The 57,671-nt window shown below is 33.3% G+C and carries 38 protein-coding genes, 1 tRNA gene and 6 pseudogenes (1 of these 45 cut by a window edge); 18 read left to right on the forward strand and 27 right to left on the reverse strand.

Annotation, left to right across the window (positions count from 1 at the left end):
- Nucleotides 1-106: 106 nt before the first annotated feature.
- The 7 genes and pseudogenes from HGO49_RS00820 to HGO49_RS00850 all read right to left on the reverse strand — a co-directional run.
- Nucleotides 107-262, reverse strand: coding sequence for a helix-turn-helix domain-containing protein (locus HGO49_RS00820; protein ID WP_237398570.1), 156 nt, complete (start codon nucleotides 260-262; stop codon nucleotides 107-109).
- Between the two features lie 49 nt (nucleotides 263-311).
- Entirely contained in the window at nucleotides 312-1,232 is a 921-nt protein-coding gene (wmk, locus tag HGO49_RS00825) for a WO male-killing family protein Wmk (RefSeq protein WP_172758448.1), read from the reverse strand.
- 96 nt (nucleotides 1,233-1,328) lie between these two features.
- Entirely contained in the window at nucleotides 1,329-2,465 is a 1,137-nt protein-coding gene (locus tag HGO49_RS00830) for a hypothetical protein (RefSeq protein ID WP_172758400.1), read from the reverse strand.
- Nucleotides 2,466-2,597: 132 nt separating this feature from the next.
- The gene (locus HGO49_RS00835) at nucleotides 2,598-3,254 is read right to left on the reverse strand and encodes a JAB domain-containing protein (RefSeq protein WP_172758425.1); all 657 of its coding nucleotides are present in this window, start codon (nucleotides 3,252-3,254) and stop codon (nucleotides 2,598-2,600) included.
- Between the two features lie 165 nt (nucleotides 3,255-3,419).
- Nucleotides 3,420-3,974, reverse strand: a pseudogene (locus HGO49_RS00840) (helix-turn-helix domain-containing protein); the annotation flags it as partial.
- Nucleotides 3,975-4,222: 248 nt separating this feature from the next.
- Entirely contained in the window at nucleotides 4,223-5,167 is a 945-nt protein-coding gene (locus HGO49_RS00845) for an IS110 family RNA-guided transposase (protein WP_017532282.1), read from the reverse strand.
- Between the two features lie 216 nt (nucleotides 5,168-5,383).
- Nucleotides 5,384-5,743 (reverse strand): annotated as a pseudogene (locus HGO49_RS00850) (helix-turn-helix domain-containing protein); the annotation flags it as partial.
- Nucleotides 5,744-5,872: 129 nt separating this feature from the next.
- Here HGO49_RS00850 and HGO49_RS00855 point away from each other — a divergent pair.
- Nucleotides 5,873-6,793, forward strand: coding sequence for an Rpn family recombination-promoting nuclease/putative transposase (locus tag HGO49_RS00855; protein WP_172758447.1), 921 nt, complete (start codon nucleotides 5,873-5,875; stop codon nucleotides 6,791-6,793).
- Between the two features lie 98 nt (nucleotides 6,794-6,891).
- Here the strand turns inward: HGO49_RS00855 and HGO49_RS00860 are convergent, their stop codons facing one another.
- Nucleotides 6,892-17,322: an ankyrin repeat domain-containing protein gene (locus HGO49_RS00860; RefSeq protein WP_172758446.1), complete on the reverse strand. Its 10,431-nt coding sequence runs from the start codon at nucleotides 17,320-17,322 to the stop codon at nucleotides 6,892-6,894.
- A 32-nt stretch (nucleotides 17,323-17,354) separates the two neighbouring features.
- Nucleotides 17,355-18,641, reverse strand: coding sequence for a hypothetical protein (locus HGO49_RS00865; RefSeq protein ID WP_172758445.1), 1,287 nt, complete (start codon nucleotides 18,639-18,641; stop codon nucleotides 17,355-17,357).
- A 729-nt stretch (nucleotides 18,642-19,370) separates the two neighbouring features.
- On the opposite strand from HGO49_RS00865, the gene HGO49_RS00870 reads away from it, so the two are divergent.
- Nucleotides 19,371-22,475 (forward strand): ankyrin repeat domain-containing protein, encoded by a 3,105-nt coding sequence (locus HGO49_RS00870; RefSeq protein WP_172758444.1) that lies wholly within the window; start codon nucleotides 19,371-19,373, stop codon nucleotides 22,473-22,475.
- Here the strand turns inward: HGO49_RS00870 and HGO49_RS00875 are convergent.
- The 3 genes and pseudogenes from HGO49_RS00875 to HGO49_RS00885 form a co-directional block, all read right to left on the reverse strand.
- Nucleotides 22,465-23,651 (reverse strand): annotated as a pseudogene (locus tag HGO49_RS00875) (molecular chaperone DnaJ). The gene HGO49_RS00870 and the pseudogene HGO49_RS00875 sit on opposite strands and share 11 nt — an antisense overlap.
- 226 nt (nucleotides 23,652-23,877) lie before the next feature.
- On the reverse strand, nucleotides 23,878-24,198 hold the full coding sequence (locus HGO49_RS07435; RefSeq protein ID WP_172758443.1) for a transposase: 321 nt from the start codon (nucleotides 24,196-24,198) through the stop codon (nucleotides 23,878-23,880).
- Nucleotides 24,199-24,392: 194 nt separating this feature from the next.
- A complete protein-coding gene (locus HGO49_RS00885) occupies nucleotides 24,393-25,055 on the reverse strand; it encodes an exopolysaccharide biosynthesis protein (protein WP_172758442.1) in 663 nt (220 codons plus the stop codon).
- A gap of 322 nt (nucleotides 25,056-25,377) precedes the next feature.
- On the opposite strand from HGO49_RS00885, the gene HGO49_RS00890 reads away from it, so the two are divergent.
- From HGO49_RS00890 to HGO49_RS00900, 3 genes are all read left to right on the forward strand, one after another.
- The gene (locus tag HGO49_RS00890; protein ID WP_172758441.1) at nucleotides 25,378-25,884 is read left to right on the forward strand and encodes an actin-bundling T4SS effector WalE1 family protein; all 507 of its coding nucleotides are present in this window, start codon (nucleotides 25,378-25,380) and stop codon (nucleotides 25,882-25,884) included.
- A gap of 212 nt (nucleotides 25,885-26,096) precedes the next feature.
- The gene (locus HGO49_RS00895; RefSeq protein ID WP_017532282.1) at nucleotides 26,097-27,041 is read left to right on the forward strand and encodes an IS110 family RNA-guided transposase; all 945 of its coding nucleotides are present in this window, start codon (nucleotides 26,097-26,099) and stop codon (nucleotides 27,039-27,041) included.
- Between the two features lie 246 nt (nucleotides 27,042-27,287).
- Nucleotides 27,288-27,899, forward strand: a complete 612-nt coding sequence (locus HGO49_RS00900; RefSeq protein ID WP_172758440.1) for an actin-bundling T4SS effector WalE1 family protein — start codon at nucleotides 27,288-27,290, stop codon at nucleotides 27,897-27,899.
- Between the two features lie 10 nt (nucleotides 27,900-27,909).
- On the opposite strand, the pseudogene HGO49_RS00905 reads toward HGO49_RS00900, so the two are convergent.
- A pseudogene (locus HGO49_RS00905) lies at nucleotides 27,910-28,425 on the reverse strand (integrase core domain-containing protein); the annotation flags it as partial.
- Between the two features lie 75 nt (nucleotides 28,426-28,500).
- Here HGO49_RS00905 and HGO49_RS00910 point away from each other — a divergent pair.
- The gene (locus tag HGO49_RS00910; RefSeq protein WP_096616077.1) at nucleotides 28,501-29,589 is read left to right on the forward strand and encodes an IS481 family transposase; all 1,089 of its coding nucleotides are present in this window, start codon (nucleotides 28,501-28,503) and stop codon (nucleotides 29,587-29,589) included.
- Nucleotides 29,590-29,625: 36 nt separating this feature from the next.
- Here the strand turns inward: HGO49_RS00910 and HGO49_RS00915 are convergent, their stop codons facing one another.
- The 3 genes and pseudogenes from HGO49_RS00915 to HGO49_RS00925 form a co-directional block, all read right to left on the reverse strand.
- The gene (locus HGO49_RS00915) at nucleotides 29,626-30,870 is read right to left on the reverse strand and encodes a WD_0033/WD_0034 family tandem repeat-containing protein (protein WP_172758439.1); all 1,245 of its coding nucleotides are present in this window, start codon (nucleotides 30,868-30,870) and stop codon (nucleotides 29,626-29,628) included.
- A gap of 67 nt (nucleotides 30,871-30,937) precedes the next feature.
- Nucleotides 30,938-31,381, reverse strand: a pseudogene (locus tag HGO49_RS00920) (recombinase family protein); the annotation flags it as partial.
- 6 nt (nucleotides 31,382-31,387) lie between these two features.
- Complete coding sequence (locus HGO49_RS00925; RefSeq protein WP_172758438.1) at nucleotides 31,388-33,787, reverse strand: ankyrin repeat domain-containing protein; 2,400 nt, start codon at nucleotides 33,785-33,787, stop codon at nucleotides 31,388-31,390.
- An 83-nt stretch (nucleotides 33,788-33,870) separates the two neighbouring features.
- Here HGO49_RS00925 and HGO49_RS00930 point away from each other — a divergent pair, with 83 nt between their 5' ends.
- Nucleotides 33,871-35,337: an IS4 family transposase gene (locus HGO49_RS00930; RefSeq protein ID WP_172758531.1), complete on the forward strand. Its 1,467-nt coding sequence runs from the start codon at nucleotides 33,871-33,873 to the stop codon at nucleotides 35,335-35,337.
- A 35-nt stretch (nucleotides 35,338-35,372) separates the two neighbouring features.
- Here the strand turns inward: HGO49_RS00930 and HGO49_RS00935 are convergent, their stop codons facing one another.
- Nucleotides 35,373-36,527 (reverse strand): hypothetical protein, encoded by a 1,155-nt coding sequence (locus HGO49_RS00935; protein ID WP_017531648.1) that lies wholly within the window; start codon nucleotides 36,525-36,527, stop codon nucleotides 35,373-35,375.
- A 92-nt stretch (nucleotides 36,528-36,619) separates the two neighbouring features.
- Here HGO49_RS00935 and ychF point away from each other — a divergent pair, with 92 nt between their 5' ends.
- Nucleotides 36,620-37,714 carry a redox-regulated ATPase YchF gene (ychF, locus tag HGO49_RS00940; protein ID WP_017531649.1) on the forward strand — a complete coding sequence of 365 codons (1,095 nt, stop codon included), beginning with the start codon at nucleotides 36,620-36,622 and terminating at the stop codon, nucleotides 37,712-37,714.
- A gap of 7 nt (nucleotides 37,715-37,721) precedes the next feature.
- Here the strand turns inward: ychF and HGO49_RS00945 are convergent, their stop codons facing one another.
- Both HGO49_RS00945 and glpX read right to left on the reverse strand, forming a co-directional pair.
- Nucleotides 37,722-39,161 carry a hypothetical protein gene (locus HGO49_RS00945; RefSeq protein WP_017531650.1) on the reverse strand — a complete coding sequence of 480 codons (1,440 nt, stop codon included), beginning with the start codon at nucleotides 39,159-39,161 and terminating at the stop codon, nucleotides 37,722-37,724.
- Between the two features lie 144 nt (nucleotides 39,162-39,305).
- The gene (glpX, locus tag HGO49_RS00950; protein ID WP_017531651.1) at nucleotides 39,306-40,229 is read right to left on the reverse strand and encodes a class II fructose-bisphosphatase; all 924 of its coding nucleotides are present in this window, start codon (nucleotides 40,227-40,229) and stop codon (nucleotides 39,306-39,308) included.
- A gap of 119 nt (nucleotides 40,230-40,348) precedes the next feature.
- Here glpX and HGO49_RS00955 point away from each other — a divergent pair, with 119 nt between their 5' ends.
- Complete coding sequence (locus HGO49_RS00955) at nucleotides 40,349-42,169, forward strand: hypothetical protein (protein ID WP_017531652.1); 1,821 nt, start codon at nucleotides 40,349-40,351, stop codon at nucleotides 42,167-42,169.
- 66 nt (nucleotides 42,170-42,235) lie between these two features.
- Here the strand turns inward: HGO49_RS00955 and HGO49_RS00960 are convergent.
- A tRNA-Arg gene (locus HGO49_RS00960) sits at nucleotides 42,236-42,309 on the reverse strand.
- 151 nt (nucleotides 42,310-42,460) lie between these two features.
- On the opposite strand from HGO49_RS00960, the gene HGO49_RS00965 reads away from it, so the two are divergent.
- The 8 genes and pseudogenes from HGO49_RS00965 to HGO49_RS07505 all read left to right on the forward strand — a co-directional run bounded on the left by HGO49_RS00965 (nucleotide 42,461) and on the right by HGO49_RS07505 (nucleotide 48,023).
- Nucleotides 42,461-43,198 (forward strand): ABC transporter ATP-binding protein, encoded by a 738-nt coding sequence (locus tag HGO49_RS00965; RefSeq protein WP_017531653.1) that lies wholly within the window; start codon nucleotides 42,461-42,463, stop codon nucleotides 43,196-43,198.
- A 140-nt stretch (nucleotides 43,199-43,338) separates the two neighbouring features.
- Entirely contained in the window at nucleotides 43,339-43,506 is a 168-nt protein-coding gene (gene tatA, locus HGO49_RS00970; RefSeq protein WP_006013840.1) for a twin-arginine translocase TatA, read from the forward strand.
- 118 nt (nucleotides 43,507-43,624) lie between these two features.
- Nucleotides 43,625-43,717 (forward strand): annotated as a pseudogene (locus HGO49_RS07500) (exopolysaccharide biosynthesis protein); the annotation flags it as partial.
- Nucleotides 43,718-43,793: 76 nt separating this feature from the next.
- On the forward strand, nucleotides 43,794-44,882 hold the full coding sequence (locus HGO49_RS00980; RefSeq protein ID WP_096616077.1) for an IS481 family transposase: 1,089 nt from the start codon (nucleotides 43,794-43,796) through the stop codon (nucleotides 44,880-44,882).
- 22 nt (nucleotides 44,883-44,904) lie between these two features.
- Nucleotides 44,905-45,483: an exopolysaccharide biosynthesis protein gene (locus tag HGO49_RS00985; protein ID WP_237398558.1), complete on the forward strand. Its 579-nt coding sequence runs from the start codon at nucleotides 44,905-44,907 to the stop codon at nucleotides 45,481-45,483.
- A 114-nt stretch (nucleotides 45,484-45,597) separates the two neighbouring features.
- Nucleotides 45,598-46,254, forward strand: a complete 657-nt coding sequence (locus HGO49_RS00990; protein ID WP_007302767.1) for an exopolysaccharide biosynthesis protein — start codon at nucleotides 45,598-45,600, stop codon at nucleotides 46,252-46,254.
- Nucleotides 46,247-47,641, forward strand: coding sequence for a cysteine--tRNA ligase (gene cysS, locus HGO49_RS00995; RefSeq protein ID WP_017532265.1), 1,395 nt, complete (start codon nucleotides 46,247-46,249; stop codon nucleotides 47,639-47,641). Before HGO49_RS00990 ends, cysS begins: the two co-directional genes overlap by 8 nt.
- Entirely contained in the window at nucleotides 47,610-48,023 is a 414-nt protein-coding gene (locus tag HGO49_RS07505; RefSeq protein ID WP_083852055.1) for a YqaA family protein, read from the forward strand. Before cysS ends, HGO49_RS07505 begins: the two co-directional genes overlap by 32 nt.
- A 30-nt stretch (nucleotides 48,024-48,053) precedes the next feature.
- Here HGO49_RS07505 and HGO49_RS01000 read toward each other — a convergent pair whose 3' ends face one another.
- The 7 genes from HGO49_RS01000 to hemJ form a co-directional block, all read right to left on the reverse strand.
- The gene (locus tag HGO49_RS01000) at nucleotides 48,054-50,993 is read right to left on the reverse strand and encodes a YhdP family protein (RefSeq protein WP_017532266.1); all 2,940 of its coding nucleotides are present in this window, start codon (nucleotides 50,991-50,993) and stop codon (nucleotides 48,054-48,056) included.
- Nucleotides 50,986-51,423: a ribonuclease HI gene (gene rnhA / locus HGO49_RS01005; protein ID WP_017532267.1), complete on the reverse strand. Its 438-nt coding sequence runs from the start codon at nucleotides 51,421-51,423 to the stop codon at nucleotides 50,986-50,988. The genes HGO49_RS01000 and rnhA overlap by 8 nt, the downstream gene beginning before the upstream one ends.
- 175 nt (nucleotides 51,424-51,598) lie before the next feature.
- Nucleotides 51,599-52,486, reverse strand: coding sequence for a heme o synthase (locus HGO49_RS01010; RefSeq protein ID WP_017532268.1), 888 nt, complete (start codon nucleotides 52,484-52,486; stop codon nucleotides 51,599-51,601).
- Between the two features lies 1 nt (nucleotide 52,487).
- Nucleotides 52,488-54,038, reverse strand: coding sequence for a cytochrome c oxidase subunit I (ctaD, locus tag HGO49_RS01015; RefSeq protein WP_017532269.1), 1,551 nt, complete (start codon nucleotides 54,036-54,038; stop codon nucleotides 52,488-52,490).
- Nucleotides 54,039-54,053: 15 nt separating this feature from the next.
- Complete coding sequence (gene coxB, locus HGO49_RS01020; RefSeq protein WP_017532270.1) at nucleotides 54,054-54,818, reverse strand: cytochrome c oxidase subunit II; 765 nt, start codon at nucleotides 54,816-54,818, stop codon at nucleotides 54,054-54,056.
- A 516-nt stretch (nucleotides 54,819-55,334) separates the two neighbouring features.
- Nucleotides 55,335-56,846, reverse strand: coding sequence for an HlyD family type I secretion periplasmic adaptor subunit (locus HGO49_RS01025; protein WP_017532271.1), 1,512 nt, complete (start codon nucleotides 56,844-56,846; stop codon nucleotides 55,335-55,337).
- 154 nt (nucleotides 56,847-57,000) lie between these two features.
- Nucleotides 57,001-57,429 carry a protoporphyrinogen oxidase HemJ gene (gene hemJ, locus HGO49_RS01030; protein ID WP_026092662.1) on the reverse strand — a complete coding sequence of 143 codons (429 nt, stop codon included), beginning with the start codon at nucleotides 57,427-57,429 and terminating at the stop codon, nucleotides 57,001-57,003.
- A 65-nt stretch (nucleotides 57,430-57,494) separates the two neighbouring features.
- On the opposite strand from hemJ, the gene pdhA reads away from it, so the two are divergent.
- On the forward strand, nucleotides 57,495-57,671 hold the 5' end (the start) of the coding sequence (gene pdhA / locus HGO49_RS01035) for a pyruvate dehydrogenase (acetyl-transferring) E1 component subunit alpha (RefSeq protein WP_017532273.1). Its footprint extends 804 nt past the window's final position; only the first 177 of its 981 coding nucleotides appear in the window; the start codon lies at nucleotides 57,495-57,497; its stop codon lies off the right edge, out of view.

Here is a 57,671-nt window from a genome sequence, read left to right on the forward strand (position 1 = left end):
CTTGATGGCTACGGTTGTAATACCAATTTTCATTCGGTCGCACACGCCCGTGATAGCCCTATTCCTATAGTGAGTAGGGTTATCTTTCCCTCTTATCTCTTTTATATCACATTTTTAACTTACAATCTTCATAGCTGTTTACTTCTTGGTATGTTAAACCTATTTGACTTGCTAATCCTATTTGAGTATGCCCTCGCATTAACCTACAATTTTCTATTCTTTGCCCTATTCCGTAACTAACATTGCTTGCAGAAACAAACATTTATCCTCCATTTAAGAAAAAAACTTTATTGCTATAATTTTTTTACGAGCTATCCATCTAAAACCATATCAATAGATAAACCTACCGCTTGCAAAATAGTATCAATAGAAATTCCCCCTTTTACTAGATCCTTTGCAACTTTAATCCTTTCTATCTCTCTCACTTTCTCCTCACAAATACGTATCCCTTCAAACAAAGATTTTATTAGTGCATGACGTAGTTCTTGGCTCTCAATTTCTTTGTATTCTTTAATCAAATTCGGTAGCTCATTTTCCACTTTACTACCTTCATCTTCCTCTGTTAGTAGATCTGTAATACTAATCGATAATGTTTCTGCTATCTCATATAATTTTCCCAGTGGAGTAGCTACGCGTCCTTGTTCATAGTTGCTTATTTCGTCACGTGTTGTATCCATTTTCTCAGCCAAATCCTTTTGAGTATACTCTCTCACTAGCCTCCATTCTCTTATCTTTTTTCCTATTTGGTAATAGATAGAACCCGTTTTTTCTTCAACACATTCATCAGCAAAGAGGCCAATTGTTTTCGAAACAACGTCAACAGAAATTCCTGCTTTGACCAAACCTTTTGCAATCTTTATTTTCTCTGCTTTCCTACTACTTTTTTCACTAACTTGGACAAATTGGGTTAATAAACAAAACATTCTACGTAACTCCTGATCATTAATCTTTTTATATTCTCTTACTAGATTTAATATTTCTTCTTCCTCATCTTCAAGACAGCTTTTTGATACAGGAATAAGATCGGTAATACTGATTGATAGTGCCTCAGCTATAGCATACAACCTTTCGATTGAAATTCTACGGTTCCCTTTCTCATATTGCAGTATTACCCAGTACTTTACACCAATTTTCTCCGCTAAATCCTTCTGAGTATAACCTCGCTCTAACCTCCAATTTTTTACTTTTTCCCCTACTTCACAGTCTAGACTTTTTTCCACTAAAAGAACCATACATATAATATTTTCTACTATAGCTCAATTTTGTTAAGGCTCCAGATATAACGGTAAGAAAAAAACTCTGGAACCTTAAAGTTGACTGTAGACACATTAAAGTTCCCTAAAGGTTTCTTTACTACCTCCACATACCCTATTTACCCATGAAGACAATACTTCATCATTGCTAATCTCTTTTATAGCATGCTTTTCACTCCATATGCCACATCTAGTGAAACTACCTCTCTCTACTGCTTCTTTAAGTTTTACTCCCCCGAAAAGGCAATTTTTTCCTACTTCTTCTCCTATTTTTTGTAATTCAGCCCACATTTCCTTGTTTTCTACTCTGACTTGTACTTGATCATATTTTTCTACATCATGGTACAATACAATATTTAGCTTACCAACGCTTGTAGGAAATTCCAATATAATGGATCTTCCATCTGACATATCAGTATAGTTTCTTATACCTCCCTTCTCACTTTTAACCTCAACTGCATCATTGCCAATTTTTAAAATATTACTTCCTAATTCTCTCAGTATTTTGGCTACCTCTACCTTGCTATCATCAGAAAATTCTATATACGATGTTGTATTATCTATCTCAACATCTATTAATTCTCCTTCTTGCACAGCACTTTCGCCAGCCTTCTCTAGTTCTTCTAGTCTCTTATCTATCTGTGGCTGAACTTCTGGTTGTAGCTCATTATAGATTTCACCTATCAGTTTATTCTGTAGTAGAGTATCATGAAACTCTGCACCGCTTAGCATTAATTTTCGTATTAGCTTTTTACGATCACTTTTTTCTAATTTGTGAAAATGTGTACCTAATACTACATATTCTGCAAAACTCCATTCGCCATCATTACATGCATTTAGCCTTGCTCCAGAAGTTAGTACTTGGTCTACAGCCTTGTGCAGTTCATTTGGACTTTTTGCTCTTACCACAGCACTTTTAAGCCAGCTCAACTTTTCTGCACTTGGCTTTATTTTTTGCAAAGCTGAAGCAAATGGATTCAACCCTTCTGGATAATCTGCTTGATTACTCAAAGGTTTTGTGCCATATATGTAGTCAAGTCCTTTTCCATAGTTGATTTTGTTTTCGTGAACGTTTCTGCTAGGGAAAGGCATTGTATCTTCCGGTTTTATCTCCTTCTGATTATCAATTTTGCTCACAAACTTAGACTGCTTTATATCAACGCCTTCAAGAGCACCAAATATTTTCTTCAATAACTTGTCTTTACTAGTCATATAACCCCCATATTAAAAATACTTTTTAAGTATATAAATCTTAGTTTATACATTCTATTACTCATTATAAATTATAGTGAGTAGATTTGCAAATACTTTCTCCTAATCAGTTTAGATGCTAAATTCTTTCTGCTATAACAATCCGTTTTCTCTAAAGCTAAAATAGCCCCCACTTGTGATAATAATATGATCAAATAATCTAACGCTTACAGTACTACACGCTGCTGCTAAGCTCTTCGTTACTGCTTGATCTTCTTCTGATGGTTCTAAACTCCCACCTGGGTGGTTGTGTGACATTATTATTAATGTTGCATTTTTTATTAATGCTTTTTTTATAATCTCCTTTATGTATACCGGTGCTTTTTCCATTTCACCGATATAGGATTCTTCTCCAATTAGTTGACGCCTTTTATTCAAGTACAGTATTTTTACACATTCCCTTTCTGAGTGGCCTATACTTACGTTTAAGTACTCTACTAGCCTTTGTAAGTCCATTATTGGCTCACTTTTGAGCTTTTCTCTCAGTACCCTTTCTAGTGTTTCCTTAACACACATAATCATTGCTACTGCAGAATCAGTTACTCCTTCTACAACTTTCAGGTCATCCATTTCTCGACCTAAAATCCTTCCTACTCCTGTATAAGTATTCACCAGATTTTTAGCAATTTCCTGAGCTTGTGGCCTTTCATGTACCGCACTTAGAAACGTTTCCATTATTTCACGATCAAGTAGTGCTTTGCCTTTGCTTTCTAATATTCTGAATTCGATTTCTTCTTTACTTTTATTCATATAATTTACCCTTCACTAACAACAAACTTTTTTTAAATATTTACTGCTGTTTTTTTATCAGCATTGGCATAAAGCCATAGCTTCCGAGTGAAGTCAAATCAATTTTTAAATCTTTTTTACTTATTTTTTTATCAAAAAGTGAAGATATTAATATATGATGATTTTTTATTGTTGAATTTCGCCTAAAGAGAGGCCTGTTATTTGCAAAATAATATCGGTAGAAATTCCTTTTTTAACTAAGTTCTTTGCAATTTTCATCTTTTCTACTCTCTTCACTTTCTCTTTGCAAACTTGTATGCTTTCAAACAGAGATTTTATTAGTACATGACGTAATTCTTGGCTTTTAATCTTTTTGTATTCTTCTATTAACCTTGATAGTTCCACTTCACTATTCTCATTTTCTCTTGTTTCTGGAAGCAGATCTGTAATATTAATTAATAGCATCTTTGCTATTTCATCTAACATTTCAAGTGAAACAGCAGCTCGTCCTTGTTCATATTCATATATTCTTTGATTTATTACGCCCACTTTGCTTGCTAAATCTTCTTGAGTGTATCCTCGTATCAATCTCCATTCTTTTATTCTTTGACCTACTTTATACGGAATAGAAATTTTTTTCTCATCATTATCATATTCATCAATAGATAAACTGGTCGTTTGAGAGATAGAAACTCCTTCCTTAACCAAACCCTTTGCTACTTCTATTTTTACCGCTTTTCCATCAACTATGTTTTTTAAAATTTTTTGAATTTAGTTTCATTACAACTTTTGTTTGTAATTTTGTTTTTTATTCGAGTAAAAAGTGCATTTTTGACAATAAAAACCCTAACTTAATCATAGAAAAATTTTGTATCAAACAACAGTTACTGCTTAGATCTTATGGTTAACGAATATGTGGATAAATACTTTAAATGTGTGTAGACGTATTTATCCACATATTCGTTAACCTATTTTCTATGCAGATTTTTTTAATTCACATTGACTGCTTCTTTAAGCCTCGCATTGGCAATTACTATGATTTTACGCATTAGAGCTGTCATAGCCACCATCTTCTTTTTACCTTTACCAACAAGCCTTGAATAGAAGCCACCAAGCGCAGACTTAGACCTTGAAGCAGACATCGCAGCTGTAAAAAGCTTTTCACGAACGTTGCTTCTGCCACCACTTATTCTGCGATAACCAATAGTTTTACCACTTTCTTTCGGATGAGGTGCAACTCCAGCAAGACTTGCAATTTCTCCCCTACTTACATAACCAAGTTCTGGCATTAGACACAGAAAATCTTGAGATAATTTTGCACCTATTCCTGGAACTGTTTTAAGGATTTTTTGGCGCTTTTGTAACTCTGGATTCTCATCAATAATTTTTTGTATGGTATTGTTGAGCTCATCTATCTGGCTATTAAAGAATTCAATAGTTTTCTGACAGCTTTCTTTTATATGGTCGTTTTCAGGTGCTGCAAGCCTAGATTTCTCTTGAGCTCTCATTTTTGTAATGTCATCACGACGTTGACAAAGTGCAACTAAGGTTGTTTGTTCTTTTGACATAGGTGCAAATAGAGATAGAGTACTATAGCGTTCAAACCCATACTGAGCAAGGGCTCTTGCATCTGATTGATCAGACTTTGCTAAAGTTCCATGAGATAGAACAAAGCTTTTTACTTTGCGAGTATTAGCTCGATGTACAGCAATATCTTTATCAACAAGAAAATGTGCTAAGCCAAGCTCATATTTTCCAGTGTTTTCCAGAGTTACTAAAGAATTAGGTAAGATATTTGAAAAATCTTGAAACAATTGTTGCCAGCCAGCAGTATCATTGTCGAATTCGACAGCATTCTTCTGTTTGTGAACTGCAACAACATTTTTAAATTTTCCGATATCAATGCCAATAAAATTTTGATAAGATGTAATCATAATAACCTCGATTAGTTTTAATTAATTTAAGATTGTAAACGGGTGCATACATATGTCCCATGCAACTATTCAAACGTATCGAGAGATGGGCTAGTGTACCTTGATCCGAACGGTTATAATACCAACAGTTGGTCGGTCGCACACGCCCGTGATAACTCTATTCCTATAGTGAGTAGGGTTATCTTCCCTCTTATCTCCTTTATATCATATTTTTAACTTACAACTTTTTTCCTCACTAATACGGATGAATTTAGTTAATAAATAAAACGTTTCACGTAATTCTTGATCCTTAATCTCTCTATGTCTTCTTACTAGATTTAATACCTCTTCTCCCTCATACCTTCCCTCATTTGATACTTCTTGTCCGCAAGCTAGATCTCTAGCAGTTGTTGATAATGCTTCTGCTAATTCATATAACTTCTTAATTGAAATTCTGCGTGTTCCTTTTTCATATTGCAGTATTACCTGATATGTTGTACCGATTTTTTTTGCTAATTCTTTTTGAGTATATTTTCTTTTTAACCTCCAGCTTTTCACTTTTTCTGCTATCTGATACCTTATAGAGATATTTGCCATAAATATTATACAGGTTAATACTACCAAATAAAGATATACAAAAGGGATGCTTCTTTCTATGTTTGAATTTTAGTTGAATATTTCTTCACAATTGTGTATAATTATTAATGCTTTTTATCTTACTTTCTCATGGCTCTTTCGAAGTTTCTCGATCCAAAATTAGATTTAACATTTAAGAAAATCTTCGGTACTGAAAAAAACAAGAATATCCTTATCCATTTTTTGAATGATATCTTAGGCTTTACTGGAGTTAATGCTATTCAGGATGTTGAGTTTCTCAGCACCATTATGAATCCTGAGATTGCTTCTGATAAACAAAGCATTGTTGATGTCCTCTGTAAGGATTCTCTCGGAAATAGGTATATTGCGGAAATGCAGCTTGCTCGTGATAAAGGCTTTGAGAAACGTGCCCAACTTTATGCTGCCAAAGCCTACTCGAGACAGTCTGGCAATTACATTGATTTTAAAACTGTTTTCTTTATTGCTATTTCCAATAGTACTCTTTTTCCCTCAGATGTTTATTATATTTCCACTCATAATATACGCGATATAAAGACTAACGGACATTATTTAAAAGATTTTCAATTTGTCTTCATTGAACTACCTAAATTTACAAAAAGTAAAGTAGAGCAGTTGGAAACTACTGTTGAGAGATGGTGCTTTTTCTTCAAATACGCAGAAGAGACAACTGATGAAGATTTAAGGAAAATAGCAGAAAAGTCACCGATAATAAAGTTAGCATATGATGAGTTAGATAAGTTTCATTGGAATGAGAAAGATCTTGTAGCTTATGAAGAAAGGGTAATGGATTTACAAAAAGAAGCTGCTATCTTGGAACAAAAACTCGATGATGCTACTCAAAAAGGTAGACAAGAAGGTAGACTAGAAGGTAGACTAGAAGGCATCCAAATCGGCCATGAAAAAGGTAAAATTGAAGGTAAAATTGAAGTTGCAAAAAATTCACTCAAGGCCGGTGTCCCTATAGATGTTATCGCTCAAATTACCGGTCTCTCTCATTCTGAAATTTCACAACTCAAAGAAAAAACATAATTATTCACTTCAATATTAGTGAACTGTCTAAAATAGCTATAAAGATTGCACATAGAATTAGATAGATTACTACCATAACGAAACATCTAGCCCTCCATTTATTTTCCGATTTCAGTCTTATCGCCTATAATTCTTACTTCATCCATGTTAGTGCCAGGAACTCCAAACTTTTCCTTACCTTGCTGTATAGCTCTTATAATCATATCCTCATCTATAGACCTCATCGATTGCTCTCTTGGTGATAAAAGATTTTCATAAATCGGTTGTTTATGTCTCCTCCCATTAACAAGACGAACAGCTAAGTCACCTAATATTAGTGCACTATCTACCACAGCGTTGTTTATTTCTGGCACAACTGTAACATTTGATCTTACTTTTTCCCGATTGGAAGACCAATTCCTATTGGTAATATTTCCTTTCGGTGCACCTAGTGATTTTCTAGACTGTGGTATGGTAGCATTATACATCTTTTCTAACCCTGCAGAGCATGCATCGGTATCTCCTGATTTAGAGTCTTCCGATTCTTTGACAGCAAATTTGTTTGTCACACTTGATACTAACCCATCCACAGAGCTTTTTAAACAACCAAGTAAACCATTTATCCACGAAGATGGTTTTGCGCCACTGCTTGTTGCTATCTCTGGTTGATTACTTAAATCCGTAGCAAGAGGTTTGCGTGACAAGTGATGAGAATTATGATCTCCATGGTGATGACGGCGTCTGCGTTGTACAGGTTTTTCTCTCTCTTTATTGAGCTCTTCCTCTAAATAATTTACAATATTATTATATCCTTTATCTCTAGCAATATCTAGAGGTATTTTACCATCCTTGTCTCCAGCGTGAATACTAGCACCTCTACCTATAAAATCTTTAACTTTATTAAGATCACCACTTTGTACTGCAGTTAACAATTCCATATTTAGACTTGACTGTGTTTGTTGTAAGTGCTGTACAAGATTATTATGTCCCTTATCCCTAGCAATATCTAGCGGTGTTTTGCCACTACTATCTTTAGTACCAATATTAGCCCCATTATTTATAAGATCCTGCAATATAACGAAATGACCACCCCAAGAAGCTAAGTGTAGTGGTGTCTCACCATTTTTATCAGCCTCATTAATACTTGCTCCTTTCATGAGAAAAAGTTCTATAATCTCCTTATCGTTGCTTTCAGCAGCAGTGTACATAGGCCCACTACCATATACATCTTGAATATCCTTTTGATTATTCATAACAGCAAAGTGCATAGGAGTCCTGCCAAGTACATCCTTAGCATTCACATTAGCTTTCTTCTCGTTAATTAAATACGTAGCAACCTCTAAATGACCTTTCAATGCAGCCCAATGTAGTAGTGTACAGCCATATTTATCAGTAATATTAATACCACCCTCCCTCTCAACAAGAGACCTGACTGCATTCAAGTCACCATTCCAAGCATAATAATACGCACCATGTCTATCTTCTCTTCCATGAATACCTTTAGCAATAAGACTATTAATTGTCTTTAGATCCTCTTCATTTTTCACAGTAAGTAACAATTCTTTATCTAAGTGTGCCTGTTCTAAATATTTTATAATATCATCATGCTTTTTATCTTTAGCAATATCTAGAGGTGTTTTATCATCACTATCTTTGGCACTTATATCAGCACCCTCATTCACAAGAAATTTTACCATATCAAGACCATTGTAATATACGGCATAGTGTAGCGGAGCCACACCACTACTACCGTTAACACCACTATTATCTTTAGTATTAATAATAGTCTCTTTACCTGAAAGAAATGGAAATACTTCACTTAGTAGATTTAAATCACCATTATAAACAGCATACTGAATAGTGGTCCAGTTTCGTGAGAATATATCCTTATATTCAACATCATCTTGATCTCTTACAGCAGTTTTATCAAGGAAAAGATTAACTACACCCCAATGGCCATTTTTAGCAGCATATTGCAACGGTGTATAACCAAATTTATCTTTTTCATTTATAAGAGACTTTAATTTTTCTCTTTGATCAACTGCCATTACTGATTGATTAGATTTTTCATATACACTATCTTTCAAATTCACACTTTCAATATCTTTAATTTCCAAACTATTTTCTTTACCCGTCATAAAGTATTTTACTATATCCAGATTACCACCATAAGCAGCAACATGCATAAGAGTCCGCCCATCACTATAATACTTAGCATTCAGGCTAGCTCCTTGACCTACAAGAACCATAACCTCATCAAGATTACCATGCTCTGCTGCAATCAATAATTCTTTATCTAGTTGTACTTGTTTTAAATACTTTTCTACATTATCGTGTTTTTTATCAATAGCAGCATCTAGAGATGTTTTACCACCTTTGTCCTGAGCATTAATGTCAGCTCCCTTTTCTACAAGGTACTTTACTAAATCGAAGTTCCCATTCCAAGAAGCATAGTATAGTGGTGTGCGACCGTATCTATCAACATCATCAATACTCACTCCCTCACCGAGAAAAAATTCTATAATGTTTTTATTATTGTTTTCAACTGCAACATGTATAGATTTTCTACCAAAAACATCCTCAGCATCAATATAAGCTCCCTTCTTGATTAATGATCTAGCATCATCCACTTGACCTTTCCATGCAGCTGAATGTATACGTGTTAAACCATTCTCATCTACAGAATTAATATCAATATTTTCTCCAAAATGACTATTGACGGAAACATCGCAAACAGGGGGCTCTGTTATGCTTTGATTAAAACTTCCATCTGTAAAGGCTTCACCATTATTGTCTCTAGTGCTAGTAGTTACGCCCTGACTTCTGACTTTTCTTACATTAGACCCACAATCCTTGATCCTCCACATACCTTGATTATCATTACCGCATGAGCCAGGAGGATTACTCCTACTTGATGGAACCCAGGTATGTACGATTCTCCTATCTTGATCAGACAAGCTGTCAACAGAGTATAAGTATTCATTAAAACGAACATTCGTAATGCAAACGTAATCACCATAGGGTTGAATCTTCCACAGACCTTGATTATCATCACCACATGAGCCCGTAGGATTACTCCTACTTGATGGAACCCAGGTATATACGATTCTCCTATCTTGATCAGACAAGCTGTCAACAGAGTATAAGTATTCATTAAAACGAACATTCGTAATGCAAACATAATCGCCGTAGGGTTGAATCTTCCACATACCCTGCTCATCATTACCACATGAACCAGGAGGATCACTTCTACTTGAAGGAACCCAGGTGCGTACAATTCTCCTATTTTGATCAGACAAGCTGTCAACAGAGTATATATATTCATTAAAACGAACATTCGTAATACATACTTGTGACGCAAATACTATATTCTTTACTGACTCTGGCAATCTGCTTTTTAGCTTCTCAAGGTCAGATCTTTTTTCTGACCTGGTATTAGCATAGTTATCAAAATTCATTGTTTCTTTTATATAGTAAGCTAACTTCAATACTTCACCATTATTTAAATCATTATTCCTTTGCATTGTATCAAAGACAGCTACGTAACCTGAAATAAGCTGACCAATATAACCATGACCGCGTATAAAACTTAATATTTTTTTTGTATCTACTTTTCCATATACGTCATTTATAACTTTTTTGATTATATCATCAAACAACTTTCCATCTGAGTTATAAATTTCATCAGCAAGGTTATTAACTGAACTATAACGATCATGTAACATACCATCCTTTAGCTTCTCTTGTGCTACATTTTTTATTGAATATCTCAACTTCTCTACAAAAAACTCTGCCCATCTTTTTACATTAGGTGTAGTTTCTACTTGATTAATAATTTCTTTCTTCAGAACCTTAATTATTTCTATCATCTTATATGGATCATTATTTTTAACCTCAATACCCATATTTCTCTCAAGAAAAAATTTGACCACATCCAGGTTACCATTGTAAGCAGCTATACGAAGAGGTGTTCTACCATCATTATCTTGAGCACCAGTATCTATACCTCTATCAACAAAAAACTTAGCTATACTCAATTTACCTTCCTGAGCAGCTAAGTGCAGAGGGTAGGTATCCTTATTTTCAACACTAAAATCCTTTCTATCAAAAAGAGTTTTTACTATGTCCAATCTACCTGCTTGAATAGAAATGTATAAAGGTGTTAATCCTCTTTTGCCTTCAATAGTTTCTATTTTTCTAATTAAACCTTTAGCTTCATTAATATTGTTTCGCACTATAGCATCAAACATTCTTTCCTTTAATAAAGTTACTTTCTCCTTACTAAAGGACTCTATAATATCTCCCGAATTACAAGTAGAAACTATGCATTTCAAATTAGAAACCACCGTATCATTAAAAGCAAACTTCATTTCCCTTGCTGGTTGATAGGTATTCCAATTTTCTACTTTTGCTAAGGTATTATTTTTATGTGATAACACTAAACTGTCATCAGTAATCTTGGTATCAAAATCCAATATAGATTTATCTCTAAAATCAACCAAACCAACATCACTCTTATCAATAGGTTGATTATGATAAATCTGTAACCCTTCCTCCTCTGGTTGATAATATCTGAAAGAGTTAGGATCCATCTTTATATGCTCAAACTTTAAGTTTGCACTATCGATTTTATAAAGCTCATTGTTTATTCGTAATACAATTTGTTGATTCTCTGGATTTTTAAAATAATCAACTAAACCAATGGATAAAGACCATTTAGTACCTTTACTATCAAATATTGTAATATCTTGTATCTCTAAACTATCCTCTGTAAGGTCAGAGATTGATTTGCCATAACATTCATTTATATAACTCCTTTCACCTTCTTTCATGACTATACTGTTGACATCTATTACATTCAACTCAGCAAAATCTATAATACTATAAGGCATAGGTAACGCTTTGTTTTTTATTTTTAGATTAAGCCTTATTGGCGACGATAAAATTTCGCTATTTAATGTATCTGGTAGTTTAATGACATACCGATGGTGCGTTTTCTCTCCTTCTACTGTAATGTCTTGATAGTAATTACATAGTACCATATAATCATCATAACTATAGCTCCCTCCATTATTACGGTATTTCTGATAACTACTTGTAACGTCAGAATTATTGTAACTAAAATCAACAACTACCTGATCTGAGTACATACCAGCAATTATCACTTTTTCACTAGGTATTCCCATGTGATTTTTAATCACCTCTACTTGATATATTGGTACGTCTACATTACTCTTACTGGCAATATTTTTTGCAAGTCGATAAGCATCAAGTAATTTCTGATCTAGGATACTTGCTTGTATAAATGCTTTTAATTTTTTTTCACTATTTTGTGCTACCTCCATACTAATATCATCCCCTGAATTTCTCAACTTTTGATATCTAATATCTTCTATCGTATCAGTAAAAGACTTATCTTGTACTGTAACAGATTCTACTATTCCACTACAATTTACCTGAACTATGAGATTTTTAAAATTATCGATTCTAATACTCGAAATAATACTTTGTGTATCATTAGATAAAAAATCTAAGTTATAGCCAATTTTGCTTATATCTTTACTTATTCCCCACTGTGTAATATCATCAACTTCAACTCTTATTATGTCAATGTTCTCTTTTATTTTTTCTGTACTACCTAAATCACTTACTATCTTGGCATTATCACTATCTTCATTAACAACAAATATTGTTCGCTTTAACCCTCTGTGGTGCACGTTTTCTTTGTTTACTACTCTAACCTCATAATCTTTATCTGTGCAGTTAAATGAATTTTGCCAAATTTCTGCGTTTTTTACATTAATTAAAGTCGTCTTGCAGTTAGTAGTAATATTTTGCCTATTGTCAGAATTAGATGCGTAGTTATATGTGTTAACCAATCTTATGTTGTTGCTATTACCATAACTTAACACTCCATTGTGCAAATCAGCTATAATGTTATCAGCTATAATATTCATCTCTATAGTATTTTCTTTTCCTATCCCACCTTCGAGAGTACCAGACGTAGAATTGTTAATAACAAATATAGTTTCATTGTTTTTTGAGCCAGTATAATGTACACCACTACCCTCTGGAACATACATTGCTGCTGGATAATTTGCTGCTGCTGTTAACGTTTTTGGCCCTGAAATATATAATATAGATCCTCTAGGAAATGTTTGCTTTTTTGTATTGCCAGGATCTTTCCTTTTTGGATTAGTAAAAATAAAAGGCTCACCTGATAGGGTAAAGGTTTCCTGACACTTTTCGTGGATCTTACCAGTATTACATGGAAAATGTAGACCATAAGTACTTCCATATCCTCGCGACACTTCGTTAGTTTTATTACATTGAAATTCTCGCATTGGATTTCTTAATGGTGCATCTACAATTCTTAAGCCAAGGTTTTCGTATTCATATTTAGTCAAGTGAGGAATATGTTTTGCATCAGTATTAACAATATAAACTTCCTTTCTACCTATGTCTTGATAGCATTGAGAATTGTCCTGCACTATACCAGATACGTCACAGACGAACTTTTCCCAAGCTTCACTCATAACTAGAGTATAGGGTATCACAGATAATGTTTCAGACACATTTAGCGAAGATAAATCTCTCTTCACGTTAGAAGTTAGATTGATTTCACCAAAGGAAATATTGTCATATCTTTTCTCTAAACCACACTCTTCCTTTACCATACCCCTACAGGACGGAAATATTGCCCTCTTACATATAGGCCTTGTTCCCAAACTTTTAATTATTTTACTATATTTCTCTTCAATAGAGACTACATATTGTACAACTGCAGCAACATTATAATTATCATCTAGTAAGCGTATAGCGACTTCTTTTATCTGATTTAAATAACCTTTTATTCTAATTGTATCTTCATATTCTTTTTCTACATCCCTTCCCGTAAAAAACTTAATCACCCCTGCAAAAAATACTTCTGCTTGTTCACCACCAGGTAACAGAGGTACTTGTTCTGCTATTGCCCTGGTATACTCTATTCTCTCATAAATTTTTACGCCCATTGTTACTAATACATCAGCAACCATAGTAACTACTGATGCCCTACCTAAAACTTTGCCTGCAGCAGATAACCCTCTTAAAATCTTAGTGGTTGCACTTACACTTTTTACTGTAAAACTAACTCCTGTACTTATAGGACTTATGCTCATACTTGCTAGTTTTACACTACTGCTAGTTGTCCAATAATAATTTAGTGGATGATGATTTCCTTGAGCTATTTCACTTACACTATATCCAAATTGATAAGCAATGGTTGCAAATGTAATACTTTGAACTATGGGGTTACTGATAATCTTAACAAACGTTTGACGTACAGGTTGTGGTACTTTACTAATCAATTTTCCTACTTTACTATTAGGAGAAATACCTACACTCGTCCTAACATCATCCATAGCATCCAGTATACCATTGATACCAAATACTTGCTTTAAAGCATTATTATCATGTCGTCCAAGTGTTGCTGTATCACCTATACTATCAAGTAAGTCATATATAGCCATCGTGGAAAAAAACTTTCCTCCTTTCCCCCCTTGTATTTTTGCTGATTCAAATTTACCACTATCAAACTTAATTCTTTTTTCTTTAAGACTGCTTTCTACATTACCAATATAATCTGCAAAAACTTTTTCACCAAGATCATCAAAATGATTTTTAAACCTATCAAAAGTATCTTCCCTAACACCTTTTGCTAGCAAGTTCTGTTTAATTTCCTCTACAATATTATTGTAATCTTGGTTAGCTTGAACATCACCTATATCTTCAATATATTTTTTATTCTCTAACAACTGCTTATCATTTGATAGTTGATGTAATTTATCAAAGATTACTTCTTTTCCATCTTGAAATATACTATCCAATTTTATTCTATAGTCATCAATTTTTAAATAATACTCGCTACCTTGCCCTTTAATTTCTTCTATTATAGCATACTCTTTATCGCTGCTTACTTTTAACTTTATCTCAAGATTTTTCTTATCCAGTATATAATTTTCTATACTCTTAATATTTGCAGCATTATCTATTATTAATTCTTTATCATTACCGTTATTGTCTTTGAATTTTACATTTACTTTACCACCATCAATCCTCACTTGAGGAGAATCTATTGTTATAATTTTTGTGTCATGAGCTTCAATACCAAATAACTCTTTAATAAGTTTTTCCTTTTCTTCCTTTGTAATCTTTTCTTCATCAAGTGAGTCTATGCAGGATATACCTATACTACGTGTTCTTCTTCCTTTAGAACATTGCTGCTGACCAATACTAAAGACAGAACTGTGAACTACCTCAACAGAAGCAAACTCATCTTTGCTCATTAAGATAAGAGAATCTGCACTATTTGCACCTTTATCAAACACAACACCCATAAAAGCCACTTTCTTTCCATCTGTCAGCGTCTTATAAGTTACACCTCTCTTGTATTCATCGGTTATTTGTTTATTTGCTTCATCCCTTAACGCATCAGCTGTTGTGTCTTTCCTTGGTCCTTTAAGTTCTAACCCTACTGGATCGTATTCTTTAGCATTGCTATCATGACCTACAAACTTAATACCATGAATTAGCATATCAATACGTTTTCCCCTTCCAGTTTGAAATTCTGTTAATACTAATGCTCTATTTTCTTGTAACTCTCCTAACTTTATATCACTATAGTGGCTGAATGCTCCATGAAATACAGCTTGAGTATGTGCTTCCTTTTCTACTAAGTTTTTAAAAGGCAGCATTGCCTCACCTATTTTTTTAAATAACTCTTCATATTTGCCTATTGATTGAGATCGATCTTGTGAAGAAACAAGCTGAGACTCTAATACCTTATCAAATGTTTCCTTGAACTCGGCAGGATAAGGAATGTTTTTCCATTCTCCATTAAAAGATTCCTTTCCCCCTTTATACTCATTTAAGGAATTATATCTATTAACCTTCTCTACATCAAAAAAATCTGATTTTCTTTCCTCTTGTAAACTTATACATACCTCTGTTATTTTACCAACTTTTGGTAGATTAATTGGTATTTTCTTCTCACTAAACTCTCCTTTTCCTCCCTCTTTAATGTGAAAAATAAACACCTCTTTATCCTGTCCTTGATTTCCTTTAGTCAGCATAAATGTTGTCACAGGCCTTTCAGTTGATTGTGGACCCGATCTTGTAGAAGCGGCAAGTGGGTACTCATTATATAAAAATACGTATTTCTCTAAATGAATTCTCTCGAACTCATTAGCAAGAAGAAGTTGCCCTAATAGAAATCTACTAAAGTAATTACCTCCTTTCTCCGGCGTACCAGGAAATGTGTGATAAATACGTTCTAGTGGCTGCTTTATTTTATCTTTAACATCAGGAATCGTATCTTGTCTTCCATTCCAGTCTGAAGCTTCCTTCAAGAGTGCTTGCATTGTAGGTGGAGCAATTTTTCTGTCTTCGCGAGGTGATATATGCATTAAAAACTTTTCACTTTCAGTTGAATCCAAGTTTAACCCTACACAAAGCAGATTATCTGAAATGGTTAAAACACGCATCGTATTTGGCTGAAACCCTTTTGCATAATCCTTTGCTTGCTCCAAAGCATTGTTTGGTGTAGTACCACTACTTGTTCCTGCTTTCAATTCAATAATAATTGGAACAGCATTTAATGATCTATCCTTACCACGAGGCACTAGAACAATATCAGCGTAACCTCTTCCTGCAAATTGCTCGAGGTAAACTCTAAGATTATGTCTATAGCGGAAATTCACTAGAGCTCCTGCTAAAAACCCATGATGTGCTGCCTCTCTTGTTCCTTGAGCATAGGTAAGTGAATTCTCATATTCAGAGTGAATTTTACCGACTTTTTTAAGAATATTTTCAACAGGTTTTTTCACTTCTTCTGCATTAGGGTTAGTCAGCTTTTCTATATCACCTTCTGGATTATTCCATAATCCCTTCTTTACTTCTAAAAACTCACGTGACGTAGAAATATCTTCATATAACTTATTATCTTCTACCTCAATAAACATTCCTTCATTACTTTTACCAACCTTTACTGATCGAACTTGAAGTTTATTTTTAACATTCCTTATATGCTCACCCTGTGACGTTAAGCCCGATTGATTAAGTATATTTTCTAGATCGCCATAGGTAAACTTTTTATTTATGCTATCAGAATCTGAAATCATAAAAAGACTTACATTCTCTTCATAAGCACCATAACCTTTATCTTTATACTCCTTGTCATTACCCGCATCTCTTACAACAGCAACCTTCAAAGTTTTCGGACCATCAAAGCGAAAATATATTTTTTTAATCCTTAATTCCTTTGCAACTTCTGTGTCTATGAAAGTAGAAAAGCTCCCCAAAAAGAATTGAGGAAAAAATCCTTCTTTACCTACTGAATGTAAATACGAAGGCACCTGATCAACATATGATTGAAACCTTGCTTTGAAAGATTTAAATTCACTGCTTGGTTGAGTTGAAGGATTGACATGACCATCGCCTTTAACAGACCTTGCTTCTTTAATCAATAACTCTATTAACTCAAAATCCTGTGGTCTTTCTTCGTTTGGCATAAAACTCCCTGTTAATATATAACTTTTTTTATTTACCTAGACTGGCTATGTGTTCTTCTAACTTCCACTTCAGTTAGTTCACCACTTGGGCCAGGTCTAATCTCTTGATCAATTCCTTTATCAACAAACTTACCATAGCCTAAAAACTTATTTAATGAGTTACTATCTCCCTTCCCTAATAATATAGAACTTATATGATCTTTTTTAGAGTCCATAAACTCTTTTATTTGCCTAGAATTAGCCTTATCTAACATTGCCCACACTGGCTTCATAAAACCTTTTTCAACCAAATGCACCGAAAATTTTCCTTGAAAAGAAGAATCTTCCATCATTTCCTCGTCCAATGTGAAAGTACGATGATTATCAAATCCTTCTTTTTTCCACATATGCATAAAAACTTCCACACCAGAACCTAAATAATCCTCTGGACAGTCTTTTATCATGAATTTTAACCAAAGAGAGTAATCATCTTCTGAAACTTCACTTGATTTTAAACAATCAAATAGTTCCTGAAATTTATCAAAACTAAGCATGTCTTTCATTCTACCTAAAGAACCATAATAACCATTTTTCTCTAAATCTCTTTTCAAAAGCTCCGAATATTTATCAGGATTTATTTGGCTTAAACAAAATTCAAATACATCAGGATAGCCACTATCACCTGCTGCATGTACTGCAATTCTCATGAAAACTTCATCTTTTTCCTGAGAACTTAACTCACTCTCAGGTAATGACTGAACCTTATCCCAAAAGAATTCTACTGCTTCTACACGTCTTCTCCTCGAACTTATTGCTGCACGGTGTAAACCAAAGACATAAGGATGCTGACCTTTTAGATCTAACTCTGAAATATATCCACTAATGAAATGTGACCAAAATTGCATCATTGCATCTGTACACCAATTTCCACTTACTGATTTAACTAATTTTTTTAGTGCATCTGAATCTCCCTCTTTTATTTTATCTTCCTGTTTAAAATGTTCAAATAGGGAAATTATTTCTTCTTCTAAGCAACACCAACATGCGATTTGGTAAAGATAAAAGTCCTTCAGTAGATTGCTTGTACCTTTCCAACTCTGAGGTTCTATCACCTTTTTAGCAACTAACCTTCTATTGAGTTTGATACCATGTATTGTATCGGTTTTTTCCCAACATTCTTTATCTGACAATATATCAAGGAAAAAGGAAATATTTCCAGTATTAATAGTTTCCAAGTAACCACGTCCCCAATTCCTCATTTGAAGTTGTTTAGATTCTTTATAAGGATCATCATCTTTAATAATAGAGAAAGCTATTTTAGTTAGATCGTCTAAATCCATAATTCTTACCTCACAAACAAAAGTATAACAAGATATAGAACTATAATAATCTAAAATCCTATATCATTTTTAACATCATACTACACCTTTGTAACCTGTCAATCCTTATTTAGAAAATTTTTTAGATTGGGAATAGTTTTCGATAACAGGCTCAATATATGACCTTTTATTTATTTTATATTCTGTTTTTGTCATACGCTTGTTAATTCTTTCACAAGCAAAATGGTGTTAATTTAGCAAAATATATTATTAATACTTTAAATAAAATATCTATTTCCAGCACTCAAAACCAAGGACAGTGAGAAGAGTTTGTTTTGGGATGTGTTGGTCTACCATGTGTACCATACGAACTTTTCTTTATAATAATTTTACTATACGCTAAAATCACCTATATTAGCCCATTTAATCAATATCTACATACGAACTGTCTTGCCTAGCTTTGTTTGCAAAGGTTTCAAACTTCTATTTTTGTAACCTTATTTTTACGCGGCTTGTTCTCACGAATGTACGACCTTTTTTAAAGTAGTAAATAATACAATTCTTTATAACACTAGTTAGTATGGTCTTCTTATTAGAGTTATCCCTTCAAAAAGACTGTGAATTATCAATCTGCTTTAATGGTATTATAATGTTTTACATATAAACCTATTCTGTAAAAATTCACATTTCAATTCATTATAATTATGATATATAATATACCATATGTTGATTTTAGTAGGGGGTATAGGTATGCTTAATCCAAATCAGATAGAACATGTTAGTAATGGTTTTGAAGACACTACGTCTCGTGAATTTGAAGGTTTGCATGAAGAAATATTTGAAGATATCAATAAAGAAAATTCAGTAATAGATAATTTAGAAAGTAAAATAGAAGATCTACAACAAGAAAATTTTGATCTTAAAAGAAATCTAGGGTTACACAAACACTATAAGCAAATAGCAGAAGAGGATAACGAAGTAGTAATTGCACTGACCAGAAAAATACAAACCCTAGAAGGGGAAATTAAAATGCTTAAAGTTACAATGGAGAAAGACGAAAGAGAGAAACGTAACATCTGTGAAGAAATTGAAAGATTAGAACAACAGAGAGAAGAATTAAAAGGAGATCTGGAAAATAAGATTTCTAGAATTAACACCTTAAAGAAGAAGTTAAAGGATCAAAAAGATGACATTCATTTCATGAACATAACAAATAAAAAGCTAAATCAAGATTTGGATCAAGCTAAGGCTTTAATAAATCGGTTAAAAGAGCGGTTGGGAGAGAAGGAAAAGCAGCTGGAAGACTTAACAAAGAAGTTACTAGATGATAATAATTATTTACAAAAAATTGAGTGTCTGAGAGATAATCTAAGGTTCGCTTATAGGAAACTAGATCAAGAAAAATTTAAAAATCATGATTTGATTGAAGAGTTGAATAGATTACAAAAAGCAGTTAATGAAGATCTAAAATTAAAAACTCTACATCCTCAACCCGGAAGATCACTCTTAGATGAGCTCGATCAGGCAGATATCAAAGCAGACAAACTTACTAAAACGGAGAATGATTGTGATAAAGGTGGATATAGTCAGGAATCAGATTTAGGTTACGCTTCTTTTCTTGACGGAATAAAACCAGAGTCGAGTTCTGAGCAAAAGTGTCTAGAATCAAATAGGCCATTGAATTTAGAAAAACAGGATTTAACTAGAGAGTTGAGTACATTACAAAAAGAAAATGAAAATCTAAAATTAAAAGCTCTACATTTTCAACCTGGAAGATCACCCTTAGATGAGCTCAGTGAGGTAAAGATCAAAGCAAACAAATTTACTAAAATGGAAATTAATTATGATAGAGGTAGTTGTAACCAGAAAGAAATTCATTATGAAGATGAATTTTTAGATGAAAGTTATCATAGTTTATTTGAGCAAGGAAAAGAATTAAGTGCTAAGCAAGAGTGGTTAGAAGCAAACAAACTATTGGATGAAGAGTATGAATTAATTAAAAAATATTTATGGTTTCCATCTGAATTAAGTAAAGGTAGATCTCTAATGGCTAGTCAATACTCATTTGAGGAGCTACTGTGTATCTGGCTTGCTTGTACAACTAATTTGACCAAAAATCAAAAAAAGTTAAATAAAGAATTATTAAAGATTCTTAAGGGTATAGAGTGTTTTTATCAGTACGATACTGATAAACTAGAAAAGTTCTTAAAAGATAACAAGAACGATCAAGATTTAAAAGTTGTTCTTAATCTTAAAAGAGGAGAGTCTGGATTAACATTATTACATGCTGCTTCAAAACTCAATCATGACGGTTCTATTTTAGTAGATTTACTTTTACAAGCAGGAGCTGACCCTAATATAAAAAGCAATGAAGGGAAAACACCTTTACATTATGCTGCTAATAGAAATTATGCTTATCCTATTATAGATCTACTCTTAGAGGGAAAAGCTAATCCTAACATACAGGACAATACAGGAAAAACCCCTTTACAAATTGCGATTGATAATAATAACGTCAACAGTTTAGAATACTTCTTCACTACAAATCAGAAGAAGTTGAGTAAGGAACTATATGATATACTCCTAGGTACAGTATTATCTAAAGATAGTAAAAAACCTCATATGATAGGTAAATCTGCTAACGCTCGAGCTATTGAAAATTTAGAAAAATTTCTGAATAAACACAATAATAGTCAGGATCTGAAAATGATTTTCACTATTCAAGATAGAGCAGGTATGTCGAAAGTACTTAGTTATGCTAAGACTGCGTGCAAAGAAGTAGAGGATTTACTTCTAAAAGCAGGAGCAACTCACCCTGAAAAAAAGGACTCAAAAATCCACAGTAAGGAGAGAAAGTGTTTACCTCAACCAAGTACTTTATGGAACATACAAAATCAAGAGATAGTACTAGACAGATTTTTAAATGAAATATCTCAAGTTAAAGATATGGAACAGCTAGAAAAATTAGTCAATAAGGCTATAGTTTCTGGGATAGTGCTAAATTTTGCTAAAAAATCTTCTAAAAATAAAAAATACAACTTTCTAGATTATGTAACAAAAAAAATTAATAGATTAGAGAAGAATTCTAAAGTTGCCAATGATATAATATATAAATTGGTAGCAAGAGGAGCTGTCTTCTATTCTCAGGATAGCATGGAAGTAATGATTACATTGGAATCGGAATTCAAAGACCACAAAACTAATATTATAAAAGCATATAAAGATTATATTAGAAAGACTCATAAGTTTATTGAAGTTGCAAAAAGTGCAACCAATTGTGAGCTGAACGACATAAGAATAGACAACTCTAATTTCTACTTGGAATATTCAGAAGATAGTATAATAGATGTTGCAAAAGTAACAAACAAAGTAAGAGATCTAGTACTAACTCAGAAAGAAATAGAGCGTGCAAGAAGTGTAATAAAGATCGGTAAAAGTGAAGTAGAAATTATTACTCAAGGAGGAATAAGAAATTACACAGACCTTGCAGATGGTAGTGATATAGTACTGACTTTCGATACTAGTTTTGGAGAGTTGGAAGTGAGATTATATCCTGATAAGGAAGATGAAAATTTGGTAATATTAGAAGTGAATGATGAAGATCTACTAGAGGAAATAGAAAACTATGACGAAAAAATAGGCAAGAATTGCTTACTAGGAGGGTTATCAGTAAGTGAAGCTATAAACCGAGGTTCTTTCGATAGATCTAGAGGATTAATTCATTCTGAAAAGATCGGTCAATCTGATGAGACAGAAGCCCCCCTTTGGAAAGAGCCTACAAAGATGAGAGTAGTCTCAAGTCTCCAAGAAACGCAAGCTACTCTCCACAATGAAGGAACTCGTACTATACTGTAATATTCCGCTCTACAAATTCAATTGGTTGAAGTTTTTTAGGTAACTTCTCAGTGCGAGCATCAGACAAATCAGTGCTTATCTCATCAAAATTTCTCTCAGCAAGTTCATTTGCCACTTCTGCAAAGCATTTCCTAACAAGAGGCATGATAATTGGCATTAATAGTTTTCGTGGATCGTACCATTTCAATAAGTCAGTTTCCTTTTCCACTCTATCCCTTGGATCCTCTTCTAACAAATCTTTTGTATGTTTTTCAGTGTATATTTCACAAGCTTTCAAAAAAACAGGAGCTAATATTGCAATAAATGTTGCTAACAACAACATTGGACCAAGTATAACTCCACCAACAGTTACTCCATTGCAATGAAATTTGTTGTAATTAAATAAACAGAAAAAGCAGCTGAAGGATATATAATAAGAAACTTGCTGCCTAGCATAATATAGCTCAATTTACTTATAAATTCATCAGTAGAAATCTCTGAATTTTCATATTTTTTCATATAGTAATTTAGTAATAAACCAGTGACTTTGTTGACAAAGAAGTTGAGTAGTATGATCACACATGAAAAGTAGCAAGCTATAGTAATAGTAATTAGTAGAAACAAGGGCAAATAAGCAAAATTTTGAAAAGTTAATAAGGCATTTTTACGTTCTATAAACTTTAATGCTAATGCTTTTTTGTCTTCTTTTATTAGATTCTCTTTTTTGTTTAGAGGAAAAATGTAAGAACGTAATTGCGCAATACAATCTCTTGATAAAGGATCATAAGAAAGCTTTTTTTCTAGCATAGAATTCAATTTTTCAAAATCTGCGCCTATAGCTTCTTTACTGATTCCCAGCTTTACAAACAATTTCTGCCTATAGCAAAATTCTCTTTCTGTTAAACGACCATTACTTTCAGCATTAACACTCACTTTAATACAAGGATTCCCTGACTCTAAAGGTTCAATGTATTTTTTTAGTCCTTGATAAACATTATAAATTTGATTAAATCTATTTTTATCTCCACCTTTATCAGGGTGATTCACAAGCACCAGCTTATTATATTGTTTTTTTAAAATCCTACTAAGCTCTTGATAATTCTTACCTACAACCTGTACAGCTTTTAGTTCTAATAAATCGAATAGCTCGGTATTATTGTTAAATTCTTGATCAGTTAATTTTAAATGTTGACCCATTTTTGTCCCCACACAAATACATAGTACTTTGAGTATATTACACTTAAATATTTTTTGCAAGTGATCAGTAGTAACTTAGATGTATTACACTATAGTGTGAAGGTATATGGAATATTTTAGAAACATTCTTCATTTTGTTTTAGTTTCTATGAACAAGGTTAATTTTCATTATATATGGCAGATATTATTATGGTAATATTAATAATCCTTATGATATAATTATCTTTTAAGGCTTTACTTTAGCTCGAATAAAAAGATCTAGAGCAACATGACGATCTTGAACGCTTGCACTGTGAACATCTGCCATAATAACTAGGCCTACTGTGTCTACAACAATATGACGTTCTCTACCCTTTATTTTCTTGCCAGCTCCTTTTTGAGTAGTCTTCACTGATTGACTATCAATTATTCCTACTGATGGTGTTTCATTTTTGCCAACCATTTTTCTTACCTCTTTTACTAGCATATCATGTATTTTTTCCAATTTGCCACTACCTGAGAAAATAGTCGTACACTGTCTCCAATGGTGAAAAATCTTTTGCTCCACTGGCAACCACCTCCCATTATATATCTTATTGCATTAATAATTATTCTGATATTATGCCTTCTTAGCCGACCTATCGCTCCTTGTGCAACACTTGGCTCTCATTCTTTGTCACTTATATCGCTTGTTACTCTCCTATTTTTTGCTTACCTCATCTTATTCTCTTCTTTATTCCCTTTCAAAATAGGTTCTCACAGTTAAAGATTAACCATGCACAAAACTTTTAGAAAAGAAAACGCACTCATTATAAGCTGTGGTCCTTTAACTATTACAATAAGAGCAAATAATATTCCACACAAGGATACCAACACTCCAAATATCGAGACAAGACCATCCTTACTCATAATACCAAGTGAAATAAGAGTTGTACCGATGGCTGGAATAAAGTGAGTTAATGGAAACGGATTGGCTATCACCAACGCACAAACTAACATTATAAATGCCAAAATCTTTTCACCTGGCCCTCGGAAGATAAAGGACATTCTTGGTTTCATGAACTTTTCTATTTTTTTTAATGCAGGTAAAGTTTTTTTGACCACAAGGGCTAGTGTTGAACGTTTAAAGGATTTTCTTTCTAACCAATTTGGCATCCATGGAGAATGAAACCCAAGCAGAAGCTGCAGTGAAAATAAGATTAAAGGTATGGAAAGTATAGTTGTATAGCCAGGTGGAACTGGTATAGGTACAGATAGTGGCAAGGAGAAAATAATTATTAAAATACCAAAACCACGTTCTTGTAGAGATATTTTAATTTCAAACAACGTCACTTTGTCACTATTAGTATTACCAGCATCTGCAACCTCTTGTAGAATATCAGATGCTAATTTTTTATCTTCAGTCAAATTCTCACTTTTTTGCACAGTTACTTTTTAACAAAATCATTCCTAATAAATAGCATAATTACTCGTATATTCCAATCTTGATTTAACACTATTATCAGGATAATCCTCTGATATTCTATATACAACCTTATCAGTTTGAATCTAATTATTTTGGCTGAACAAAGTCTCTTGAGTCATTTATAATTACTATACTCTAGGCTCTAATCGTAAATTTGAGCCTCTATAAAATCATGTCCAGCTAAATTATTTTAAGCTATACCAATATTAGTAATCAAGTTAACACTAATTTAATGATGACATATATAAAATATAATATATTGAATTAATAGTGAAGTTAAAAATGTTACCTAATGAAACAAATTCATATTCTCTTGTAACTCAACAAGAAAATGATCTTGATTTTAAGAAATTTACTGAAGATCTATCGAATATGAAGAGTGTTAATAATCACAAAAAGCTAAAGGAAAGAATCACTGACCTGTTAAAAGGAGATACAGAATTCTCTCGCATGAAACAAGGAGATCAGGCTCTTGTAGTAGGTACAGCAAGTGGGTTATTTACAGCATTATTAACACTTTTAGCAGTTGGTGTAACACTTGCTATACCAGGTGCTATAGTTGGTCTTACTTTATATTTCGCTGTAAAAGTAGCTGTAAAATCAGTTCAATCTGGATATAAAGGACTCAAATGGTCAGCTGAAAAAATTGTTGAAGGAACACAATATACTGCAGGCAAAATAAAAAAAGGCTTTATAAACGCTAAAGATTCGTTAAAAGAAGCTGGAAGTTCTGTAGCACAGAAAACAAGAGAAGGCACCAGTGATACACTTAAAAAAGTTGTAAGTTAAAAATATGATATAAAGGAGATAAGAGGGAAGATAACCCTACTCACTATAGGAATAGAGTTATCACGGGCGTGTGCGACCGACCAACTGTTGGTATTATAACCGTTCGGATCAAGGTACACTAGCCCATCTCTCGATACGTTTGAATAGTTGCATGGGACATATGTATGCACCCGTTTACAATCTTAAATTAATTAAAACTAATCGAGGTTATTATGATTACATCTTATCAAAATTTTATTGGCATTGATATCGGAAAATTTAAAAATGTTGTTGCAGTTCACAAACAGAAGAATGCTGTCGAATTCGACAATGATACTGCTGGCTGGCAACAATTGTTTCAAGATTTTTCAAATATCTTACCTAATTCTTTAGTAACTCTGGAAAACACTGGAAAATATGAGCTTGGCTTAGCACATTTTCTTGTTGATAAAGATATTGCTGTACATCGAGCTAATACTCGCAAAGTAAAAAGCTTTGTTCTATCTCATGGAACTTTAGCAAAGTCTGATCAATCAGATGCAAGAGCCCTTGCTCAGTATGGGTTTGAACGCTATAGTACTCTATCTCTATTTGCACCTATGTCAAAAGAACAAACAACCTTAGTTGCACTTTGTCAACGTCGTGATGACATTACAAAAATGAGAGCTCAAGAGAAATCTAGGCTTGCAGCACCTGAAAACGACCATATAAAAGAAAGCTGTCAGAAAACTATTGAATTCTTTAATAGCCAGATAGATGAGCTCAACAATACCATACAAAAAATTATTGATGAGAATCCAGAGTTACAAAAGCGCCAAAAAATCCTTAAAACAGTTCCAGGAATAGGTGCAAAATTATCTCAAGATTTTCTGTGTCTAATGCCAGAACTTGGTTATGTAAGTAGGGGAGAAATTGCAAGTCTTGCTGGAGTTGCACCTCATCCGAAAGAAAGTGGTAAAACTATTGGTTATCGCAGAATAAGTGGTGGCAGAAGCAACGTTCGTGAAAAGCTTTTTACAGCTGCGATGTCTGCTTCAAGGTCTAAGTCTGCGCTTGGTGGCTTCTATTCAAGGCTTGTTGGTAAAGGTAAAAAGAAGATGGTGGCTATGACAGCTCTAATGCGTAAAATCATAGTAATTGCCAATGCGAGGCTTAAAGAAGCAGTCAATGTGAATTAAAAAAATCTGCATAGAAAATAGGTTAACGAATATGTGGATAAATACGTCTACACACATTTAAAGTATTTATCCACATATTCGTTAACCATAAGATCTAAGCAGTAACTGTTGTTTGATACAAAATTTTTCTATGATTAAGTTAGGGTTTTTATTGTCAAAAATGCACTTTTTACTCGAATAAAAAACAAAATTACAAACAAAAGTTGTAATGAAACTAAATTCAAAAAATTTTAAAAAACATAGTTGATGGGAAGTAAATTGGGTAATTTGGGTTCAAGTATATCTAATTTGGATAGCATCCCATATTCAATAGACTTGCAGAATCAAACTGTTGTTTTAAAAACAGAAGAAAAAACGAAAAACTTCAATAGTGTGAAGGAGATGCTTGTTAATGAAATTTTGCAAGACAAGACTGTCAATAAATCTGCTTTAATTAAGGAAATATTCTCTGAATTAAACAGAAAAATATTGGAAAAAGCTGATTCTATTGATGGTCCACAAGGTTTCAAAAAGGACCAGTTAATCAATCAATTGAAACAACAAGCAGATTTTGTCAAAAAATTGGATGATAAGAAGTTGCAAAATTTGTTGGCTCAAGATGATAACAATCTCTATGAAATTTTCTCTGAACATCATGATGAAATTAAGAGGATTATTAGAGAATGTACAATAGAGCATAAACTTTCTAATTCTATAGAGAAGCTTAATAAGATAGCAAGCAAGTGTGGTGAAAGCAAAAAAGTAAGTAATGTGAAGTATCAAGGTGAAACACCAACTGCAACAATAGGATGTAAAATAGGAACAACGCGACGTAATAGCACTGGTAACCTTACTTGTACTAGACACAACTTAATCTGACAGGGATGAATTAACTGACAGAAGAATTGAGGTAGTTAAAACTAATATCAGTCTCTTGTTTCATGCTACTAATATTTTTCTGAAAAGCAATGTGTTTGCTATTAAGAAAAGTCTGAGTAGGCGTTTTGCCATAGCAATATTTGCCTGAATGAGGCCTTGTCTCATTATAAGAACGCAACCAATGATCAACATCTATCTGCAGATCTTCCAAAGAATTGTAGATTTTCTTGCGAAAAATAATATTGTAACACTCATCTTGCATAGTCTTATGGAATCTCTCGCATATGCCATTAGTTTGCGGAGAATTGGCTTTAGTTCTTGAGTGATCAATATTTTCGATTCCTAAGTATAACTGATAAGCGTGATTCTCTGGTTTGCCACAATATTCTGTACCTCTATCGGTCAAAATGCGCAATAATGGCACGCTTTGTACATCAAAAAATGGTATTACTCTATCATTCAGCAAGTCAGCAGCGGTAATAGCAGTTTTATCTGTATAAAGCTTAGCAAAAGCCACTCTCGAATAGTTGTATTAAACAAGACTTGATCTGACACTTTAAAAAAGTAAGTTATAAAATAATAAAAGAAAGGAGTGTTAGAAATGAGTACGATACAAACAAAAATACTAAAGCCGAAACTAGGATTGCTAGAGCTAGCAAAACAGCTTGGAAATGTGTCTCAAGCATGCAAGGTTATGGGATATTCAAGGGATACATTTTATAGATTCAAAGAACTATATGAAAATGGAGGAGAAGAAGCGCTGCATGAGATAAGCAAGAAAAAACCACTTATGGCAAACAGAGTCTCTGAAGACATGGAAAGAGCTGTAGTTAATATTGCAACAGAATTTCCTGCATATGGACAACAAAGAGCTGCAAATGAACTGAGAAAAAGGGGCATAATAATCTCTGAAGGTGGAGTGAGATCTGTATGGCTGAGAAATGACCTTGAGACCTTCAAAAAAAGACTGAGGGCTCTTGAGGCAAAAGTTATGCAAGATGGAATAATTCTAACAGAGGAGCAACTTGCGGCTTTAGAAAAAGTTAAAGAACAAAGGGAAGCACATGGTGAAATTGAAACAGAGCATCCAGGTTATTTAGGTTCTCAAGATACTTATTATGTAGGCAACATCAAGGGTATAGGAAGAATCTATCAGCAAACTTTTATTGATACTTATTCGAGAGTGGCTTTTGCTAAGCTTTATACAGATAAAACTGCTATTACCGCTGCTGACTTGCTGAATGATAGAGTAATACCATTTTTTGATGTACAAAGCGTGCCATTATTGCGCATTTTGACCGATAGAGGTACAGAATATTGTGGCAAACCAGAGAATCACGCTTATCAGTTATACTTAGGAATCGAAAATATTGATCACTCAAGAACTAAAGCCAATTCTCCGCAAACTAATGGCATATGCGAGAGATTCCATAAGACTATGCAAGATGAGTGTTACAATATTATTTTTCGCAAGAAAATCTACAATTCTTTGGAAGATCTGCAGATAGATGTTGATCATTGGTTGCGTTCTTATAATGAGACAAGGCCTCATTCAGGCAAATATTGCTATGGCAAAACGCCTACTCAGACTTTTCTTAATAGCAAACACATTGCTTTTCAGAAAAATATTAGTAGCATGAAACAAGAGACTGATATTAGTTTTAACTACCTCAATTCTTCTGTCAGTTAATTCATCCCTGTCAGATTAAGTTGTGTCTAGTACAATTTATCTAAAATCTAATCCAGAAATCGGGTTTGAAGAGTGGATAGTAGGACTCTCTACTTTTTCAAGCCTGGTATTAGGCTCTAAATTACTACACAATCCAAAACTTACGCAGGCTAACCCAGCAATTCCAATAACTATCCCTAGTATATGTATTTCCATAATATAAAACACAATACCACTTACTAATAACACTGCACCAATAACTCCAGCTAAAATGGGTTGATTTGATGATTTTTTATCTTTGGTAATGCTAGATATAATATGAAAATATGGTTCAGCTTGAAATGACCTATTTGGCTCTTGCATATTAGTTTGCGTAAAAGTATTTTGGTCTTTCTTATTGATTTTACAGATGGGTTGATTTGTATGACGATTTTCTCTGTGCCACTCAATGTTGTTTTCTGTATCTTCCTCAAATATATTAACGATTTCTTCTTGTTCATCAGTAATAAAATTTAAAGAATTTTCTTCGTCTTTGTTTTCCTCTTTTACACTGGTTTCACATGTGAGCTTAAGATCTTTGCTTCCTGTTGAAATATTTTGGGTTTCTTCACTATTTGCAAACATAGTTTCGTGTATTTCAAGATCTCTACAGTCTTTATTGATACCCTCACATCTAGTTTCAACATTACTACTTGCAGCTTCAACTTCTATATTCAGAATTTCCTCAAACTCCTTCAGAATCAGTGCACTTTCTTTGCAATTGTGTTTATTAGCATAGTCAAGTAGTGTATGGCTTATCTCTTTACCTTCTGCTTTCTTTACTTTCACTTTTTGGTTGAGAATTTCTTTTAAAATACCATTCTTTTTAGAAGCTTCTAGAACTGCTCTAATAGCTTTACTATCTTCCTCTAATATGCAGGATACCAGTGCAGTGTAAGTTATTGTTAGACCATTTGGCAATTTTTGGGTCAATTCCTCACTAAGAACATCCTGTAAGATTCCTTGATTTATTGTTTCTTGTAAAAGCTCCTCAAAAGCTTGATTATTTTTATAGAACATAGATTGGCACAGCAGCGTCAGAGTCCCTTCCTTTTCCTCGTCTTTGTAAATTATTTTTTTTGTAAGAAGTTTCTGTGTGTTGTAATTAGACTTATTAAATTTTTCACTAATACTTTCACCGTTTTCTATCTTCTTTAATAGCTTGAAAAGCTTTTTTTTATCTTCATTTGTAAAATTATCCTGATCACCTGCAAGCTTATAGATTATATTTTTTTTGTTCTTAATCTTTTTAAACTTTGGCATTACTTTCCTTGCTCTACAATATTTAATTTTATAAATTAGTTATATTAACAACTTATTAATTGCTTAATTAAGGCACCAATTTGTAAAACTTTTCCAATTGCTCACTCCACAGCATCGGTATTTCTCTTAAATCCACTAACCTCAAACCCCTTGGCTGTCTCCCATTTACTATGTCTTCTTTAATTCTCGGAGCTAAATAATTCAACCTTAAAATTTGCTGTATACGTCTTGTACCTATATTAATTTTGGCACTCAGCTCCTTCACACTTTCGTATTTTCCTTCTTCTAGTTGCCGTTTCCACAAATGAGCTCTTACCACTGCTTTCAGTAGCGCATTATTTGTTTTCCCTTCTGGCTCTACTACTGTGCATTTGTTTCCTTTCTTTTTTATTGGTATAAATTCCACCTTATCCTCTGAATTCACCTCTATTCCATCCTCTCTCACCAATACTGTTCTTATTAACTTTTTCACTACTTCTTTCTGCTTTCCAAAACTTAAATTTTTCCACTTGTAAAATTATGTTCTTAAGCTCTTGTTATTCATAGATTCTACAGCAACACTATTAAGTAAACATGCGGGCATCATCTCACTATTTATATTAATCACGCTTTCCGTTCTATCAGCAAGACCTTCAAATTGCATTGATATGTCAGATGATAGATTCTGACTACCTTGAAGCAATTGTATATTTGATGCATTTTCTTCAAATGTTGCACTTATATTTTCTAATTTTCTTTTTTTAGGCTCGTTTAAATGCGCAGATCTCCTCTGTTGTCTTTCATGCAAAAAATTCTTGAGTTTAGATTTCACATTAATTCGTTGCGTTAAAAGAGAAAAATGGTTAATAAGGTCGAGAGCAATATCTGGGTGGTTAATGGTAATGGTAAGAGCATAAAATAAAGGACTCATACCATCTTTGTCCTTTTCATTTACATTAGCTCCCTCTCCTACAAAATAGTCAATAACATTTGAATAACCACGTACAGCAGCAAAGTGCAAAATACTTATCCTACCTTTGTTACACGGATCTACCATAGTTTTTTGCACCACAAAGAACTTAATACTATCTAAGTGATTACACATAGCAGTATAGCACGTAGAACTCATATAATTTTTATCATATTGATCTACATTCGAAATAAATACCTTTTCCTTTATAAGATATTTAGCAATATCTAACCTATTACTTTCAGCAACATAGAGGAAAGGATTCATATAATCTTTATCCCCTAGATTTAAAGAGGCACCTTTTTTTGCAAGGTAGCTAACAATAGCTAAACAACCATTTTTACTAGCAAAGTGCAAAGGACTCTCACCTTCTTTACTACGTAGATTTATATTAGCTCTTTTCTCTACAAGATATTCAACAATATCCAATCTACCATATATAACAGCAAAGTGCAAAGGACGCATGTTATTTTTATCCTTTATATTTATACTAGCTCCTTCCTCTACAAGGTATTTAATAATATCTAAGTGACCATATATAGCAGCAAAGTGCAAAGGACACATACTATCTTTGTTTAATGATTTTATTATAGCCCCTTGCGCTACAAGGTATTTAGCAATATCTAAGTGACCATATACGGCAGCAAAGTGCAAAGGATTCATACCTTTTGTGTTCTTTAGATTTACATCACCCCCTTTCCTTACAAGATGCTGAACAGTACCTAAGTGACCATGTATGATAGCATAATCTAAAGAAGTAAAATTCTTTTCATCAATAGCATTAATAACTTTGCTTAATTTATTAGGTTCTATTTTCTCTAATATCAGCTTAATAACTTCTTCATTACCATCTTTGGCTAGTAAATGTAAGATAGTACTTTTATCATAAATAGAATCAATAAATTCATTAACTAATCTGTCATATTTACTTACATGACTCCAAACAGATATAATGTGATTCGGATTTATAAGGGAAAATGATGTCATAATTTCTCTTAAAGTTTCTTCTTCTATTCCTGTTCGTTCTTTCTCTACTCTTACTGTTTTTTGTATCCCTTTATGAACTCTTGCTATTGACTTCTCTAGCTCAATCACTGAAAACTTATTGAGTAGATTAAGAGCATCCAAAACTTGTTGCTTACCTTTTTCTGATTCCTTCTGGAGGAAAATTTCTTCTATATCAATTTGATTGGGATCCAAGTAAGCCATATATGATACAATATCATGCGATTGCTGCCCAACATTTTCTTCTCTTTTTATTTTATCAAGGTTAAGCGTCAAAGTTATAAATAATTCTTTGGTGAGACCTAGCGCCTCGAGACAATTAGGATTCGGTTTTTTCATTTCTTCATTATAGAGTTTTAGATATTCACTAACATTAATCTTTTCTTGTGTAATATATGCTGTTGCTTGTGTCAAAGCTAATGGAAGATATCCCAATGTTTGTGCTAACCCTACTAGATAGTAATCCTGTAACCTATCTTTTACTTCTAAGGCTCTTTCAATAAATGTTATAGCTTCTCCTAGAGAAAATCCATCATTCAACTGTGTCTTTTCTATTTCTTTTTCCCAATTCTTGCTACGAGAAGTAATTAAAACGTAAGGCTTTTCTCCATGAAAAAACAAATTAGGAAAATAGGATGGTAAAAATTTTTCAATCTCCTCATAATTAGTGGCATTATCAAAAATAAAAAGACTTTTTACGTCTCGAACATACTTATATACATCCTTGACAATAGATTCAATTCCTCTATCTCGAACAACATTAAGATCAATATGATTTTCTGTAGAAATTCCTAATTCTTTAGCTAAATTACGAAATGAATTGAAAAGAGTGTCATATGTTTTAGCATTTATCCATACAACTTTTGTCCAAATATTACTCTCCTTACTATATGCGTAGCTTCTAGCCAATTCACTTTTTCCTGTCCCATATTCCCCCTTAATCAAGACCTTACTATTACCCATAAATCTAAAAATGGAGAAAAAGCTGCTATTTTACTAATTCAACTTTCTATTATAAATAGATCTATGGTCTAAAAATGGAATATATGATGAAAAGAACTATAAATACCTCAACTGGCGAATGGGCAGAAAGTGAATTTGGAATTGTTAATTTTGGTGATATAAGATTAAGTAAAAGGCTTCTAAAAATAGTTAATAGTTTTGCTGAATCGCCTGAGCGTTCAATAAATCAAGCTTGTGAAGATTGGCATCAAAGTAAAGCAGCTTATAGATTTTTCCAAAACGATGCCATTTCTGAAAGAAAAATATTAGACAGTCATATAATTAAAACTGTTGAAAGAGCTAAAGAATACTCAACTATCTTAGCTATCCAGGATACGAGTTATATTTCATATAAAAATCATAAAAAGACCGAAGGATTAGGGATTATAGCAGCAAGATTAACATCTAAAACAACTAATTTTAAAACCCATGGATTAGTGATGCATACAACGTTTGCAGTTACAACAGAAGGACTACCTATAGGATTATTGGATCAAAAAATTAGTACTAGACCTTCCTTAACTGAAGACCTAAAGGAGTTGAAAAGAAGAAGCCATAATACTGCTCTTCCCATAGAAGAGAAAGAAAGCATACGGTGGATAGCATCACTTAAAGACTCTACTAAACATCCTGGATTAAAGGATGTTAAGGTAGTTACCGTTTGTGATAGAGAAGCAGATATTTATGATTTATTTGAAGTTGCTTCCACTAATCAATCTCTTTTTGTAGTAAGAGGAAATCAAAACAGAACAGTAAACAAGAAGTCGACTTATTCTGAAAAAGGTGGTGAAAGATTGTGGGATTTGATGAATCGCATGTCTTGTCAAGGAGAAATTCAAGTGAGTATTCCTGCTCGCGATAAAAAACCTCAAAGAACAACAGTTTTAGAAGTAAAGTTTAGTAACTTTGTGATGAATGCATCAAAAAACAACGCTAGACGTAAAACCCAAAAACTTCCTAATTTAAATTTAAATGCTGTCTATGTTATAGAAAGATATCCCCCATTTGGCGAAGAGCCCATAAACTGGATTTTGTTAACAAATATAAATATTAATAATTTTGAAGAAGCAGTAGAAAAAATACAATGGTATTGCTTAAGATGGAGAATAGAGGTTTTTCATAAAATTTTGAAATCCGGTCTTAAAGTTGAAGAATGTAGGCTCCAAACAGCAGATAGATTGATCCGCTTTCTTACAATTATGAGTATAATTGCATGGAGAATATTTTTTATTACATTGGTAGCTAGAACAAATCCGAATCTTTCTTGCACTGTCATACTGACTGATGACGAATGGAAGGTTTTATATACCAAAATGCTTAAGACAAAAAACTATCCTGAGACTCCACCACCTATAAGAGAAATTGTGAGGTGGGTGGCCAAGTTAGGAGGGTTTTTAGCTCGCAAAAATGACTTAGAACCAGGTCCTATAGCCTTGTGGAAGGGATGGAAACGTCTCTTTGATTTAGCAGAAGGATGGAGACTTGCTCATGAATTCTATACTTGTGGGTAATAGTAAGCTATAGAAGTATGTAGGACTGTGAAAATTTACTGTGCAGATATTTGTTGCTGTTGATGAGATGTGACTCTTGGTTCTTCCATACTACACGATGGACTGAAAGACTTCTGCTGCTCAGAGCGCTCTATGTGTTGCTTTATATCACAAGCGCACTGCTCTACAACATCATCAATTTTTCCATCAGCATTTTTTGCCAATAACTCATCAAATCTCTTCTCAACTTTTTCTCTCTCAGAAATGTTTTTTGTAATATTACAATATTCTAAAATCTCATCTATCTGAAACCGTTTTGCTAATAGGAAGTCTTCTTGTTCTTGAATTTCCTTAGTCTTAGCTCTAGAGTAATGATTTCCTTCAAGATATATTGTTTCTCTCTCTTTACTACCCCATAACTCGTCATTTAATTTATAACTCTCACGATTCAAGAACTCATTTAGTTGATCATTGTTTATCATTTCAGGATTTGGTTCAAACTTTTGTTGTTCCTCTCTACCATCCACTTCACAATGGACATTAATTTCAATATTAGCTAAAGAAGCTAATACCTGAACTTCTTCAATGAAAATAAAATAATTTGGGCTTTCTATTGCCTTAAGGTAAGCTTGATAAAGTTTAGATTCATTAAGAAATGAGCGTGTAATAAATTCACTGTTATATTGGTCATCGTACTCATCTTTACTATGGTTATTAAGAGTCTCTGCATATTCTCTTAAATTAAGCATAGCTTGATCACACGGTATATTAAGTTTGCTAACAACTTTATTCACTAACCTCTTCACATTATCTTCAACATTTTCAATTTTCCTTTTTGTTTGCTCAACCAACTCCTTTATTTTATCAGACTCGCCAGTTAAATCTCCTGGCTTGTTTAAAAACATATTAAAAACTTTTTCTAGCTGACTCCTTAAAGAATCTGGCATATTGTAATCATCTAAAGACGTAAATTGACTTAAGAATTTGTGCCATTCCATTCTCATATCTTGTGCTCTTTCAGCTTTATATGGACCGGAGCTATTATCACCAAACACTGCATGGAAAAAGCAATTGCCATCACCTATAGTATCATACTTAACTACTTGATTAGCAAAAAATTCTTGCTTCACATCATTGTCTGAAACCTTGAGTCTTTTTGCATCTACATCAAGAAAATCATTTGGTAGTTTTCGTTTTCTAAATTCAGCCATATTTTTACCTTCACTTAAGCTAAGCAAGCAGATAATTAAAGTATAGCAAAAATTTTTAAATTATGCAATAATTATAGCTTTAAATAGCAAATATGAGCTTTAATTGTGGCATAGTTGGATTGCCAAACATAGGAAAATCAACTTTATTTAATGCACTTACAGAGTCAAGTGCAGCCGAAGCTGCAAACTATCCTTTCTGTACAATCGAGCCAAATGTTGGCAAAGTGCCAATACGAGATCAGCGTTTGAAACAAATTGCCGCAATTGCCAGTTCAGAGAAGGTAATCTACAACCAATTAGAAATTGTAGATATTGCAGGCCTGGTTAAGGGTGCAAGCAAGGGTGAAGGACTAGGAAATAAATTTTTAAGTCATATCAGAGAAGTTGATGCCATTGTTCATCTGCTCAGATGCTTTACGGATGACGATATCAGTCACGTACACAGCACTGTAGATCCAATATCAGATGCTGAAATAGTGGAAATGGAATTAATTCTAGCTGATATTGATAGCATAGAAAAAAGGCTTCCACAACTTGAAAAAAAAGCAAAGCAAGGTGATAAAGAGCTAAAGAGACAACTTGAATTAATGCAAGAGGTATTAGCTACTTTAAAACTTGGCAAGCCTGCAAGAAGTTTAGAGCATATTGATGGAGATGAAATGAAGTTGCTTCAATTGCTAACAACAAAGCCTGTTATGTACGTCTGCAATGTTGAGGATACAAATGTTATAACTGGTAATGAATTATCTAAAAAGGTAGAGAAAATGGCAGAGGAAAATAAAAGCAAATTTTATTGTATTTCAGCAAAACTCGAAGCAGATATTGCAAATCTTGATAGCGAAGAAGAAAAACAGAGTTTTTTATCAGAATTTGGCTTGCAAGAATCAGGACTTGATGGAGTAGCACGTATTATGTATGAAGTGCTAAGTATGATAACTTTTTTTACTGTAGGGCCAAAAGAAGCACGGGCATGGCCAATAAAGATAGGATCAACAGCTGACAAAGCAGCAGGTGTAATTCACACTGATTTTGAGAAAGGCTTTATAAAAGCAGAAACTATAAGCTTTGCAGATTATGTAAAATACAGAAGCGAATCAGCATGTAAAGATGCAGGCAAAATTCGCTTCGAAGGCAGAGACTATATAGTGCAAGATGGTGATATAATGCACTTTAGGTTTAATGTGTAGTATACATCTAACTACCAAAAAACCAAGGAATACGGCCTCTGTTTATTATATCTTTCTCTTCGCTGATCTCATCTAGTTCCACGTCATGGAGAATGGAGCTAGGTGTTGTAACAACTTCTTTTCCCTGTGGTTGTATATTCTCCTCCTCCTCACATAGTACGTTCTCCGGACATTCTTCTAAAAATTCATATAAATCTTGATTTTCTATAAGCATATCCTTATTTTGCTTAGCTAATTCTAAAATTTCCTTTACTTCAACATTTTCACCATTAATAGTTGTCTGACCAATCTCAATGTTACTAGGATTTACATTTAAACTAATAAAGCAGTTAACAGAATTACCTTTCTCATCTTCTGCACTCCACCTAATTTTCATATCGCATGTTGCATCTTTTGCAAAGCGGTAATTTCTTTTTCCATTATCATTCTTCTCAACCGTTGCTATTCTTTTATCGTTACTGTATATTTCTACTATCTTTACCTCATTTTTATTTCTTTCCATCCCTTCAATTTTGTTAGTGAAAAGACGGCTGATTTCTAAGCTACACCCAGGCTTAGAAATATTAATACTAAGATGATCATAATGATTAAGAGAACGTTTTGCATATGCGCATGGCACATAACATCCATCAAAAAAGGCAACTGCACTATCAGTTTTGAGAAATTCCTGTCCGTTACTCATCCCTTCTTCGATTCGAAGAAGATATCTACCCAACCTCTTTTTAAAATTCTTTCGCTTGTCTTCAGGAATAGACTTTTCATTCAATATACTTATTATTTCTTTTTGCTTACTTAATACTACATAATTAAAAAGGAAAATGTTCTTATTCCATCGATAATAATTCGCTATTTTGTCAAATGGATCTGCAGGCCAGCCTTTATTATAATTTACGTTATCCTTATCATCTTTACACAAATTATCCTTAAGGCCAAAATTCAATTTTCTAAAATCTGATAATACTTCTTCTACCCTATCTTCAAAAAATTGAAGTTTATTTTGAAATTCTTTCCCATAATTCATTTTCTCATTTATTTTAAGAAGATATTCACTAAATTTCTTCCTAAAATTTTCTTGATCTTTATGGGCAAGCCTCTGATCTAATATATCTGTTATGTATTTTCGCTTATTCAATATTACGTAGTTAAAAAGGTCACTTTTTTTCCTCCTTTCATAATCTTCTGCTATTTCGTTAAAACACTCATTACTGTTCTTAAAATCCAATTTTTCGAAGTCTTGGAGCACGTTTTTTACATCATCCTCACTAAATTGAAGATTTGTTTGAGGAGACGCGTCAGTTCTACTTTGATCATCAAGTTGAGGATTTTTTTTAGTAGATTGGACTAATAAACTTTCTGTGCTGTTAGAGAAAGAATGATTATTTTCTTCAGATTGAGAACTTTTCTTTTTAGACGTATTAGTAAAAAAATTAGTTAGTGAACTAAACATTAAGCACCTCTTAGTATTACTATTTAACTATAACTTAATTCCAAATGTTGTAAAGCTAAAATTAACATGTAAATTCATTTTTTTAAGATAATTATTAAGTATCTTCCTTCTATAAAAATTTCATAATCAGCATATGACAAATGTTTAAGATATTGATTTTGTTTGTATTTTTATTAGTTTACCAGGCAATATTATTAATGAATTAGTCAGACAAATATCTTGGCCAAACTTTACTCCATCCACAAACTCTCCATTTGTTACTCCAGTTGCAATGAACACTGATTCACTTTTTGCCATGTCTTTCACGGTGTAGATTTTTTCTGGGTCAGTGATATTCAAATTTTTTGCTCTTTCTTTTAATTGATCCGTGTCAAATATTAATCTTCCTTCTATCTGCCCACCGATTGAACTTAGCGCTGCTGCTGCAAGCACTCCTTCTGGAGCTCCTCCTATTCCAATATACATATCGTGATTGCCATTTATTAGCGAAACTACGGCTGCAACATCACCATCATCTATTAATTTCACTTTTGCTCCTAGCTTCCTAATTTTTGCTATTAATTCATCATGTCTTTCACGTTTAAGTACAGTTACTATAAGATCACTTGCTTTACATCCTTTTGCCTTGGCTAAATTGTCCAGATTCTTCTCAATCCTATTTTTTAGTGAGACTACACCCTCTGGGAGATTTTTTCCCACTGCTATCTTTTCCATATAAACATCAGGTGCATGTAAAAAATTACCTTTTTTTGTTGCAGCAAGAACAGACATTGCCCCTTGTTTATAATGAGCGCAAATCGTAGTGCCTTCAAGTGGATCAACAGCGATGTCAATCTCAGGGCCACTTCCTGTGCCAACTTTTTCTCCGATATATAGCATCGGTGCTTCGTCCCTCTCCCCTTCCCCAATCACAATTGTACCATTTATTTCCATTGAGTTTAGCACCGTACGCATTGCATCAACTGCAACTTGATCAGCCTTTTTTTCATTACCAAGGCCTGCCAATTTATATGCAGCAAGTGCTGCAGCTTCAGTCACTTTCATTAACTTATAAGCTAAATCTTCCATCATTTACTCGAGAATTATAAATCAATATATATCATGCCATTTGATACTGCAAGATTACTTGACTGAATAATGAAAAAGTTGATATAATAAGCGTATAGCAACAATAGTAAGATTTGAATATGATCGGTAATTTAACTTATGAAGATGTAAAGAAATTTGTAACTGATAATCCTAATATAGCTGCTCAGGAATTTGGTGAGAAGCTAAAACAAAGTGGGCCAACAGATGCAAAGATTTGTGATTTGTTTATGGATATTCTCCGCTCAGGGAAAAGCAGTATTTTAAATGATTATGATACATTTCTAAAAATTGTTGAATTGCTCGCAAAGTCAAATATTAAAATTGATATTGGAGATACTACTTCTAAAACTGTATTAGATTACGCTGTGTCAGGTAAAAAACCTAACGTTATAAAGATATTTTTGGATAGCGATAAATTTGATCAAGAAAGAAAATCGAATGCTTTGTTGACCGCCGTTAATGAAGGTAAAGTTCAAGAGTTTGAGATATTTTTAGATTACATAGATCATACGAAAATACTAGAGGTTCTTAACACAGCTCCTCACAATGAGAGCACTGAAGTTATGAAGATACTCTTGAATAACAAAAGATTTACTGGAGAAGAGAAAGTTCAGGCTTTGAGTAATGCCTCTGTAGATGGCGACCTACCAAAAGTTAAGTTACTTTTAAAGTACATGACAGGTATACCAGAAGATGGTATAAGAAATCTTCTAAAAATAATTGAAGAAGGGAAATTATCACTCAGAGAACAACTTCAAATAGATTCTGAGTTTAAAGTCGACTTCAGCAATTCTGATCACAATAAATATCTCTCAAGCTGTGTAATAATTGCACTGCTTAGATCAGCAATAAACAAGAAGCAAAACACACCTGATGGAGCGGAGTCCAATGTCAGTAATACAAGCACTGGTCTCACGCTAAATAATGATGACATTAGGAATCTGTGTCTTGATATAGATAGGGTTACAAAACAGGATAGCACAGTTACTAGTTTTGAAGATTTGCAAAAAAGGTTAAGAAGTAAGGGAATTAATCTTCAGAGCAAATGTGAAAAAAATGCTGTACTAGAATATGCAATTAAAGATCAAAATTTGAACGTTATAAAATTTCTCTTACAAAATGGAATGACCATCATCAATGCAATCGGTCAAGAAGGAAGGTATTACGTTAGCAAAATTGAAGGAGAAAAATCTATATTATGCTTTGTTGTCTCTTACACTGATGATGACAATGCTGAGATTCTGAGCACGTTACTGCAAAGTGTTAATGCAGAGCAATCAAAACTAGATCCTGAAAGTGAATTGTACAGATTATATCAACAGTTAAAGGATGATGCATTCTGCACTGCTTCTTCAAAAAAGAATTCTGTGGCAGCAACAGCACTGATACAAAATGATCGAGAAATAATTGTGCCGCATGGATCAGCAACAAATAAGGAACAAGAAACATTCCACATAGAAACAAATAGTGTATCCAATAGTAATAGAAATGTTATTAGTAGACCTGTAGCAACAGCGCCTCCAGTTAGTACTAATGGTAATAATAACAAAAATGAAGCACCTGTATCAACAAGGACTGGCCCAACTGTCACACCAAATAATGATAAGAAAGCTAACGGCTTTGTAGAGGCTCAATTTTCTCCACCACATGAAAAAGAAACTAAATACAAAAAAAGTAAGGAGAGTTTTTACGCCTCATTAAGGAGTGATGTTGTTGGAGTTGTTATTGCAGGATTATTTGTTGCTGCTGCTGTGACGGTTCCATCTTTAGCTGGTGCATTAGTTTGCAGTGTCCTAGCTATTTTAGTTGTAATGGTAACTGGATTACATGTAAAAAATTTTACACTTCCAAGTTACAGCGAAATGAGAGAAAATAAGGTTGAACCTGTAAATTCAAGTTTGAGAAACCATGCAATCTAGCTCCTAGAATCACTTTTCAAACCAATTATAATTTCTTGATTGTTAAACCACTTTATCAAAATTAAGTGGGACTAGTGCGATTCGAACGCACGGCCTTCGGATTAGGAATCCAACGCTCTATCCTACTGAGCTATAGTCCCATGTCTTCTGCTATTTATGCAAAATTATAGCAAAAAGTCTCGCATTTTTCTAGGCACCCTGTATAATTAATTCACAATAATAAAAAATATTTCTGTATTTCTTGAATGTAATACTGTTATATTTAATAATACGATTCCAATTGAAAGATTAATGCTAGTTAACAATATTAGTTACTTTTATAGTAATCAAGATGGCTTTGCTTTAAGCAACATCAACATTCAAGTGAAGAAAGGAAGTGTTGCCTGTTTACTAGGTCATTCTGGCTGTGGCAAGTCAACAATTCTAAAATTAATCGCAGGAATAGAAAATCCAAAATCTGGAACCATTGTTATAAATGATAAATTAGTTGCAAGTAACAAAGTGTCAATTGCTATAGAGCGTAGAAATATCGGATTGATTTTTCAGCATTCTGCATTATTTCCTCATAAAACAGTAATAGAAAATATAACTTTTGCTATTTGCAGTACTTCTAAGAAAGAAAAATACCTTGCTGCATTGGAAATCTTAAAGCTATTTAATATAGAAAAATATGAAAACATGTACCCTCATGCTTTATCAGGAGGACAGCAACAATTAGTTGCAATAGCAAGAGTAATGGCGCAAAATCCTGATGTTGTTTTGCTCGATGAACCATTTTCTAATTTAGATATACTGCTCAAATATCGAATAAGGCACCATATATTGTCACTTTTTAGAAGCAAAAGTATTCCTGTACTCATGGTAACTCATGATCCACAAGAAGCGTTGAAAGTTGCAGATTTTATTTACGTGATGAAAAATGGTAAAATTATTCAATCAGGAGTTCCTAGCTACATATACCACAGACCTAAAGATGATACGTTAGCAAAATTTTTTAGTGAGCTTCCTTTTACTCTACAGCTAAACTAAACTTAATGTTAGGCTAAAACTATTATAAGATAATTAAAAACTCTTGATTTATAATTCAATAAAAGTGATATAATTTATGTATCACTTGGCTTCAGTCAAGTTTTAATACATAAAAGTTAATATTTTCAACGGAGGTACAAATGAGTTTAGGTCCATGGCAGCTGTTTCTAGTCTTAATAATAATCTTAGTTCTGTTTGGTGCAGGTAGGTTACCACAAGTTATGGGTGATTTAGGCAAAGGCATTAAAAACCTTAAACAAGAACTTAAGGATTCAGAGAAACTATCATCTAATGAACCAGATCGTTAGCTTCCTTATGTTTCGTGACACGCACTAAAGTGCGTGTCATTTGTTTAAACAAGGCTAAAGAATTGAAGAGGTATGATTGAAATAATTATGTTAGTTAGAATGTTATTAAAGGTTAATCGTGGAAGAAAGTGAGAAATTGACTGAAGATAAAAAATTGGCCTCTGATATTCTAAAAGAGGTTGCAGATACCAATAACAACGATAGTGATAAAAAGTGTATTAAACAAGACTTGATCTGACACTTTAAAAAAGTAAGTTATAAAATAATAAAAGAAAGGAGTGTTAGAAATGAGTACGATACAAACAAAAATACTAAAGCCGAAACTAGGATTGCTAGAGCTAGCAAAACAGCTTGGAAATGTGTCTCAAGCATGCAAGGTTATGGGATATTCAAGGGATACATTTTATAGATTCAAAGAACTATATGAAAATGGAGGAGAAGAAGCGCTGCATGAGATAAGCAAGAAAAAACCACTTATGGCAAACAGAGTCTCTGAAGACATGGAAAGAGCTGTAGTTAATATTGCAACAGAATTTCCTGCATATGGACAACAAAGAGCTGCAAATGAACTGAGAAAAAGGGGCATAATAATCTCTGAAGGTGGAGTGAGATCTGTATGGCTGAGAAATGACCTTGAGACCTTCAAAAAAAGACTGAGGGCTCTTGAGGCAAAAGTTATGCAAGATGGAATAATTCTAACAGAGGAGCAACTTGCGGCTTTAGAAAAAGTTAAAGAACAAAGGGAAGCACATGGTGAAATTGAAACAGAGCATCCAGGTTATTTAGGTTCTCAAGATACTTATTATGTAGGCAACATCAAGGGTATAGGAAGAATCTATCAGCAAACTTTTATTGATACTTATTCGAGAGTGGCTTTTGCTAAGCTTTATACAGATAAAACTGCTATTACCGCTGCTGACTTGCTGAATGATAGAGTAATACCATTTTTTGATGTACAAAGCGTGCCATTATTGCGCATTTTGACCGATAGAGGTACAGAATATTGTGGCAAACCAGAGAATCACGCTTATCAGTTATACTTAGGAATCGAAAATATTGATCACTCAAGAACTAAAGCCAATTCTCCGCAAACTAATGGCATATGCGAGAGATTCCATAAGACTATGCAAGATGAGTGTTACAATATTATTTTTCGCAAGAAAATCTACAATTCTTTGGAAGATCTGCAGATAGATGTTGATCATTGGTTGCGTTCTTATAATGAGACAAGGCCTCATTCAGGCAAATATTGCTATGGCAAAACGCCTACTCAGACTTTTCTTAATAGCAAACACATTGCTTTTCAGAAAAATATTAGTAGCATGAAACAAGAGACTGATATTAGTTTTAACTACCTCAATTCTTCTGTCAGTTAATTCATCCCTGTCAGATTAAGTTGTGTCTAGTACAGATAAAGTAACATTGTTCGACATCAAAACAGCTTTACATGAGCGCGGTTTTGGTATTTTAATAATCATCTTCTCTTTACCGCTATCAGTACCTATACTTGTTCCACCTGGCTATACAACCATTCTTTCTATACCTTTAATCTTATTTTCACTACAGCTTCTATTTGGGTTTGATTCTCCTTGGATGCCTAATTGGCTAGAAAGGAAATCTTTTCAACGTTCAACACTAGCTCTCGTGGTAGAGAAAACTTCACCTATATTAAAAAAAATAGAAAAGTTCATGAAACCAAGAATGTCTTTTATTTTTCTTGGTCCGGGTGAAAAGATTCTAGCTTTTATGATGTTGCTTTGTGCAATAATAATAGCTCTTCCATTACCTTTTACTCACTTCCTTCCTGCAATTGGTATAACTCTTATTTCACTCGGCATTATGGGTAAAGATGGATTTTTATCTACGTTAGGAGTGTTAGTTTCATTCTGTGCGTTATTGGTTACCCTTATTGTAATAGTTAAAGGACCAAAACTTATAGCCGGAATACTTTCTCTTCTTAAAAGCCTTATAACTTAAAAGCTTTACAACACTTTAATAAAAGAATGAAGTACAGCATGAAATGAATAATCGATATTGAAATATAGCAATAACTATGTTAGTTAGAAGTTATATTGTTATTAAAGGGTAACTGTGGAAAAAAGTGTGAAATTGACTGAAGATAAAAAATTGGCCTCTGATATTCTAAAAGAGGTTGCAGATACTAATAATAACGATAATGATAAAGTAACATTATTTGATATTAAAACAGCTTTACATGAGCGCGGTTTTGGTATTTTAATAATCATCTTCTCTTTACCGCTATCAGTACCTATACCTGTTCCACCTGGCTATACAACCATTCTTTCTATACCTTTAATCTTATTTTCACTGCAGCTTCTATTTGGGTTTGATTCTCCTTGGATGCCTAATTGGCTAGAAAGGAAATCTTTTCAACGTTCAACACTAGCTCTCGTGGTAGAGAAAACTTCACCTACATTAAAAAAAATAGAAAAGTTCATGAAACCAAGAATGTCTTTCATTTTTCGTGGTCCTGGTGAAAATATTTTAGCATTTATAATGCTGCTTTGTGCATTATCGATAGCAATCCCACTTCCTTTAACTAACTTCATTCCTGCAATTGGTACAACTCTCATTTCACTGGGTATCATGAGCAAAGATGGATTTCTCTCTATAATGGGAGTATTAGTATCATTGTGTGGGTTATTACTTACTCTTGTCGTAATAGTTAAAGGACCACAGCTTATATTTGGAGCATTTTCTTTTCTAAAAAGCTTTGTATATGGTTAAGCTTTACAACACTTTAACAAAAAAAAAAGAGCCCTTTACACCGATCGATAAAGATCATATAAAAATGTACGTTTGCGGACCAACAGTATATGATACTGCACATATAGGAAATGCACGTTCTGTTGTTGTTTATGATGTATTATTTCGACTGCTGAAATTTTGTTATGGCAAAGTTACTTACGTGCGTAATATAACCGACATCGATGACAAGATAATCAATGCAGCAAATAAGAAAAGTAGTAATATAGAAAGTATCAGCGCATATTATACCAAAGCTTTTCATGAAGATATGAGAAGCATAAATTGCGTAGAACCAACACATGAACCAAAAGCAACAGAAAATATAGACCAAATTATTGAGTTAATTGAATCTTTGCTGCAGTCTGGTCATGCTTATGAATCAAATAAACATGTATATTTTAGTGTAGAATCTTACCCTGAGTACGGTGTTTTATCAGGAAAAAAAATTGATGAGTTGGATCATGGTAATAGAGTTGAAGTGGGTGAAAATAAAAAACACCCAGGAGACTTCGTACTTTGGAAACCTGCAAATGCAACTGACTATAAACTTTCAAGTCACTGGAATAGTCCATGGGGAGAAGGAAGACCAGGGTGGCATATAGAATGTTCAGCAATGTCATATGCTTACCTTGGCAAAGATTTTGATATTCACGGTGGCGGTATAGACTTGCAATTTCCTCATCATGAGAATGAAATTGCGCAGAGTAAATCTGCATTTGCTGAATCAATTTTTGCGAAATATTGGATACATAACGGTTTTCTTACGGTAAATGAAGAGAAAATGAGCAAATCCTTATTTAATATAGTTAAAGTAAGGGATTTGCTAGATAGTGGAGTCAGAGGTGAAGTAATACGCTATGCACTGCTCAAAACTCACTATAGAAAACCACTTGATTGGACAGAAAATGTTATCTCTGAGTCGCAAGAAACTTTAAACAAGTTTTATCGGTTATTACGTAGTACATGTATTGAGGAAAGTGATGCAGAAGTCTCTAAAGATTTTATAGAGGCTTTGAAAAACGATTTAAACATTCCTGAAGCTGTAGCCATATTGCATGAAATGGCTACAGAAATCAATAAGACAAGTAATGAATGTGAGAGGCTCAAATTAACTAAGAAGTTTGTTAAAAGCGCAAGGTTCATTGGTATTCTTGAGTCAAGTTATCAAGAGTGGTTTGCAAGTGGTGTGAATCATCAAGAAATAGAAAGGTTGATAGACTTAAGAAAAGTAGCAAAACAAAATAAAGATTATGATACTGCAGACAAAATAAGAGAGCAATTGAAACAAATGGGGGTTACAATTTCTGACAACGAAGATGGCACAACAACTTGGTATGGAAAATTATCTCCTATTGTTTATAGATAGCCTAGTATCATCGCTTATCTTACCCATACATCAAGGTTTTGTACTTTACACTATGTTATGCTTTAGGTCAAATTACGATCAACTACTTATATTACTTTTTGGAGTATCGGGATCCAGTCTTGGTGGAATAGCTAACTGGTATTTAGGTAGAATAACAATTTTTATCAGAAGATCACATCACAAATTAGAGAATGAAGACAAAACACCAAAAATTGTAAGGCACCTACTGATTTGTGCAGTTGCATTGCTTTCGTGGGTACCAGCACTTGGAAGTGTGACTCAGATTTTATCCGGTTACTTCAAGTTAAACCTTTATATTCTTGTTCCCTTAATTATTTTATCTAACTTCCTCTGTTTGTTGTATCTAACGTTTACCATCTAACTAAACATCAATAAACAACTTTTCTTTTGGTCATATTGAGCTAAATTTCTTCTCTACACTACCTTTTAAAATGTTTTTATTATTTTTTGTCATAATACGATCAAATACTCCTAATAACCTCTTAAATAAGCTTGGAGTGAGAGAAGAGATAGGATTAACAGATACGTTATTGTTTTTATCATCACCATTTGCTTTGTAGTCTATTGAAATAATCCCCCTACTCTTCCCACCAGTCAGAAGTTTTCCGATTATAGGGATTTTCAACAAAGATTTGTTAATTGAGTATGCCGGTATTACTTGTCCTTCAACCTGGAATTTATAACCCTTAATATCGAGCGTACCACTAGTGCTAATGCCTAGTTCCGCTCCTTCAAGCCAAGATTCTTCAATTTCAACAGTGCCATCTTTATATGAAAAAGGTGCATTACACTTATAAAAATGTACACCTTCGTTCCTTATAGCATTTACAATACCAGGCAGTGAAGACATTGATAATAAAGTGGTAAGCAGTGGAGCATCTTTGATATAGAAATTGCTGATAGATAACATACCATAATGTTCTCCATTTTCTCTCTTAGGAGATAGATAAAGAGATAATTTGCCATTTTTAACTGATTTACCAATGCCTAAAGAACGCAAAAGCATACCTGAATTATCCGCATATACTTCTAGCCCTATTTCACTGTATTCTGCTAATATACTACTATTATCCTCTGAAAACTTTCCTTTAAATTGACTTCCACTGCAATCACCTTTAGCGCAAGTTACGTTCAGCTTGGCATCTTTTATGGTAATGCCTTCTTTCATAATTATATTATCAACATTCATAGTAACTTCTATTTTGTTATTTAATCGATTACTATCTTTGCCAAGTAAACCTAACACATCACTTAAGTTGATTTTCTCACCGTGAATAGTTATGGCATTTTTCTCCTTACCTGATTCAATTTCTATACTAAAATTATTATCAGGTAATTTAAAGTTGCTAGAATTTAAATATAAATTTCCATTTTCTACTCTTCCGCTGAACTTTATATCTAAGTCGTTTCCCATAATGTCTAGTTTGTCTATTAATAACTCACTTACTCCTTTTAACTTTACAGAGAACAAAACTTTATTGTGATCTTCAAAGCGATTTTTCCACCCTAAATAACTTGAACGTAATTCAAGCTCTGATAAATCTATACTACCATTAATATATCCCGTTTTATCTTGATTTACCACTGATTCTATATTTACATTGATGTAGCCACTATCGAAATTAAGTATTTGAGCAGGTAAATCTCCGATTAAATTCCAGGCGAAACTTTCATTTTTGTTGCTACTTTTCAGGTCAAATAATAGCTGTGTGTTATTCACCATGCCGCTACCATTTAAATCTATAAAGTCACTACCAAAATCGAGCTTAATATCATATTTACCAAGACTTTCATTATAAGTGACCAAATTGTCAATTTCAGAATGAAATTTAGCTAAAAAATCTACCTTTTTGTCACTAGAGTTTAGATTAAAGATGCGAAAATTAAATACAGATTTTGCTATTCCACCTACTTTATCTCTTTCAACTTTCATCACATCATCCAACTTGAATTTTATAGGCTCATATAACCCATAGGCATCACTTACAGCCTGACCATTAATTGTGAGAACAGAATCTTCTTTATTGAGAGAGTTCATTTCAATATCACCACTATCGATAGTGAAATTCTGGAACTTAGCGCTATTTACAGTAATTTTTAGATTGTTATTCTTGAAAGTGAGATCACCGCTTAATTCTTTTACTTGTTCAAAATCCTCATCAAATTGAACGCTACCATTTTCTATATCAGCAACAATTACAATACCTGATAGATCATCATTTATTAAGCTATCAATTTTACCGTTAAAACTTATAATTGTATTTATGATATTTCCATCAATATTACCGCAATACCACTTTCTAAATTGATCGTTTACTATACCATCTGGTACATAAGTACATAAATCCTTTGCAACAAGTTTACTAATGTTAACTCTAAGCAAAGCATGACTTGTACTAAAGTTCATTTTACCAATCAAAGAAAGGTACATACCATTTAACTTAAAATGAAAGTTTTTTACGCTGATGGTTTCATCACTATATGTCAAATTTACATTTACATTAGTTAAGGCTAAGTTTTTGTCCGAATGATTCTCTGTATTTAATATGTATATGTTTCCGTCCACAACTTCATCCTTTCCATTAATTCTAATTGAAAAGTTTCCTTTGAATCCTATTTCTTTGTCAAAATTGTAACTTTTAACTAGTGTGGAAAACTCGTTAAATAGGCCCAACTTTAGATTATAGAATGTTCCATACAAATTTAGTAAATTATTGCGGTTTTTTATCGTAATGGATAAATCATCATCTAGAAACCCTTTACCTTCTTTTGTATGGACACGAATATCCAAAACATTGAAATCTTCCCCCTTCCCTGCAGATACTTTATCAATGAAAAATTCACCTTCCGTGTTTTTATTGATAGCAATGTTAGTAATTTCAACCCTTGAGTCTACATTGAAGTAGAAAAAAAACTTTCTTATTGCCTTTAGAAGATTTTTTGTACTACTCATCTTGTCTGTCATTACAGATGTTGTTATCCCTTTGGTCTCCTCTTTCTTTATATATATGTGTACATTATCAGCTAAAATCTGAGAGAACTTTTTGGAACTTAACTTAAAGTGTACGAAAAGCTCAGGGACTTCTATGGTAAAATCAGGATTTGTTATTTTTAAATCTGTAATGACTAGCTTGCCATCTTTATGCAAAATAACCGAGGTACTCTCCATGCTGACATCCGAATTGGCAAATATCTTTGATATTTTTTTCTTTATATAGAAATTAATATAACTAATATTGATTTCTAGAGGTCCCTCACCTTTAAAAAAGATAAAGAAGCAGAATATAAATAATAAAATTATAAAAAATGATATAGTGATTTTTTTAAGCATCGATTATTGCTTTTCTTGCTAAACTGTCAGCTTCCTCATTGTATTTATTACCATTATGCGCTTTTACCCACTTCCAATTAATTTCGTGTTGCAAAGCAACATTATCCAATTCCTTCCATAATTCTATATTTTTTACTGACTTCTTATTACTTGTCTTCCAACCATTCATTTTCCACTTATTTATCCATTCTGTCATACCATACTTAACATAAAGACTATCCGTATATAAATTGACATTACAAGGAAATTTTAGTGCTTTCAGCCCATTGATCACTGCTTTTAACTCCATTTTATTATTTGTAGTATTTTCTTCTCTACCAAAAATATTCTTTCTATGATTTTGAAATAATATGATCGCTGCCCACCCTCCTAAACCAGGGCTACCAAGGCATGCTCCATCTGTGTATATTGTCACTTCCTTTTTATTCATCTTTACTGTAGTGAATGAATTAAAGTATACCGTTACTTCTATGAAAATACTATTTTTATAGATATAGAGGCAATTTAAGCCACACCTTTAAATTTTATTATGGAAACAAAAAAAAGTGCTACAACGAGTATTATTAGAAGAGAAAGTAAAAGATAGTTTTTATGTTCTTTCATAGTCAAAACAAGTCAATAGAACAAAAAATAATACTAGCAAACAGAGAAAATAGATAAGAAATTGAGTAAGAAAACATTTTTTTTTGTGAGCTATGACTCTTAAGCCTTATAACGGATACGGCAAACCAAATAAAAACACAACCTTCAATAATTGCCATACTCATGTAAAATAGAGCCTTTTTCAAAAATAGTGCTGGAAGCAAGCTAGTTAGCACCAGCAAGACACTATAAATTAATATATATTTTCTTGTTTTTTCCGGACCATAAACAATATTGAACATTGGAATCGATGCCTTTGCATAGTCTTCAGACTTATTTAAAGATAGGGCCCAAAAGTGTGGCGGAGTCCACATAAAAATTACTAAAAATAAAATACAACTTTCCCAGCTTACAGAGTCAGTTACAACCGCCCAGCCAATCATTGGAGGAAAAGCACCTGCTGCACCGCCGATAACAATATTCTGCGGAGTACGCCTTTTGAGCCAAATTGTATACACAAAAACATAAAATAATATGCTAATTGCAAGCAAAGCAGCAGAAACATAGTTCACTGCTATTGCCATGATAAATACTGACAATATTCCAAGAGTTATACCAAACTCAAGCGCGCTTTCTGCAGAAACTTTACCTGAAGGTATAGGGCGGTTTTTTGTTCTCTTCATAAGCAAGTCTATATCTCTGTCATACCACATATTTATTGCACCTGCAGATCCTGAGCCAAGAGCAATGCATATAAGAGATATTAGTGCAAGGAAAGGATGAATGCTACCTGGTGCAGTAACCATACCAGCAACTGCAGTAAATACCACAAGATACATTATCCTTGGCTTTAGCAAATGCCAAAAATCCAGTATTGTTGATTCAATATTTAGCAAAACACTTGTGTACATTCTATTTTATCACTGGTGGTTTTTCAAAAGTATGAAAAGGCGGTGGTGAAGATACCGTCCATTCTAAAGTGTCACCTTCCCAAGGATTATCTCCAGTTTTTTTGCCCCATTTGAAGAGATGTATAACTATAAATATAAAAAACATAACTGAAACAAAGGACATATATGAACCAATTGAGGATATATAATTCCAAGGGATAAACGCATCGGGATAATCAGGTATACGCCTTGGCATGCCGGCTAATCCTAGGAAATGCTGAGGTAAGAAAGTAACATTAGTGCTAATAAAAGTGAGCCAAAAGTGTACCTTTCCTAAACACTCGTTATATTGCTTACCTGACATTTTGCCTATCCAATAATAAAAACCAGCGAAGGCTCCAAATAATGCGGCAAGCGACATGACATAGTGAAAGTGAGCAACGACATAATAGGTATCGTGCAAAAGTTTATCTATTCCACCGTGAGAAAGAATTATTCCCGTTATACCTCCACCAACAAACATGAAAATAAAACCTAGTGCAAATAGCATGGGAGTTTTAAATTCAATCGCCCCACCCCACATAGTTGCAATCCAACTAAAGACTTTTACACCAGTTATAACGCCAATAAAAATTGTTGTAGTGCTAAAAAATACAGCAGCATCTTCGCTAAGCCCAACAGTAAACATATGATGAGCCCAAACCATAAAGCCAAATGCTGCTATACCTATCATAGCATAAACCATCCCTTTATAGCCAAATACTGGCCTATGGGAAAAAGTTGATACGACTTGGCTTATGATGCCAAATGCAGGAAAAATAATTATGTAAACTTCTGGATGACCAAAAAACCAAAACAGGTGTTGAAATAACACAGGATCACCGCCACCAGCAGGATCAAAAAAGGAAGTACCAATATTGCGATCAGTTAGCAGCATAGTTATAGCACCAGCAAGTACCGGTAAGGCAACAATTAACATAAATGACGTTAGTAAAACAGACCAAACAAATAGTGGCATTTTAGTGAGTGACATGCCTTTTGCACGCATATTGAATATAGTGACTATAAAGTTGATCGCCCCAACAATTGATGACATACCAGCAACATGAAGTGCAAGTATAGCAAGATCAACTCCTGCACTTGGGTGAGACATGATTTGCGATAGAGGTGGGTATAAAGTCCATCCTGTCCCAGGACCTTCGCCAGCAAACACCGAGAGAATAAGCAGAATAAAAGATGACACTAACAACCAAAAACTTAAATTATTCATACGAGGAAATGCCATATCTGGTGCACCAATCATGAGAGGTACGAACCAATTACCAAATCCTCCCATTAAGGCTGGCATTATCATAAAAAACACCATTATTACCGCATGCCCTGTAATCATTACGTTATATAGCTGGTAATTATTGTTAAGTATATTAATGTGCATTAGCTGAGTACGAATAATTACCGATAATAATCCACCAATAATTCCAGCTAATATGGAAAAAATAATGTATAGTGTCCCTATATCTTTGTGATTAGTAGAAAACAGCCAACGTCTTATACCTTTTGGTACATCACTCATATCTATACTCCAAATTTAACTTACTAATTTTTTATCTTCAATCCACTTATTAAAATCTTCTTTACTCACTGCTTCAACAACAATTGGCATAAATCCATGACCTTGACCACAGAGTTCATAACATTGCCCATAATAAATACCGGGCTTTGTAACGTTAAACCATGCTTCATTTAGTCTACCTGGTATTGCATCAACTTTTATACCAAAAGCAGGTACTCCCCAGCTGTGTATTACATCTCCTGCTGTCACTTGTAAACGAATATTAGTATTGATAGGTAAAATAACGTTATTATCAACAGAGAATAGTTTTAAATCTCCTTCGCTAAAGTCTTCTTTTCCTTTTATATAGCTGTCAAATGAAATACCTTGATATTCTGGGTACTGGTAACTCCAATACCATTGATGACCAATAACTTTTAGTGTTATGTCAGCTTTTGGCACTTTCTCCTGTAGTTTGATTAATTCAGCATTTTTAAAAGCCAATATTCCAACAATAATCGTTGGTATAACAAACCAGATAATTTCTAAAAAGATATTATGAGTTATTTTACTGACATTTTTCACTTTGCCCTTACGAAAGCGAAATACTATATAAGCAAGCAGGGCCCATACAAAAAGCATAATTGCAATCATTACACTCATCACAAACGAATGTGACTTAACTACAACCTCCATTATCTCAGTTGCAGGTGCAGGAAATCCAAATTGCCAAGAAGTAGGAGCAGAAGCAATTGATATGTTTGAGTAAAACATTATCAATAATGCAAATAACTTCACCATATTTTTTGCTGTAAAACTACTGTAAAACTAACTGTATAATAGTATATATAAACTTACTATGCAAACAGAGATTATAGAATGTACACAAGTGTTTTGCTAAATATTGAATCAACAGTAAATGATGATTAATGTTTTTTTAGCATTTAATAAATATAATAATACGATACTAACTTGAGGAAAAAAGCATTTACATGAATCTATTTTAAGTTAAAATATTATAATATTTTAAGTTAAATATTTACTTTAAGGAAATTCTATAATAAGTTTAATAGTGTCTGTTATTGCTAATAACCCTCTAGCCTCACACCTAAAAGCAGTAACAGACACTATTAAACTTTAGGTAGTTTTACCTATTTATAATTCATTAAGGTAAAAATCTTACTAATTCCTTTGATTTTATTATACAGATGAGTTTGCTAATTAACCTTTAATGTTTACGTTAGCATTTGCATCTTGTGTGTAAATTTTTTTGCATATCAAACTCTTTAAACAAATTTTTTAGAAAAGCCAAATAAATTATCTCTCTATGAAAGATCTATCGAATGTTGCAATTATAGGTGTAAACAAGAACGATAAAAGAGTGCGGGATTGAGTAACTATATATACTTCTGCTGGCATACCAGGATATAGGTATACGTTTTTAAACTGAGCAAGTTCTGATTTTGGTATCACTACTCGCACTGAATAATAACGCCCCATCCTTGGATCATCAAGAGCATCAGGAGAAATATGGTTTACTATACCGTTAATTAAACTTAAGCGACGTGCACTATAAGCGCTCAGCCTTACTTTAACTTTCAGCCCTTCTAGTCCGTCAATAGAGACTATATTGCTATCTTTCTTTTTTGCTGACAGTATCTCTTCTATGTTTCTGGTTAGAACTTTAGCATCTATTATTAGATCATCATCTGATGGTACTATACTCATGATTGGAACTCCAGATTGTATAACACCACCTTCAGTGTGGTATCTTATATCTGTAACTATACCATCTTGAGGTGATTTAATTATTGTACGTGCTAACGAATCTTCAGCAACCATCAGCCTCTCTTTTAAGTCTGCAATAGATGTATTAACTTCCTTAAGCTCAGCATTTGCTCTTTCTTGAGCATCATTCTTCACATTTATAATCTCTAACTCATTTTCTCCAATTTTTTGCTGCACTTGAGATATTGCAGAACGATAATGCCCAACTCTGCCCTCAATGTCAGCAAACTGTTTTTCTAAAGCTAAAATGTGTGGTTTGCTTATATGGCCACTATCAAGTAATTGTCTTTTTGTTTCTAACTCCTCAGTTATCAAGTCATATTGCTTATGAGCTGCATTTAGTTGAAAGTTTAGCCCCGCTAATTCATCATTTAACTGCTTTATACGTTGTTGCAGTATGTCTGTTTTTCCCAATATGCTCTTTCTCTGAGAGTTGAATAACTTTACTTGATTATTTATCGCTTTACTTACAAGTTCATCGTCCGACAATTTTTTAACCTCGTCAGAAAATTCTAGCGTGTCTAAATCTCCTCTGATTGCAATAAGTCTTGCTTCTGTTGCCAAAAGTGATAAGAGTTTTTCTTTAATTATACTCAAATTTGCCTTTTCGTTAACATCACTTAATAAAACTAAAGGCTCATCTTTTTTAACTGTTTGACCTTCTTTTACTAAAATTTTGCTTATTATTCCCCCACCCAAGTGTTGCACTATTTTTCTATTTGAAGAGACAATAACTTCTCCACTTGCATGCACTGCTCCGTCAATTGGAGCTATAGCCGACCAAATACCACCTATTCCAAAAAAGATGAATATCACCACTAAACCAAAAAATAGTGGTCCCCATGTGACTTTTAGGACTTCATTTATGTTATTACTCTCACGTTTAAAAATAAAATTTATCATCGCATCAATCCATGCGAACGTCTTATCCAAAAATTGATATTTCTTCTTTCTATTTCCTGCCCCTTGCATATCTATATCATCACTACCAATCAGGCCTTTCAAAGAAAGTCCAGCACTAAGCTTTTTTAACTTACTCATTATAATACTACTGCGAATTTTTGTTAATCAGGATAACACACAAAAACAAATAATCTATACCTTAAGTACTTTACTTAGACTATGGAACATCAGAATAAACTATTTAGTAACAATTCTTATACTCTATTGAATGGTTCAGCATTAGGCTAGAAAATCAAAAAGGTTTTACAATAACCATAATAACTATAATTATTATTAACGCTGTTACTGTTTCGTTTAAAACACGAAAATAAACGTGAGTTTTCTTATTCAAGCCCACTGCAAAATTTTTCCTATGTTTTGCAAGTAGACCATGAATAGCAAACATTAAGAATAATGCTAGCGCTTTTACATGAAACCACCCTTCGCGGTATGCTTCCCTAATAATCATTAGCATAATTCCAAAACTAAGGGAGAAAAGCATTGCAGGGTTTATGATATATCTAAGGAGTCTCTTCTCCATTATTTGAAGTAAGCTGTCATTTTCTGACCCTGGTTTTACAGATGCATGGTAAACATAAAGCCTTGGCAAATAGAGCATACCTGCCACCCACATAATTACAGAGATAACGTGAAAAGCTTCAAGCCAGTGATAGTAGTCCATATAGATAGTATTATAAAATGTTAAAAATTTCTGGTATGATCTCAATTTAATAAAAGAAAGTCAATATGAAAGCAGAAAATTTCACTAAAGAACAGGTGATTGGATTCTACAGAAAAATGCTTCTCATACGCAGATTTGAGGAAAAAGCAGGACAATTATACGGAATGGGATTAATAGGCGGATTCTGTCACTTATCAATAGGGCAAGAAGCAGTTGCAGTTGGGACTCAAGCTGCATCAAAA

The organism is Wolbachia endosymbiont of Diaphorina citri (assembly GCF_013096535.2).
In the GTDB taxonomy this organism is placed as follows: Bacteria; Pseudomonadota; Alphaproteobacteria; order Rickettsiales; family Anaplasmataceae; genus Wolbachia.

Coding starts and splice junctions, on each gene's coding strand:
- hemJ (WP_026092662.1), bottom strand. CDS start 57,429: ATGGACTACTATCACTGGCTTGAAGCTTTTCACGTTATCTCTGTAATT.
- HGO49_RS00955 (WP_017531652.1), top strand. CDS start 40,349: ATGATCGGTAATTTAACTTATGAAGATGTAAAGAAATTTGTAACTGAT.
- HGO49_RS00835 (WP_172758425.1), bottom strand. CDS start 3,254: ATGAATAAAAGTAAAGAAGAAATCGAATTCAGAATATTAGAAAGCAAA.
- wmk (WP_172758448.1), bottom strand. CDS start 1,232: ATGGTTCTTTTAGTGGAAAAAAGTCTAGACTGTGAAGTAGGGGAAAAA.
- HGO49_RS00865 (WP_172758445.1), bottom strand. CDS start 18,641: ATGGATTTAGACGATCTAACTAAAATAGCTTTCTCTATTATTAAAGAT.
- HGO49_RS00830 (WP_172758400.1), bottom strand. CDS start 2,465: ATGACTAGTAAAGACAAGTTATTGAAGAAAATATTTGGTGCTCTTGAA.
- HGO49_RS01025 (WP_017532271.1), bottom strand. CDS start 56,846: ATGAGTAAGTTAAAAAAGCTTAGTGCTGGACTTTCTTTGAAAGGCCTG.
- HGO49_RS00980 (WP_096616077.1), top strand. CDS start 43,794: ATGAGTACGATACAAACAAAAATACTAAAGCCGAAACTAGGATTGCTA.
- HGO49_RS00910 (WP_096616077.1), top strand. CDS start 28,501: ATGAGTACGATACAAACAAAAATACTAAAGCCGAAACTAGGATTGCTA.
- HGO49_RS00965 (WP_017531653.1), top strand. CDS start 42,461: ATGCTAGTTAACAATATTAGTTACTTTTATAGTAATCAAGATGGCTTT.
- ychF (WP_017531649.1), top strand. CDS start 36,620: ATGAGCTTTAATTGTGGCATAGTTGGATTGCCAAACATAGGAAAATCA.
- HGO49_RS01000 (WP_017532266.1), bottom strand. CDS start 50,993: ATGCTTAAAAAAATCACTATATCATTTTTTATAATTTTATTATTTATA.
- HGO49_RS00855 (WP_172758447.1), top strand. CDS start 5,873: ATGGCTCTTTCGAAGTTTCTCGATCCAAAATTAGATTTAACATTTAAG.
- HGO49_RS00845 (WP_017532282.1), bottom strand. CDS start 5,167: ATGATTACATCTTATCAAAATTTTATTGGCATTGATATCGGAAAATTT.
- HGO49_RS00860 (WP_172758446.1), bottom strand. CDS start 17,322: ATGCCAAACGAAGAAAGACCACAGGATTTTGAGTTAATAGAGTTATTG.
- rnhA (WP_017532267.1), bottom strand. CDS start 51,423: ATGAATAAAAAGGAAGTGACAATATACACAGATGGAGCATGCCTTGGT.
- HGO49_RS00890 (WP_172758441.1), top strand. CDS start 25,378: ATGTTACCTAATGAAACAAATTCATATTCTCTTGTAACTCAACAAGAA.
- coxB (WP_017532270.1), bottom strand. CDS start 54,818: ATGGTGAAGTTATTTGCATTATTGATAATGTTTTACTCAAACATATCA.
- HGO49_RS00915 (WP_172758439.1), bottom strand. CDS start 30,870: ATGCCAAAGTTTAAAAAGATTAAGAACAAAAAAAATATAATCTATAAG.
- HGO49_RS00895 (WP_017532282.1), top strand. CDS start 26,097: ATGATTACATCTTATCAAAATTTTATTGGCATTGATATCGGAAAATTT.
- HGO49_RS07505 (WP_083852055.1), top strand. CDS start 47,610: ATGGAAAATTATCTCCTATTGTTTATAGATAGCCTAGTATCATCGCTT.
- tatA (WP_006013840.1), top strand. CDS start 43,339: ATGAGTTTAGGTCCATGGCAGCTGTTTCTAGTCTTAATAATAATCTTA.
- HGO49_RS00925 (WP_172758438.1), bottom strand. CDS start 33,787: ATGGGTAATAGTAAGGTCTTGATTAAGGGGGAATATGGGACAGGAAAA.
- cysS (WP_017532265.1), top strand. CDS start 46,247: ATGGTTAAGCTTTACAACACTTTAACAAAAAAAAAAGAGCCCTTTACA.
- HGO49_RS00935 (WP_017531648.1), bottom strand. CDS start 36,527: ATGGCTGAATTTAGAAAACGAAAACTACCAAATGATTTTCTTGATGTA.
- HGO49_RS01010 (WP_017532268.1), bottom strand. CDS start 52,486: ATGTACACAAGTGTTTTGCTAAATATTGAATCAACAATACTGGATTTT.
- ctaD (WP_017532269.1), bottom strand. CDS start 54,038: ATGAGTGATGTACCAAAAGGTATAAGACGTTGGCTGTTTTCTACTAAT.
- HGO49_RS00870 (WP_172758444.1), top strand. CDS start 19,371: ATGCTTAATCCAAATCAGATAGAACATGTTAGTAATGGTTTTGAAGAC.
- HGO49_RS00945 (WP_017531650.1), bottom strand. CDS start 39,161: ATGTTTAGTTCACTAACTAATTTTTTTACTAATACGTCTAAAAAGAAA.
- HGO49_RS00930 (WP_172758531.1), top strand. CDS start 33,871: ATGATGAAAAGAACTATAAATACCTCAACTGGCGAATGGGCAGAAAGT.
- glpX (WP_017531651.1), bottom strand. CDS start 40,229: ATGGAAGATTTAGCTTATAAGTTAATGAAAGTGACTGAAGCTGCAGCA.
- HGO49_RS00900 (WP_172758440.1), top strand. CDS start 27,288: ATGGGAAGTAAATTGGGTAATTTGGGTTCAAGTATATCTAATTTGGAT.
- HGO49_RS00820 (WP_237398570.1), bottom strand. CDS start 262: ATGTTTGTTTCTGCAAGCAATGTTAGTTACGGAATAGGGCAAAGAATA.